General features: G+C 66.6%; 48 protein-coding genes and 1 riboswitch (1 of these 49 running past the window's edge). Of the genes, 13 read left to right on the top strand and 35 right to left on the bottom strand.

Features of this window, described 5'->3' with window-relative positions; translation table 11 throughout:
* Positions 1-394 precede the first annotated feature (394 nt).
* Both AC0SZ7_RS27750 and AC0SZ7_RS27755 read left to right on the top strand, forming a co-directional pair.
* Positions 395-649 (top strand): hypothetical protein, encoded by a 255-nt coding sequence (locus AC0SZ7_RS27750; protein WP_475507368.1) that lies wholly within the window; start codon positions 395-397, stop codon positions 647-649.
* A 98-nt stretch (positions 650-747) separates the two neighbouring features.
* A complete protein-coding gene (locus tag AC0SZ7_RS27755; protein WP_416424914.1) occupies positions 748-1068 on the top strand; it encodes a glycine zipper domain-containing protein in 321 nt (106 codons plus the stop codon).
* 612 nt (positions 1069-1680) lie between these two features.
* Here AC0SZ7_RS27755 and AC0SZ7_RS27760 read toward each other — a convergent pair.
* Both AC0SZ7_RS27760 and AC0SZ7_RS27765 read right to left on the bottom strand, forming a co-directional pair.
* Positions 1681-2247: a DUF4865 family protein gene (locus tag AC0SZ7_RS27760; protein ID WP_475507369.1), complete on the bottom strand. Its 567-nt coding sequence runs from the start codon at positions 2245-2247 to the stop codon at positions 1681-1683.
* Positions 2244-2636, bottom strand: a complete 393-nt coding sequence (locus tag AC0SZ7_RS27765; protein WP_475507370.1) for a tautomerase family protein — start codon at positions 2634-2636, stop codon at positions 2244-2246. Before AC0SZ7_RS27765 ends, AC0SZ7_RS27760 begins: the two co-directional genes overlap by 4 nt.
* Positions 2637-2744: 108 nt before the next feature.
* On the opposite strand from AC0SZ7_RS27765, the gene AC0SZ7_RS27770 reads away from it, so the two are divergent.
* On the top strand, positions 2745-3596 hold the full coding sequence (locus tag AC0SZ7_RS27770; protein WP_475507371.1) for a LysR substrate-binding domain-containing protein: 852 nt from the start codon (positions 2745-2747) through the stop codon (positions 3594-3596).
* A 2-nt stretch (positions 3597-3598) separates the two neighbouring features.
* Here the strand turns inward: AC0SZ7_RS27770 and AC0SZ7_RS27775 are convergent, their stop codons facing one another.
* The 4 genes from AC0SZ7_RS27775 to AC0SZ7_RS27790 form a co-directional block, all read right to left on the bottom strand.
* Positions 3599-4090, bottom strand: a complete 492-nt coding sequence (locus tag AC0SZ7_RS27775) for a sterol desaturase family protein (protein WP_475507372.1) — start codon at positions 4088-4090, stop codon at positions 3599-3601.
* Positions 4091-4200: 110 nt separating this feature from the next.
* Complete coding sequence (locus AC0SZ7_RS27780) at positions 4201-5667, bottom strand: efflux transporter outer membrane subunit (protein WP_475507373.1); 1467 nt, start codon at positions 5665-5667, stop codon at positions 4201-4203.
* A gap of 11 nt (positions 5668-5678) precedes the next feature.
* The gene (locus AC0SZ7_RS27785) at positions 5679-7247 is read right to left on the bottom strand and encodes an MDR family MFS transporter (protein ID WP_475507374.1); all 1569 of its coding nucleotides are present in this window, start codon (positions 7245-7247) and stop codon (positions 5679-5681) included.
* Complete coding sequence (locus AC0SZ7_RS27790; RefSeq protein ID WP_475507423.1) at positions 7240-8250, bottom strand: HlyD family secretion protein; 1011 nt, start codon at positions 8248-8250, stop codon at positions 7240-7242. The genes AC0SZ7_RS27785 and AC0SZ7_RS27790 overlap by 8 nt, the downstream gene beginning before the upstream one ends.
* A gap of 196 nt (positions 8251-8446) precedes the next feature.
* Here AC0SZ7_RS27790 and AC0SZ7_RS27795 point away from each other — a divergent pair, with 196 nt between their 5' ends.
* A complete protein-coding gene (locus tag AC0SZ7_RS27795; protein ID WP_475507375.1) occupies positions 8447-9154 on the top strand; it encodes a CerR family C-terminal domain-containing protein in 708 nt (235 codons plus the stop codon).
* Here AC0SZ7_RS27795 and AC0SZ7_RS27800 read toward each other — a convergent pair.
* The 9 genes from AC0SZ7_RS27800 to AC0SZ7_RS27840 form a co-directional block, all read right to left on the bottom strand.
* Entirely contained in the window at positions 9144-10157 is a 1014-nt protein-coding gene (locus AC0SZ7_RS27800) for a GGDEF domain-containing protein (protein ID WP_475507376.1), read from the bottom strand. The genes AC0SZ7_RS27795 and AC0SZ7_RS27800 overlap by 11 nt on opposite strands.
* Positions 10158-10780: 623 nt before the next feature.
* Positions 10781-12103, bottom strand: coding sequence for an ABC transporter ATP-binding protein (locus AC0SZ7_RS27805; RefSeq protein ID WP_475507377.1), 1323 nt, complete (start codon positions 12101-12103; stop codon positions 10781-10783).
* Between the two features lie 14 nt (positions 12104-12117).
* Positions 12118-13857 carry an ABC transporter permease gene (locus AC0SZ7_RS27810; RefSeq protein ID WP_475507378.1) on the bottom strand — a complete coding sequence of 580 codons (1740 nt, stop codon included), beginning with the start codon at positions 13855-13857 and terminating at the stop codon, positions 12118-12120.
* Between the two features lie 98 nt (positions 13858-13955).
* Positions 13956-15182 carry a voltage-gated chloride channel family protein gene (locus AC0SZ7_RS27815; protein WP_475507379.1) on the bottom strand — a complete coding sequence of 409 codons (1227 nt, stop codon included), beginning with the start codon at positions 15180-15182 and terminating at the stop codon, positions 13956-13958.
* Positions 15183-15262: 80 nt separating this feature from the next.
* A riboswitch (Fluoride riboswitch) is annotated at positions 15263-15331 on the bottom strand.
* A gap of 146 nt (positions 15332-15477) precedes the next feature.
* Positions 15478-17028 (bottom strand): carboxylesterase/lipase family protein, encoded by a 1551-nt coding sequence (locus tag AC0SZ7_RS27820; protein WP_475507380.1) that lies wholly within the window; start codon positions 17026-17028, stop codon positions 15478-15480.
* A 297-nt stretch (positions 17029-17325) separates the two neighbouring features.
* Positions 17326-18072 (bottom strand): 2,3-dihydro-2,3-dihydroxybenzoate dehydrogenase, encoded by a 747-nt coding sequence (dhbA, locus tag AC0SZ7_RS27825; protein WP_475507381.1) that lies wholly within the window; start codon positions 18070-18072, stop codon positions 17326-17328.
* 54 nt (positions 18073-18126) lie between these two features.
* Positions 18127-18999: an isochorismatase gene (locus AC0SZ7_RS27830; RefSeq protein WP_475507382.1), complete on the bottom strand. Its 873-nt coding sequence runs from the start codon at positions 18997-18999 to the stop codon at positions 18127-18129.
* A 10-nt stretch (positions 19000-19009) separates the two neighbouring features.
* A complete protein-coding gene (locus AC0SZ7_RS27835) occupies positions 19010-20620 on the bottom strand; it encodes a (2,3-dihydroxybenzoyl)adenylate synthase (protein WP_475507383.1) in 1611 nt (536 codons plus the stop codon).
* Positions 20617-21807 (bottom strand): isochorismate synthase, encoded by a 1191-nt coding sequence (locus tag AC0SZ7_RS27840; protein WP_475507384.1) that lies wholly within the window; start codon positions 21805-21807, stop codon positions 20617-20619. The genes AC0SZ7_RS27835 and AC0SZ7_RS27840 overlap by 4 nt, the downstream gene beginning before the upstream one ends.
* Before the next feature lie 352 nt (positions 21808-22159).
* Here AC0SZ7_RS27840 and fepB point away from each other — a divergent pair, with 352 nt between their 5' ends.
* Positions 22160-23161: a Fe2+-enterobactin ABC transporter substrate-binding protein gene (gene fepB / locus AC0SZ7_RS27845; protein WP_475507385.1), complete on the top strand. Its 1002-nt coding sequence runs from the start codon at positions 22160-22162 to the stop codon at positions 23159-23161.
* On the opposite strand, the gene entS is transcribed toward fepB, so the two are convergent.
* Positions 23137-24372, bottom strand: coding sequence for an enterobactin transporter EntS (gene entS / locus AC0SZ7_RS27850; RefSeq protein ID WP_475507386.1), 1236 nt, complete (start codon positions 24370-24372; stop codon positions 23137-23139). The genes fepB and entS overlap by 25 nt on opposite strands.
* Before the next feature lie 161 nt (positions 24373-24533).
* Here entS and fepD point away from each other — a divergent pair, with 161 nt between their 5' ends.
* From fepD to AC0SZ7_RS27865, 3 genes are read left to right on the top strand one after another with little or no spacing between them, the layout of a single operon-like run.
* The gene (gene fepD, locus AC0SZ7_RS27855) at positions 24534-25520 is read left to right on the top strand and encodes a Fe(3+)-siderophore ABC transporter permease (protein WP_475507387.1); all 987 of its coding nucleotides are present in this window, start codon (positions 24534-24536) and stop codon (positions 25518-25520) included.
* Positions 25520-26515, top strand: a complete 996-nt coding sequence (gene fepG / locus AC0SZ7_RS27860; protein WP_475507388.1) for an iron-enterobactin ABC transporter permease — start codon at positions 25520-25522, stop codon at positions 26513-26515. Before fepD ends, fepG begins: the two co-directional genes overlap by 1 nt.
* Positions 26512-27309, top strand: coding sequence for an ATP-binding cassette domain-containing protein (locus AC0SZ7_RS27865; RefSeq protein ID WP_475507389.1), 798 nt, complete (start codon positions 26512-26514; stop codon positions 27307-27309). The genes fepG and AC0SZ7_RS27865 overlap by 4 nt, the downstream gene beginning before the upstream one ends.
* Here the strand turns inward: AC0SZ7_RS27865 and AC0SZ7_RS27870 are convergent.
* The 9 genes from AC0SZ7_RS27870 to AC0SZ7_RS27910 all read right to left on the bottom strand — a co-directional run bounded on the left by AC0SZ7_RS27870 (position 27257) and on the right by AC0SZ7_RS27910 (position 40496).
* Complete coding sequence (locus tag AC0SZ7_RS27870; protein WP_475507390.1) at positions 27257-31372, bottom strand: amino acid adenylation domain-containing protein; 4116 nt, start codon at positions 31370-31372, stop codon at positions 27257-27259. The two genes, AC0SZ7_RS27865 and AC0SZ7_RS27870, sit on opposite strands and share 53 nt — an antisense overlap.
* 13 nt (positions 31373-31385) lie before the next feature.
* Positions 31386-31610 (bottom strand): MbtH family protein, encoded by a 225-nt coding sequence (locus AC0SZ7_RS27875; protein WP_475507391.1) that lies wholly within the window; start codon positions 31608-31610, stop codon positions 31386-31388.
* A gap of 34 nt (positions 31611-31644) precedes the next feature.
* Positions 31645-32883: an enterochelin esterase gene (gene fes, locus AC0SZ7_RS27880; protein ID WP_475507392.1), complete on the bottom strand. Its 1239-nt coding sequence runs from the start codon at positions 32881-32883 to the stop codon at positions 31645-31647.
* Positions 32884-32891: 8 nt separating this feature from the next.
* Positions 32892-35087, bottom strand: coding sequence for a TonB-dependent siderophore receptor (locus AC0SZ7_RS27885; protein WP_475507393.1), 2196 nt, complete (start codon positions 35085-35087; stop codon positions 32892-32894).
* Between the two features lie 568 nt (positions 35088-35655).
* Positions 35656-35973: a hypothetical protein gene (locus tag AC0SZ7_RS27890; RefSeq protein ID WP_475507424.1), complete on the bottom strand. Its 318-nt coding sequence runs from the start codon at positions 35971-35973 to the stop codon at positions 35656-35658.
* Positions 35974-35978: 5 nt separating this feature from the next.
* A complete protein-coding gene (locus tag AC0SZ7_RS27895; protein WP_475507394.1) occupies positions 35979-36140 on the bottom strand; it encodes a hypothetical protein in 162 nt (53 codons plus the stop codon).
* A 131-nt stretch (positions 36141-36271) separates the two neighbouring features.
* A complete protein-coding gene (gene katG / locus AC0SZ7_RS27900; protein WP_475507395.1) occupies positions 36272-38542 on the bottom strand; it encodes a catalase/peroxidase HPI in 2271 nt (756 codons plus the stop codon).
* Between the two features lie 223 nt (positions 38543-38765).
* Positions 38766-39521, bottom strand: coding sequence for a YkgJ family cysteine cluster protein (locus AC0SZ7_RS27905; protein ID WP_475507396.1), 756 nt, complete (start codon positions 39519-39521; stop codon positions 38766-38768).
* A 120-nt stretch (positions 39522-39641) separates the two neighbouring features.
* Complete coding sequence (locus tag AC0SZ7_RS27910; protein WP_475507397.1) at positions 39642-40496, bottom strand: sugar phosphate isomerase/epimerase family protein; 855 nt, start codon at positions 40494-40496, stop codon at positions 39642-39644.
* A gap of 162 nt (positions 40497-40658) precedes the next feature.
* On the opposite strand from AC0SZ7_RS27910, the gene AC0SZ7_RS27915 reads away from it, so the two are divergent.
* Entirely contained in the window at positions 40659-41510 is an 852-nt protein-coding gene (locus AC0SZ7_RS27915; RefSeq protein WP_475507398.1) for a CAP domain-containing protein, read from the top strand.
* A 9-nt stretch (positions 41511-41519) separates the two neighbouring features.
* Here AC0SZ7_RS27915 and AC0SZ7_RS27920 read toward each other — a convergent pair whose 3' ends face one another.
* Positions 41520-42635, bottom strand: coding sequence for a Gfo/Idh/MocA family protein (locus tag AC0SZ7_RS27920; protein WP_475507399.1), 1116 nt, complete (start codon positions 42633-42635; stop codon positions 41520-41522).
* Positions 42636-43266: 631 nt separating this feature from the next.
* On the opposite strand from AC0SZ7_RS27920, the gene AC0SZ7_RS27925 reads away from it, so the two are divergent.
* Complete coding sequence (locus AC0SZ7_RS27925; RefSeq protein ID WP_475507400.1) at positions 43267-43560, top strand: DUF3077 domain-containing protein; 294 nt, start codon at positions 43267-43269, stop codon at positions 43558-43560.
* A 404-nt stretch (positions 43561-43964) separates the two neighbouring features.
* Here the strand turns inward: AC0SZ7_RS27925 and AC0SZ7_RS27930 are convergent, their stop codons facing one another.
* From AC0SZ7_RS27930 to AC0SZ7_RS27940, 3 genes are all read right to left on the bottom strand, one after another.
* The gene (locus AC0SZ7_RS27930; protein ID WP_475507401.1) at positions 43965-44174 is read right to left on the bottom strand and encodes a hypothetical protein; all 210 of its coding nucleotides are present in this window, start codon (positions 44172-44174) and stop codon (positions 43965-43967) included.
* A 15-nt stretch (positions 44175-44189) separates the two neighbouring features.
* Entirely contained in the window at positions 44190-46391 is a 2202-nt protein-coding gene (locus AC0SZ7_RS27935) for an OsmC domain/YcaO domain-containing protein (protein WP_475507402.1), read from the bottom strand.
* Between the two features lie 109 nt (positions 46392-46500).
* Positions 46501-47859, bottom strand: coding sequence for an MFS transporter (locus AC0SZ7_RS27940; protein WP_475507403.1), 1359 nt, complete (start codon positions 47857-47859; stop codon positions 46501-46503).
* Positions 47860-47993: 134 nt separating this feature from the next.
* Here AC0SZ7_RS27940 and AC0SZ7_RS27945 point away from each other — a divergent pair, with 134 nt between their 5' ends.
* Positions 47994-48881: a LysR family transcriptional regulator gene (locus tag AC0SZ7_RS27945; protein WP_475507404.1), complete on the top strand. Its 888-nt coding sequence runs from the start codon at positions 47994-47996 to the stop codon at positions 48879-48881.
* A gap of 94 nt (positions 48882-48975) precedes the next feature.
* Positions 48976-50511 carry a cryptochrome/photolyase family protein gene (locus tag AC0SZ7_RS27950; protein WP_475507405.1) on the top strand — a complete coding sequence of 512 codons (1536 nt, stop codon included), beginning with the start codon at positions 48976-48978 and terminating at the stop codon, positions 50509-50511.
* A 3-nt stretch (positions 50512-50514) separates the two neighbouring features.
* Here the strand turns inward: AC0SZ7_RS27950 and AC0SZ7_RS27955 are convergent, their stop codons facing one another.
* Positions 50515-51504, bottom strand: coding sequence for a zinc-dependent alcohol dehydrogenase family protein (locus tag AC0SZ7_RS27955; protein WP_475507406.1), 990 nt, complete (start codon positions 51502-51504; stop codon positions 50515-50517).
* 103 nt (positions 51505-51607) lie between these two features.
* Here AC0SZ7_RS27955 and AC0SZ7_RS27960 point away from each other — a divergent pair, with 103 nt between their 5' ends.
* A complete protein-coding gene (locus AC0SZ7_RS27960) occupies positions 51608-52495 on the top strand; it encodes a LysR family transcriptional regulator (RefSeq protein ID WP_475507407.1) in 888 nt (295 codons plus the stop codon).
* A gap of 9 nt (positions 52496-52504) precedes the next feature.
* On the opposite strand, the gene AC0SZ7_RS27965 is transcribed toward AC0SZ7_RS27960, so the two are convergent.
* The 5 genes from AC0SZ7_RS27965 to AC0SZ7_RS27985 form a co-directional block, all read right to left on the bottom strand.
* Positions 52505-52846, bottom strand: coding sequence for a carboxymuconolactone decarboxylase family protein (locus AC0SZ7_RS27965; RefSeq protein ID WP_475507408.1), 342 nt, complete (start codon positions 52844-52846; stop codon positions 52505-52507).
* A gap of 124 nt (positions 52847-52970) precedes the next feature.
* Positions 52971-53276 carry an NIPSNAP family protein gene (locus AC0SZ7_RS27970; RefSeq protein ID WP_475507409.1) on the bottom strand — a complete coding sequence of 102 codons (306 nt, stop codon included), beginning with the start codon at positions 53274-53276 and terminating at the stop codon, positions 52971-52973.
* A gap of 428 nt (positions 53277-53704) precedes the next feature.
* Complete coding sequence (locus AC0SZ7_RS27975; protein WP_475507425.1) at positions 53705-54205, bottom strand: GNAT family N-acetyltransferase; 501 nt, start codon at positions 54203-54205, stop codon at positions 53705-53707.
* Positions 54206-54273: 68 nt separating this feature from the next.
* Positions 54274-55257, bottom strand: coding sequence for a tetratricopeptide repeat protein (locus AC0SZ7_RS27980; RefSeq protein WP_475507410.1), 984 nt, complete (start codon positions 55255-55257; stop codon positions 54274-54276).
* 26 nt (positions 55258-55283) lie between these two features.
* Positions 55284-56467 carry the 3' portion of an aminotransferase class V-fold PLP-dependent enzyme gene (locus tag AC0SZ7_RS27985; protein ID WP_475507411.1) on the bottom strand. It continues 1 nt past the right edge of the window, so the window shows 1184 of its 1185 coding nt (coding positions 2-1185); its start codon straddles the right edge of the window (only 2 of its three bases are visible, at positions 56466-56467); its stop codon occupies positions 55284-55286.

Genomic DNA, 56467 nt, shown 5'->3' on the forward strand with positions numbered 1-56467 from the left:
TTTTTTTTGGCGGGGGGGGGGGCGGGCGGTGGTTTGGTGGCCCCGGGCGCCCCCAGGCCGGGTCACCCGCCACCATCAATTCCATCGATAACCACCATCGCACGCGTTGTCTTCCGCCTTTCCCCCAGCGGCGTAACATTCCCTGCATACACCACGTATCGGGAGGGACCGCCCCATGCTTATCCATCTGCTCACCTGCCTGGCATTGACCGCCGTCACCCTGCACCTGCTCGTCCTCCCGGCCGTGGACATGGCGCGCGCCGCCATTAGTAGCCAATAGCTACCAGCTTCTACATGCACAAACGTTCACTTGAGTTTCACCCGCGTGCGTTCGAAGCTCGTCGCAACGAACATCGACCCTGTTGATGATTCCTTCTGCCCCGGAGACTGCCCCATGATCCGACCTGTCACCCTGAATGTCCGCTTCCCCCGCTTCGGCAAGAATTACTACGTGCAGGACGTGGTGTCGCTGAAGGCACCGCTGCAATTGATCACCAACAACGGTTTCGATTCGGTGCTGATGCCCCAGGCCAGCCAGCACTTCAGCAACGAGGTGGTGGGCCTGAACGACCAGTTCCGCTTCCTCAACAACATTCTGGCCGCCCATCTGCTCGACGCGCCGCAGCCCCGTGGCAACGCCCGGCCTTGAGGCCTCGCCAGTATTTGTAGCATTCCCGATACCTTGATTAGCTTGCTATCTAACTAGTGGGTTCGCAGAATTGCACCTCTTTTCAACGAGTTATTGAAATGCGCATTCTTTCCGCCCTGGTACTTTCCCTGAGCCTCTGCAGCACCGCCGCCATGGCCAACGACGTCGTTGGCGCCGTGGTCGGTGCCGCCGGTGGCGCGGTCGTCGGCAATCAGGTTGGCGGCACCCAGGGCGCGGTCATCGGTGGTGTAGCCGGTGGCGTGCTGGGCGTGGCCGTTTCCAACCTGCTGGAGCATGACCACGGTGGCCACCACCACGATCACGGCGGCCCGGCGCCAGCGCCGATGCACGGCGGCCCAGGCCCAGGCCATGGCCCTGAGCACTTCCACCATGAAGGCGAAGGCGGCCCACGCCCTTGACGAAAAAACCCGGCGAATGCCGGGTTTTTTATGAGTGTTCGCTAGTCACCGGAAGGCCACACCCATTCGTTGCCGGACAAACCGAGCGGTCCCAGGAGATGCCACTGGAACGGCACGCTGGAAACAGACCTGTAGGAGCGGCCCGTGGCCGCGAAGCGCCGCGCGGGCGGCGCGCGGTTTCATAGGCGCAGCAGACACATCGGCTGGCGCTTGATGGCCCCGCGAAAATGGATATGTTCGAAATCGCCGAAGCGGGATACAGAATCCGCGAACATATTCATTACTACGGGTGATGCACACTCACCTTTTCGGCCTTACGCCGACTCACTTTTTTCAGACGCCAAAAAAAGTAAGCAAAAAACGCTTGCCCCTGCTTGGGCCCTCCGCTGCGCTACGGGTCCCCTCCTTCCGGCGCCGCTCAACGGGCAGACGGCACCCGCTATAGAAGCCTGCGGGTTACCGTCTCTTCGGCCTGCGGCCTCGGCCCTTCGGGCAGCCCGTTGATCGACGCCTCCAGTCGGCCCGGGCGCTTTACGGGGCATACAATCAAGATCACAAGCCAGATCAACAGCAAATCAAAAGCCAGAGCAAAAGCCAGAGCAAAAGCAGCAGTCAGCCTGGCTGCGACAGGTGCAGCAACCGATATTGCTGCACACCCCCATCAGCCGGCATCAGCGCCGGCCGCCGATGAAACATCACCCGTACCACCTCCCACCGCGAAGCATCAACCCCCACCACTACCGCCTCCACCGACGAATCCACCAGCCACCCCTCAGCCGCTTCACGCTCAGCCTGCCACACCGCTGACAAATCCCTCCCACGCTCAATCACGACCTTCTGCCGGGTTACGAACGCGGCATGCGCCAACGTCGCCTTGCGACCTTGGAATACAGGCACCCAGGTATTCACAAGCGGCCGCCCAAACGCCCCACTCACCCCTGCAAACCCCGCGCTGGCGAGAAAATCTGCCATGGCCCCGGCATCCGCCCACAGGTAGAACGGCGCATAGGCATTGCCGCTGCCAGCCAGCTCGGCATCCTGCTCGCTGGCCACCAGGAACGCCTTGAACACCAAACCTGGCCAGTCATCGAACAAATGCCCCTTGTCCGCCACGCGCTGGGCAATGGCCGCCATGTCATGCCCCGCAGGAAAGGCAAATTCATACTGCATGGCAATCATGATTGCACCCCTTCCCCATTCATCCGCCCACCCCCAAACGACCATTCCTGCGCCGCCGTAGTAGTGATCACCACCATCACATCCTCAGGGTCCAAATCCACCGCATGCTGTAACCGCCGCACCAACGTCTGGTAAAACGCCCGGCGCGTACCATCGCTGCGCGGCTTGCCGGCGGTGATGGCGATGAGCACAAAGGCGTCGCTGCGCGGGCCGGCCAGGTAGTCGCGGTCAAACAGCAATTCGCCCGGGGCGTGCTGGTGGATCAGCTGGAAGCGGTCGCTGGGCGGCACGTCGAAGGTGTCGACCATGGCCTGGTGGATACCGGTGGACAGCGCCTGCAGGTACTCCGGGGAGCGGCCCTGCAGCAGGGAGATACGCACGAACGGCATGGTTGAAATCCTTGTTGGGCGGTTGACGTCCAGCAGGCTAGCAAGGGACGATACTTCCGAATATCAGATAAACCAGAACAACCAATCCACTTTTTCAGGAATATCAACATGCGCCTGCCGGCCTTCGACCTCGACGTGTTGCGGACTTTCGTCACCGGCGTCGAGCTGGACGGTTTCGCCAAGGCCGCCGAGCGCCTGGGGCGCTCTACCTCGGCGGTGAGCGCGCAGTTGAAGAAGCTTGAAGACCAGGTGGGCGCACCGCTGCTGGTGCGCTCGGGGCGCGGGCTGGTGCTGACACCGCTGGGGGAGTTGCTGCTCAGCCACGCGCGGCGGTTGCTGGCGCTCAATGACGAGATTTTTGGCCACCTGCACGGCACCCAGGCGCAGGGCACGCTGCGCCTGGGAGTGCAGGAGGATTTTGGCGAGCACTTGCTCAGCGAGCTGTTGCAGCGCTTCACCAGCGTGTACCCGCGTATCAACCTGGAGGTGCGGGTGGGGCGTAGCGCCGAGCTGCTACCGCTGATTGAAAGCGCGCGCCTGGACCTGGCGCTGACCTGGGACACCGGCGCCCTGACGCCGTGGGCCACGCGGCTGGGCGACACGCCGATGCAGTGGATAGGCCGCAGTGAGCAGGCGCCCATCCACGAGCCCTTGCCGCTGGTGCTGTTCGAGGCGCCATGTGTGTTGCGCAGCGCTGCCATTCAGGCGCTGGACGCCGCCGGCATCGCCTGGCGCATAGCGCTCACCAGCCCTAGCGTGGCGGGCTTGTGGGCAGCGGTGAGCGCCGGGCTGGGGGTAACGTTGCGCACCCGCGTGGGCCTGCCCGCGCAGCTTCGGGTGATGGCCGGCATGCCGGCGGTGCCGCGGCTCGGGTATGTGTTGCATCGCGCCCGCGAGCAAGGGGGTATGGCGGTGGATGACCTGGCGCGGATGACGGCGCAGGTGATGCACAACAGCTGAAGTCAGCGTTGTTGCGCAGGGCCAGCGCAGCCTTCGGCAGCGGCTACGGGGCGGTCGCGCAGCTGTGCTTCCAGCCTGTCGATGGGCGGCGCGTAGAGGAAGCCGAACGACACGCTGTGGTGCCGGCCCTTGACCTTGTGGTGCATCAGGTGGGCCTGGTACAGGCGCTGCAGATACGGATGCCGCGGGCTGGGGCGCACCGGCCAGTGGCGGTGGACGATGCCGTCGTGGAAGAACACGTAGACCAGCCCATACCCCGCCACCCCGGCGCCGATGCACTGCACCGTGGCGCTGCCCACTACCATCAGGCACACCGCGACCAGCGCCAGCACCAGCAGGAACACGTCGTTGTGCTCCAGCGCGCCCAGCTGCGCCTCGTGATGGGAGCGGTGCAGCCACCAGCCGGGGCCGTGCATGATGTACTTGTGCGCCAGGGTGCCAACGGCCTCCATGGCGAACAGGGTACTGAGGAAGATGAGGAAGTGGGTGATCATGGGGTGGAAGAATACCTGTGTGGCAGGTAAATGTCCCGTGGGTGTACCGGACGCAGCCTGCGGCAGCCTACCGACTGTGGGAGCTGGCTTGCCCGCGAGCTGTTGGGGCCCTAAAAACACACAGGGGAGCCCCCGCCCCCCAAACCCCGGCCCACCCGCCCCCCCAGCCCCAACGCCTTGTGCAACGCCGCAAAATCCTTCAGCAGCTGGGTATCGCCGCTGATCCGGTTCTGCTGCGCATCAAAGCGCGTACGTTCGGCGTCCAGCCAGTCGAGGGTGCTGGCGGTGCCGGCGTTGTAGCGCTCACGCGTAAGCCCCGCGGCACGGCCCGAAGAGGCCTCGATATCACGCAACAGCATCACGTTCTGGCGCTGGTGGCCGTAGCGCGCCAAGGCGGTGTCGGCGTCTTTCAGGGCTTGCAGCACCACGCTGCGGTAATGCGCCTGGGCCTCGTCGCGGCCGGCGGTGGCGCTGTCGACGCTGGCGGCCACGCGGCCGAAGTCCAAGGCGTTCCAGGTCAGGCGCGGCAGCAGCAGCCAGGTGCCGTTGTCCTTGCGCAACAAGTGCGAAGGCTCGGCGGCGCTGAAGCCCAGGTCACCCATCAGCGACAGCTTGGGGAACCAGTCGGCCTTTTTCTCGCCGATTTGCGCGTTGGCCGAGGCCAACTGGCGCTCGGCAGCGCGGATGTCCGGGCGCGCCTTGAGCATGGCCGCAGGGTCGGCCACCGGCACCTGCGCCGGCACCTTGGGCAGGTCCTTGGGCTGGCCCAACTGGGCGTCCAGCTGGCCCGGTTCCTGGCCGCACAGCACCGCCAGCTCATCCAGCGACTCGACGATCTGCGCCTGCAACGGCAAGCGCTGGGCCTGGATGGTCTGCAGCTGGGTGGTCACCTGTTCCAGTTGCAGCTGCGAGGCCACGCCCCGGGCGCGGCGCTGCTGGGTGAGGTCGAGCACCTGGCTTTCCAGGTCGGCGGTGGCGTCCACCACGGCCAGGCGCGCCTGGCGGTCGCGCAGGTCGACATAGGCCTGCACCACCTCGGCGGCCAATTGCACCTGGGCGTCGGCGAGGTCGGCCACCGAGGCCCCGGCGCTGGCGGACGCCGCCTCGATGGCGCGGCGGGTGCCGCCGAACAGGTCCACCTCCCAGCTGGCGTCGAAGTCGGCGAGGTAGAACTGCACCGGGCCACGCCCGCCACCGCCCGCGTCGGTGCCGGTCAGCGACGACAGGTCCGGCGAGCGCATGCGCAGGCTGGTGGCGTTGGCGCTGAGCTTGGGCATGGCGTCGGCCTGCTGGCTGTGCAGGCCTGCGCGCGACTCGCGCAGGCGGGCCTCGGCCGAGGCAATGTCGGGGCTGTCTTTCAGCGCGGCTTCCACCAGCGCGTCCAGCTGCGGGTCGCCCAGGCCGCGCCACCAGTCGGCGGCAGCGGGCGCGCTGGCGGCGCTGGCATCGGCGTGGGGCAGCTTGCCGGCGGCCAGGGTCTTGTCGCCAACCGTGGGCGCGCCGTGGTAATCGGGGCCCACGGTGCAGCCGGCCAGCAGGCCCAGCACCAGGGCTGAAATCAGGGTTTTGTCGATCATGCCGCTGTAGCTCATGGATGGCTCGCCGGTTTTTTCAGAAGAAACGCCAAGGGCACGCAGACCACCAAGGCGATGCCCAGCAGGTAGAAGCATTCGTTGAAGGTCATCACCGTGGCCTGGGTGGCAATGTTGCTGGCCAGCTGCGCCGAGGCCTTGAGCTGCGCCAGCGCCTGGTCGCCGGTCTGCGCCAGGAAGGAGGCCGTCTGGCCGGCCATGTAGTCCTGGCCCTGGGTGCTGTTGGCGGTCAGCGACTCGCGGATGACGTCGTCGTGGTAGGTATTGCGCCGGTCAATCATCACCCCCATCAGCGCCAAGCCGATAGAGCCCCCCAGGTTGCGCGACATGTTGTACAGCCCCGCCGCATCCCCGGCCTCGTGAGTTTCCACCGCCGCCATGGACGCCTGGTTCAGCGGCATCATCGCCAGAATCTGCGCAAAGCCGCGCAGCAGCTGCGAGCCGTAGAAATCATGCCCCACGCTGAGCGCCGTGAGGCCGACGTCCATGGCGCAGCTGATGGCGAACATCACCAAGCCGATGCTCACCAGCCAGCGGCTGTCATAGCGTTGCAGCAGCGCCGGCAGCACCGGCATCAACAGGAACGCCGGCAGCCCCGACAGCAGCATGATCGAACCCGCCTGCTGGGCGTTGTAGCCGGCGACGGTGCCGAGAAACTGCGGCAGCAGGTAAGAGATGCTGTAGATCGCCGCGCCCACCGTCGAGACGATGAGGATGACGCTGGCGTAGCGCGGGTTGCGCAGCAGGCTCAGCCGCACGATAGGCCGTTTCGCGCTCACCTGCCCCACCGCCACCAGGAAGAACCCGAACAACGACAGCAGGCTCAGCCACACGATCATGTGCGACTCGAACCAGTGCTCGCGCTGGCCCTCCTCCAGCACCACGGTCAGGGTGCTCAAGCCCAATGCCAGGCCCAGAATGCCGACCCAGTCGGCCTTGATGAACTGCTGCAGGTCGGCCTTTTCCGGGCGCAGGCCGCTCCACAGCAGCGCCACCAACGCCAGGCTGATGGGCAGGTTGAGGAAGAAGCACCAGCGCCAGCTGGCGTTTTCGGTGAGCCAACCGCCCACCACCGGGCCCATCAGCGGCCCCAGCAGCACGGTCAGGCCGAAGATGGCCATGCCCGCCGACATCTGGTGCTTGGGCAGCCGGGTACGGATGATGGTCTGCGCCGTGGGAATCATCGCGCCGCCGGCAAAACCCTGGCCGATGCGCCCCAGCACCATGCCCAGGAGGCTGGTGGACAGGCCGCAGTACATGGAAAACAGGGTGAAGATGATGGCGTTGCCCATCAGGAAGCGACGCAGGCCGAACACCCGGGTCAGCCAGGCGGCCAGCGGGATCATGACGATCTCGGACATCAGGTAGCCGGTTGAGATCCACGTGCCTTCGGTGCCCGAGGCGCCGATCTGGCCCTGGATCTGCGGCAGCGCCGAGTTGGTGATGGAGATGTCCAGCGTCGCCAGCAGCGCGCCCAGCGAGCCGGCGGCCACGGCCACCCAGTCACTGAGCGAGGCGTTGGCTTCGCGCGGCGCGGCAGCCGGTGCTGTCAGCACCTCAGCCATGGGTGCGCACGTCCACGTCGACGGTTACCGACAGGCCTGGCACCAGCACCTTGCGCACGTCATCGGGCACGTCCATCTGGATGCGCACCGGCACCCGCTGGACGATCTTGGTGAAGTTGCCGGTGGCGTTCTGCGACGGCAACAAGGCGAACTGCGAACCGGTGCCCGGCGACAGGCTGTCGATATGCCCGGCCAGGTCCTGGCCCGGCAGCGCGTCCACGTGCACGGTAACCTTCTGCCCGGGGCGCATGTCGCCGATCTGGGTTTCCTTGAAGTTGGCGGTCAGGTACAGCGCCTGCACCGGCACCACGGTGAGCAACCGCGTGCCCGGCTGGGTGAACTGCCCTACCCGCACGCTGCGGTCGGCCACGCGGCCGGCCAGGGTGCTGACCACGGTGGTGTCGTCCAGGTCCAGCTGCGACTGGCGGGCGCTGGCCTGGGCCACCACCAGCTGCGCGCGGGCCTGCTGCAGCTGCGCCTTGAGGATGCCGGTGCGCGTCTGCGCCGACTCCAGCGCTGCCTGGCGGGCGGCCTGGCTGGTGCTGGCCTGGGCCAGTTTGTTGGTCAGCTCGGCCAGGCGTTCTTCGGTCTCGGCGCCGGACTTGGCCAGCGGCGCGTAGCGGTTCACCTCGGCGCGGGCGTGCTGGGTGTCGGCGCCCGCCCCGGCCAATTCGGCACGGGCCTGGGCGATGCTGGCGTCCTGCTGCACCAGGTCGGCCTGGGCCTTGGCAACGTCAGCCTCGCGCGAGGCCACGGTGGCCAGCGCCTCGTCCAGCGCGGCCTGGTATTTGCGCGCGTCCAGGCGCACCAGCGGCTGGCCCACGTCGACGGTCTGGTTGTCGGCCACCAGCACCTCGGTCACGTAGCCGCCCACTTTCGGCGCCACGGTCATGCTGTCGGCGGCCAGGTAGGCGTCATCGGTGCTTTCGATGAAGCGCCCGTGCAGCCACCAATAGCCGCCCCACACCAGGGCGGCCAGCACCACCAGCAGCCCCAGGCCCATCAGCACCTTGCGCGGGCCGGCGCGCTGGGGCTCCTTGGGGTCTTCGGCCACGGGGGAAAGACGCTCTTGCGGACCGAGAGGACGATCGACGGACATGCCGGGGGCTCCAAAATATTCCAGTTGGTACAAAATGTGACGGTGGCGAATTTATGTCAAGTGATATATTTTGCACCTGACTCACTACAGGCACTTCGACATGGCACGACATCGACCCGCGAAGGAAGGCGGCTACCAGCGCGGCGAAGAGACCCGCTCGCGCATCATCGAGGCCGCCCTCGGGCTGTTCGCCGAACGCGGTTTCGACGGCGCCTCGACCCGCGACATCGCCACCGCCGCCGGGGTCAACGCCCCCGCGCTGCAGTACTACTTCGACAATAAGGAAGGCGTGTATGTGGCGTGCGTGGACCACATTCTCACGCACATCTGGGAGCAGTTGAGCGGCGTGGTCACCCATGCCGAGGTGCTACTGGAAGACGCCGATGCCAGCGACGCGGCCTTGATCGATGCCTACCTGCAGGTGCTGGGCGGCTTCGTCAGTTTCATCCACGACACCCCGCAAAGCAGCGACTGGCGCCGCTTCATGGCCCGCGAACAGGCAGGACTCGGGCCGCCGGCGGCGTTCGAGATGATGAACCAGGGCTTCAACCAGCGCCTGAGCGCGGTGACCCGCGGCATCCTTGGCCGCCTGACCGGCCGCAGCGCCGACGACGAGGTGACCATCATTCGGGCGATGGCCTTCAACAGCCAGGGTATGGCCTTCCGCGTGCTGCGCCGGCCGGTGCTGCGGGCGCTGAACTGGGACACCATCGACCGGGCGCGCATGGAAACCGTGCGCGACACGCTGCTGTCACAGAACCGCCTGACCCTGGAAGCGCTGGTGCGCGAGCGCGACGCTAGCCCATGACCACCTGATTGCGGCCCTGGGCCTTGGCCTGGTACAGGGCCTGGTCGGCGACGTTGAAGCTGTCCTTGGGCAGGCTGCCCGGGGTGGCGAAGGCGGCGCCGATGCTGACCGTGACCTGGCCGAAGTTTGAGCGCTTGTGCTCGATGCCCAGCGCCTGGATACCATGGCGCAACGCTTCCAGCGCGCCCTTCAGCGCGCCCGGCGCCGCACCGCTGGCGAGCAGGCCGAACTCCTCGCCGCCCAGGCGCCCGGCGATCAGGTGGTGCGTGTCGGCCACCGCCTGGATCACCGCCGCCACCTGCCGCAGGCATTCGTCGCCGGCCAGGTGGCCGTAGGTGTCGTTGTACTGCTTGAAGTAATCGATATCCACCATCACCGCAGCCAGCGGCTGCCCCGCCGGGGTCTCCTGCCATTTGCGCTGGATGCTTTCAAGCATGAAGCGGCGGTTGAACAGCTGGGTCAGCGGGTCGATGGCGGTGGCCGTGCGCAGGGTCAGGTCGTTCTCGATCATCGCGCGCAAGTGCCGGAACACCTCACGGCGCGGCTCGTCCAACTCGCCCGGCTGCGGGTCCATGGCGCACAGCGCGCCCACCAGCTCACCACCGGGCGCGCGCAGGGGAATGGCAGCGTAGAAGCGCACGAAGGGCGCCGCGCTCACCAGCTGGCACTCGGCGTAGCGGGCATCCGCGCGCGCGTCCTCGACCACGAACACATCCTGCTGGCGCACCACGTGGTCGGCCAGCGAGCGCCCGCGCGGAATACTGTCCAGCACCACGCCGGCCTCGGCGCGGTAATGCTGGTGCTCGGCGTCCAGCAAAATCACCGCGCTGTAGGCGGTGCCCAGCACCGTCTTGAGAATCGCCACGGCGTGGCGGAAGCATTCGCGCATCACCTGGTCGTCGTGCAGCAGCCATTCGATGATCGCGTGCTCGGGTTCGGGCGGCGCGGCTGGGGCGGTTTGCACACGGCTGGCGGGGCGATCCAGGGGGGAGATGAGACTCACGACATGCCTCTGAACGGATGGGGATGTGATCGTATCGACATGCGTTCGACAAGCTTGAGTCCGGTGGTCGGGTATGGCCTCCCAATTACCTGTAGCAGCGGCCGAAGGCCGCGTCCAGGGCGCCGCGGTGTGCCCGGGCGAACGCGCTCGGGCCCGGACGCAGCCTGCGGCAGCTGCTACGTCGTCAGGGTACCCACTGTGGGAGCTGCTACGTCGTCAGGGTACCCACTGTGGGAGCTGGCTTGCCAGCGAGCTGTTGGGGCCATAAAAGCTCGCTGGCAAGCCCGCTCCCACAAGACAGTTGCTGCTACGTCATCGGGTTTCAGACAAACGTTCAGGGTCAACATGGCCCCCTGTAGGAGCGGTCCTTGGCCGCGAAGGCCTCACCGCGCAGGGCCCGAAATACTGCGGCGCCTGCTTCGCGGGCACAGCCCGCTCCTACAGGTGCCCAACAGACAGTTGCTGCTACGCGGCTCCCTTGTGGGAGCCGGTTCTACCCTCGAACAACTACCACGTAACATCTGACGCCACGCGTAACCGCTAGTTTTCGGCGAAGGAGATATTTCCTACATGGGTCTGGGAATCGTCTGCCTGTAGCAGCGGCCGCAGGCCGCGTCCCGGCGTCAGCTCTCCCCTTCCACATCCTCAAGGCTGAACGTTTCGGTATGGTCGTCGTAGGAGAAGATCTCCGCGTACCGCCCCCAGGTGATCACGCTTTCCAGGGTCTGTTCCACGAACGCTTCGGTCAGCGAATCTTCCAGCTCCTGCTCGAAGCGCACGCGCGGCGCGCGGTGGCCGCGGCGTTCCTGCAGGATCAGGCGGATGCGCGCCGCCAGCGGCACGTTGCGCACCAGGTGTTCGGCGAACAGGGTCTTGCGCTCCTGGGTGCCGAAGTCGGCGAACAGCTTGCCCGGTTCGGTCAGGGTGATGTCGGCGCCCTTGAGCTCCGCGAAGCCCAGGTGTTCGAGCATTTCCGCCACCGGGAACAGATCGTCCACTTCCAGCAGCAGACGCTCGGCCACCATCGGCATGCCGGCGTGGCCGTGGTACGGCTCGGCGGCCAGGGCTTCCATCAGGCCGGCCATGAGGTTGGTGGATACGTCGGGCAACGGGCTGCCGACTTTAAGCTCGGCCCTGCCCTTGCTGGCGTCGGCGCTGCGGCGGTCGGTCATCAGCGCGTAGATGTCGTCGATCATGTTGCGGAAGGTGGGGTCCAGGCGATTGCGCGGGTGCGCGAACGGCACGCGAATCTGCGCCACCACACGGCCCGGGTTGGATGACAGCACCAGAATGCGGTCGCACATCAGCACCGCCTCCTCGATGTTGTGGGTGACGATCAGAATGGATTTGATCGGCAGCTGCTTGTCGCTCCACAGATCCAGCAGGTCGGTGCGCAGGGTTTCCGCCGTCAGCACGTCCAGCGCCGAGAACGGCTCGTCCATCAGCAGCAGCGTCGGGTTCACCACCAACCCCCGGGCAAAGCCCACGCGCTGGCGCATGCCGCCGGACAGCTCGCGCGGGTAGGCGTTTTCGAAACCGTCCAGGCCAATCAGGTCGATGGCCGCCAGGGCCCGTTGGCGGGCTTCCTTGCGCGGCACTTTCAGCGCATGCAGGCCGGCCTCGACGTTCTCCAGCACCGTCAGCCAAGGGAACAGCGCGAAGGTCTGGAACACCATGGCCACGCCCTCGGCCGGGCCGGCCAGTGGCTGGCCGCGGTACAGCACCTCGCCCGAGCTGGGCTCGATGAGCCCGGCGATGATGCGCAGCAAGGTCGACTTGCCCGAGCCGGAACGCCCCAGCAGGCCGACGATCTCGCCTTCGCGCAGGGTCAGGTCGACGTCACTGAGCACTTGCAGCGTCTCCTTGCCCTTGCCGAAACCACGGCTGACGTTGCTCAGCGAGAAAATCTGCGCGGTATTGCCCGGGTGCTGGTTCAAGGTATTCATCTGCGGTTCCCCATTCAATTCATGCGCAGCTTGTTTTCAGCCATGGCGTACATCGGGCGCCACACCACCCGGTTGAACAGCACCACGAACAGCGACATCACCACCACCCCCAGGGTTATCTTGGGGAAGTCGCCGTCTGCCGTGGTCTGCGCGATATAGGCGCCCAACCCGTGTGCCACGACCTTGTCCTGGCCCCAGGCGACGAACTCGGAGACGATGCTGGCGTTCCAGGCACCGCCGGATGCAGTGATGGCGCCAGTGACGTAGTACGGGAAAATGCCCGGCAGCATCACCGTGCGCCACCACTGCCAGCCACGGATGCGGAAGTTCGCCGCCGCCTCGCGAAAATCATTGGGGAAGGCACTGGCCCCGGCGATCACGTTGAACAGGATGTACCACTGCGTACCCAGCACAATCAGCGGGCTCAGCCACACGTCCGGGTTCAGCTGGTACCGCAGGATGACGATGACGAACACCGGGAACAGCAGGTTGGCCGGGAACGCTGCCAGGAATTGCGCCAGCGGCTGCACCTTCTCTGCCCACTTGGGCCGCAGGCCGATCATCACCCCCAGCGGCACCCAGACCAGCGACGCCACGGCAATCAACAGCACCACGCGCAGCAGGGTGATGAGGCCCAGGCCCAGCACATGCAGGCACTCGTCCACGCCCACTTCGCTGCCCACGTACTCGACGATGTGCCACAGCGCATACAGGGTCAGCGCGCCAATGGCCAGGTTCCACACCCAGTCCACCAGCCGCGACGCCGCCGGGTTGGCGCCGGCGCGGCGGTGGCGGCGCGGCAGGCTGAAGCGGCGGTTGCCCAGGCGGCCGATGGTGCGGGTGATAGGCCGCAGCATGCGTTGTACCAGGCGGGTGCGCTGGATCAGGTTGAGCACCCAGGACTCCGGCGCGCCTGCCTGCGAGGCGGTGTTTTCCATGCGGAACTTGTCGGCCCAGGCCACCAGCGGGCGGAACAGGAACTGGTCGTACAGCAGAATCACCACCACCATGGCCAAAATCACATAACCCACCGCCTTCAAGTCCTGCTGCAGGATGGCGGTGGCCAGGTACGCGCCCACGCCCGGCAGGGTGATGGTCTTGTCGCCCACGGTGATCGCCTCGGACGCCACCACGAAGAACCAGCCACCGGACATGCTCATCATCATGTTCCACACCAGGCCCGGGATGGCGAATGGCACGTCCAACTTCCAGAAGCGCTGCCAGGCCGACAGCTGCAGGTTGCTGGCCACCTCCGCCAGGTCGTGGGGCACCATGCGCAGCGACTGGTAGAAGCTGAAGGTCATGTTCCACGCCTGGCTGGTGAATATGGCGAAGATGGCCGCGCATTCAGCGCCCAGCACCCGCCCGGGAAACAGCAGCAGGAAGAAGGTCACGGTGAACGAGATATATCCCAGCACCGGCACCGATTGCAGGATGTCCAGCACCGGCACCAGCAGCTTTTCCGCGCGCCGGCTCTTGGCCGCCAGGGTGCCGTAGACCAGCGTGAACACCAGCGAAGCGGCCATGGCCGCGAGCATGCGTAACGTGGTGCGCACGGCGTATTCGGGCAGGTCGGCGGGGTCCAGGGAAATGGCCTGGGATTGCAGGGTGGAGATCGGCGCCCACGTCTGGTGGGCACCAATGGAGAAGAACAGCAGGAAGCCCACCACCAGCGGCAGGGCCATCAGGTCCCAGCGGTTGGGCAGCAGCCGAAGGGTCGACGCCGGAATGTAGTGACGCAGTACGTTGTTCATGGGGCGAGTTCCGGCGGTAAAAGTCGGCGCTTCGCAGTATAGGTAAGCAATTGTTTCAGCGGCGTAAAACCCGCGTCACGTTTGCCCCACGTTCAGGTTCACGCGCCCTTGCGGTGCTCCACCCGCTGGGCCTTGTAGATACCCGTGTGCCCCGACACCAGGTAACTGGCGACGCACGCCACCGCCGCCAGCGGGCCGATGTCGGCGCCGAACAGCTCCATGGCCATGATGATGGTTGCCAGCGGCGTGTTGGCGGCGCCAGCGAACACGGCGACGAAGCCGATGCCCGCCAGCATCGCGAACGGCAGGTGCACCAGCGGCGCCAAGGCATTGCCCAGGGTGGCGCCGATGTAGAACAGCGGCGTCACTTCGCCGCCCTTGAAGCCTGCGCCCAGCGAGGCCACGGTGAACACCAGCTTGCCGGCCCAGTCCCACGGCGCCACCGGCACCTGGAACGCCTGGACGATACCGGGAATGCCCAGGCCGATGTAGTCATAGGCGCCCAGCGCCCACACTGCCAGGGCGATGACGATACCGCCGGCGAACGGCCGCAGCGGCGGGTAGGCGATCAGGCGTTTCACCAGCGCCCCCAGGCGGTGGGTGGCGGTGGCAAACAGCAGGCCAGCCAGGCCGAACACCACGCCGGCAATCAGCACCGCCACCAGGCTCCAGGCGCCCACCGGGACGATCTCGCCGATGGCGTAGTGCACGTGGTGCACGCCCCACAGCAGGCCGACCTGGTCGGCGACGATGGCTGCCACCATGCACGGGAACAACGCGTCGTAGCGCATGCGCCCGATGGCCAGCACCTCCAGCCCGAACACCGCGCCCGCCAGCGGCGTGCCGAACACCGAGGCAAACCCTGCGGCGATGCCGGCCATCAGGATGATGCGCCGGTCTTCACGGCGCAGGCGCAGCAGGTGCGTGAGCTGGTCGGCCAGCGCGCCGCCCATCTGCACCGCCGTGCCCTCGCGGCCTACCGAGGCGCCGAACAGGTGCGACACCAGGGTGCCGCCCAGCACCAGCGGCACCATGCGCAACGGCACGACGTTTTTCGGGTCATGGATTTCGTCGATCAGCAGGTTGTTGCCCGCCTCCACCGACTTGCCCAACCGGTAGTAGACCCAGCCCACGGCAAAGCCTGCCACGGGCAGCAGCGCGATCAGCCAGCGGTGGCTTTCACGGGTAGCGGTGACGTAGTCCAGGGCAAACAGGAAAAACGCCGAGGCACTACCCGCCAGCACGGCCACCAGGCCCGCCAGCAGCAGCCACTTGGCCAGGTACGGCAACAGCTCGATCTGTTCGAAACGCTTGAATCTTGACATGAAGGGTCAGCCACAAAGAAAAGAAGGTGCCTGACCAGAAGGGGATTTGTTGCGCGTACGCCTACAGCCCCTGTGATCAGGTGTCTGTAGGCATCATCAGCTGCGGCCAGCGCGGCGGTTCAAGGAGGAATGCCATCTCCGAGGCGGCATCATAGCCAAATAGCCAGGGATCACACAACAGCGTAGCAGCGGCCGCGGCCCCTGGACGTACCCGGTTGTTGTGGGAGCTGGCTTGCCAGCGAGCTGTTGCGGCCCTAAAAACTCGCTGGCAAGCCAGCTCCCACAAAGACAGTTGCTACAGGGCTGCTACGGCGACCGTTTCCCATACGGCACGGCGTTCGGCGCCGAGGTAGTCGCGGGCCACGCTTACCGGGGTGTCGAAGCGCAGGTAGGCCAGCGCCTGCGGCTCATGCCGTGGCCAGGTGGGCAGCGCCCGGGTCTGCGGGTTGCCGGTATGGGCGAAGGCGATGAAGCTGTCGCGCATCTGCTCGGACAGCACCTGTTCGGCCGCGGTGAAACTGCCGCGGCCCTTGCCCGGCTGGCCCAGCCCGAACGTGTAGGGAATATCGCTGCCGTGGCACGGCCCGTAGGGCCCGGCGTTGGCATAGTCGAAACGGTAGGCCCACACCGGCGCACCAGCGGCGGCCAGGCGGTCGGCCAGGCGTAACGCCGGCACGCCGACGAAGATGTCGCTGAACAATTCGCGCTGCCAGTCGCCCTCGGCCGCCGTGGTCTGCTGGTAGGTGCGCTGCACCTGCGCCCAGGTGGCGTCGCCGACCTTGGCCCGCACCCGCGCCGGCAGGCCTTCCAGCAGGTTCACCGCCTGGCCGGCGACGAACAGCCCGCTTTCGTCACGGCAGTGGCCAATCAGCGTCGGCACCGGGTTGAGGTGGTCCAGCGGGTGCCCCGGCAGCAAGCTGCCATCCACCGCCGGGTGGTAGGCCTCGCCGCCCAGCAGCGGCGTATTGGACTGCGCCGCCACCTTGATGAACAGGTTGTTCAACTCGGCCACCGGCATCTGCTGCAACTGCGCAGCATCCACGCCCCCCACCTGCAGTACCTGCTGCAGCACCTGTGCCGCCTCCTCGGCCTGGAACAGCGGCCGCGCGCCACCGCTCTGGATGATCGCGCGGGCGAACAGGCCCTTGGCCGCCGGCGCTCCCAGCAGGCAGCCGATGGACATGGCACCGGCCGATTCGCCCATCACCGTCACGTTGTGCGGGTCGCCGCCGAAGGCGCTGATGTTCTCGCGTACCCAGCGCAGTGCGGCAATCTGGTCCTGCAGGCCGAGGTTGGCGGCGCCCGGCTCCGGGTGCACGCCCAGGTAGCCAAAGCCGCCCATGCGGTAATTCACCGTGACGAACACCAGGTCGCCGCGCCGGGCGTAGTCGCTGCCGTCGAAACGTGGGTCGCCACCGCTGCCCAGCACAAAGGCGCCGCCGTGCAGCCACACCAACACCGGGCGCACGTGCTGCGCCGGGCTGGCGGGCGCCCAGACGTTCAAGTAAAGGCAGTCCTCCTCACCCTTGGGTTTGTCCTGCAGCACTGGCGGGTACGGTTGCTGGACTGCCCACGGGCCGTAGGCTTCGGCCTTGAGCGGCGCGTACCAGGCCTGCAGCGGCTGGGGCGCCTTGAAACGCAACTTGCCCACGGGCGGGCGGGCGAACGGCACGCCCTTCCAGGCGCGGGTGCCGTCGGCCTGCTGCTGGCCTTGCAGCACGCCCTGGGCCACGGTCACCTGCGTGGGCGAGGCGGTATCGGCCAGGGCGAACGGCGGCAACAGGGCAACGGTGGAAACGCTGAGGCAGTGCTGGAGAAAACGGCGGCGGGATGATTCGTGGGGCATCAATACCTTCCTTGGAGCGTCATGCTCCTTGCTTGTTGTTATAGGCCGCAGGCGGCTTCAACAGAATAGGTAGTGAGCTAATGACTCGACAGGAACTGAATTGACAACAGGGCGATCAGCGAACGCTTTAGGGCACGGCCGGAGGGGGGGGCGCGATGGTGGGTGCGTGGCTCCCCTAAGGCGGCCTGGCTGTGGGAGTGGGCTCTGCCCACGAAAAACGCACCGGGTAGCGTCAGGTATGACGCGGTGATCTTTTCGCGGGTAGAACCCGCTCCCACAGCCATGGGGCCGTTGGGGTCAGGCGGTCAGCGTTGCGCCGCCGTCCACCACCAGGTCCTGCATGGTCACGTGGCTGGCCAGGTCCGAGGCCAGGAACAGCACCACGTTGGCGATCTCGTCCGGCGTGGCGATCTTGCGCAGCGGGATGCCCAGCTTGTACTGCTCGGGCAGGCCGGCCACCAGGCGCGTGAAGCCCTGGGCGCCGCCGACCATGTCGCGCAGCATCGGCGTGTCAGTGCTGCCCGGCGACACCAGGTTGCAGCGCACACCATGGGCCGCCAGTTCCAGGCCAATGCAGTTGTTCAGCGCCACCATGGCCGCTTTCGAGGCGCAGTAGGCCGCCATGTTCAGGCGTGGCACGTGGGCGGCGTTGGAGGCGATGCTCACCACCGCGCCCTGGCCCTGGGCCTTGAACACCGGCACCAACTGGCGGAACAGGTAGAACGGCCCGGAGACGTTGACGTCGAAGCAGGCCTGCCAGTCATCCACCGACAGCTCGTCGCTATTGCCCAGGCGCAGCACGCCGGCACCGTTCACCAGCACGTCGATGCGCGGGTGCTGGCCGAGCATTTCCTGGCACACCTGCTCCACGGCGATGGGGTCGGTGACGTCCAGCACCACGGTCTGGAAGCTGTATTCGGGCTCATTGAAGGCGCGGTCGAAACCGATCACCTGCGCGCCAGCTGCCTGGAAACGCAGGGCCACCTGCAGGCCGATGCCCTGCCCCGCGCCGGTCACCCACACGCACTTATTGGTAAAATCCATTGCAACTACTCACGGCAAGCCGCCCCACACTCGGGGCGGCGGGTAATAGGGAAATCAGGCGGCCTGGCGCTTGGCCGACAGCACTGCCAGCCAGCCGGCCAGGGTGGGTTTGCTGGCCAGTTCAGCGAAGCTGACGTCCAGGCCCTCGCGCTGCCAGTTGCCGATCAGCGTCATCACTTGCACCGAGTCCAGGCCGTAGTCCATCAGGTTGTCGTCAGCACTTGGCTCGCCGTCGTCGGCGTCCAGGAACGGCGTCAGCTGGGCCAACAGCCAGGCCTGGTCCAGCACCTGGCCCTGCTGGCCGACGATGCTCTGCACGTCGGTGACGAAGCCCGAACGGGTGGCAACGTAACGCAGCGCCATGCGGTGCTCTTCCTCGGAGAAGTCGGCCAAGGCATCGCCAACGAAGAACGGCTTGATGTCACGCATGAACGCCTCGGTGGCGCTGACCATGCAGCCGATGTGGGCGTACACGCCACAGATGATCAGCTGGTCGCGCCCGCCTTCCTTGATCATCTGCTCCAGCGGCGAGCGAATGAACGCGCTGTAGCGCCATTTCACCAGCACCGTGTCTTGCGGCAGCGGGCGCAGCGGGGCCACCACCTGCTGCACCTGGCGGCTGGCGGTGGTCAGGCCCGGGCCCCACATGTCGTTGAGCAACGCGCGGTCCTGAGGGCTCTGCTCGGACGGCTGCGCGGTGTACACCACCGGGATGCCCTGGGCATGGCACCACGCGCGCAGGGCCACGACGTTGGCCACCAGCTGGGCAACCAGCGGGCTGTCCTCGCCGTAAAAGTCGAGGAAGTATTCCTGCATGTCGTGAATCAGCAGCACCGCGCGCGACGGGTCCAATGCCCAGTTGACCTTGTTGGCCGGAAAGCTTGCGACCGTGGGCATGGGGTAGCTGGCGAGTTTTGGAATAGCCATGGGTAAAGCCTTATGCGGATGCGTTGTCGAGGGCTGCGCGCAGGGTTTCGCGCAGCTGCTTCTTGTTGATCTTGCCGACGGCGGTCAAGGGCAGCTCGGCCATGAACTGGAAGCGGTCGGGCAGCTTGTAGTCGGCCACGCCCTGGGCGCGCAGGTATTTGCGCAGGTCCGAGGGTTTCAGGGCAGGGTCGTTGGCCACCACGCAGGCGCAGCTCTTCTCGCCCATCAGCTCGTCGGGAATGGCCACCAGCGCCACGTGGGTCACGGCCTGGTGGTGCAGCAGCAGGTTCTCGATTTCCTCGGCGGCGATTTTCTCGCCGCCGCGGTTGATCACGTCCTTCACCCGCCCCACCACTTTCAGGTAGCCGTCGGCGTCCTGCTGCACCACGTCGCCGGAGTAGTAGAAGCCGTCGGCGTCGAACACCTGGGCGTTGTGCTCGGGCGCCAGGTAGTAGCCGCGGAAGGTATACGGGCCACGGGTGGCGAGCATGCCCGGCTCACCCGCCGGCACTGGCTGGCCTTCCTCGTCGAGCACGCGGACCTCGTCGTCGGCGCTCATGGGGCAGCCCTGGGTAGTGAACACCCGCTCGCCGTGGTCATCCAGGCGCGTGTAGTTCACCAGGCCTTCGGCCATGCCGAACACCTGCTGCAGCTGGCAGCCCAACTCTTCCGGCACGCGGCGCGCCAGGGCCTCGGAGAAGTTGGCGCCGCCCACTTGCAGCACTTTCAGGCTGTGCAGGCGCGCGCGATGCTCGGGCGCGGCGCGCAGCCACAGGGCAACGGCGGGCGGCACCAGCGGCACCCAGTCAACGCCATGGCGCTCGATCAGCGCGAAGCAGTTCAGCGGCTCGGGGTCGCTGGCCATCACCACGCAGCCGCCGGCGATGAACACACCCAGCGCGCCAGGCGAGCTCATGGTGTAGTTGTGGCCAGCCGGCAAGGCGCTGAGGAAGCGCGTGGCCGGGGTCAGGCCGCACAGTTCCACGCTGCGGCGCAGGCTGTAGTAGTAGTCGTTGTGGGTACGCGGGATCAGCTTCGGCGTGCCGGTGCTGCCACCCGACAGCTGGAAGAACGCCACCTGCCCGCCTTCGCTGGGGCTGGCGACGAAGTTGCGCGCAGGGGTTTGCAGGTGCGCCTGCAGGTCGGCGCCGTCGAGCACCACGGTAGCCAGGCTCGGCGCCACGTCGCGCAGTTCATCAAGGAACGCATCGTTGCCGAACAGGCCGTGGCGGGTGGACGCGATCAGCACCTTGGGCTGGATCTGCCGGGCGTAGGCCAGCAGCTCCTGGCGCTGGTGGCTGAACAGCGCGTTGACCGGCGCCACGCCCAGTTTCAACAGGGCGAAGAAGGTGACGTAGAACTCGGCTACGTTGGGCAGCTGCACCAGTGCCGCGTCGTGAGTGCGCAGGCCGCTGGCATGCAGGTAGGCCGCGAGGTTGTCGGACTGGCGGTCCAGCTCGGCGTAGCTGAGGGTGCGCTCACCGCAGATGATCGCCGGGGCGTCCGGGCGCGCCTGCACCTGCTGGGCGAGAATGTCGGTCATTGGCCGGTCCAGCCAGTGACCCTGGGCGCGGTAGTGGGCGGCCAGGTCAGCCGGCCAGGGCGTGAAAGCGATGCTCATGCGCAGCCCGCCTGTGCGTCGAGGCCGCAGGCGGCCAGCATGGTGCCGAGTTTGGCCTGGGTTTCCTTCCATTCCGATTCGGGGCACGAGGCCTCGACGATGCCGGCGCCGGCGAACAGGCGAATGCGGTCATGCTGCACGGTGCCGCAGCGGATGGTCACCACCCACTCGCCGTTGCCGTGGCTGTCGCACCAGCCCACCATGCCACTGAACAGGCCGCGGGTCTCGGGCTCCACCAGTTCGATCAGCTTGCGCGCCAGTTGCGTGGGCGCGCCGCACACGGCTGGCGTCGGGTGGATCTGGCAGGCCAGCTGCAGCGCCGAGGTGTTGGGGTCGCGCAGCTGCCCTTGCAGGGCGGTGGACAGGTGCCACATGGCAGCGGTGCTCAGCAGCGACGGGCCGGCGGGCACGTCCAGCTGGCTGCACACCGGCTCCAGCACGCGGCGGATGTCGTCGATCACCAGGCTGTGCTCGTACTGGTCCTTCTCCGACACCAGCAGCGCCTCGCCCACTTCGCGGTCCTGCACCGGGTCGACGCGGCGCTTGGCGGAGCCGGCCAGGGGGTTGGTGAACACCTGGTCGTCGGTCTTGCGCACCAGCAGCTCGGGGCTCACGCCAATCAGTTCGGCGCCGTCAGCCATGGGCACGCGGAAGTGGTAGCCCGAAGGGTTCTGGGCGGCCAGGTTGGCCAGCACCTGTTCGACGTCCACCGGCTGGGTCAGCTGCACATCGAGCTGACGCGACAGCACGGCCTTGCGAATGGTGCTGGAGCGGAAGTTGGCTATGGCCTGGTTGACGGCGGCCTTGAAGCCGGCTTCGTCGGGAATGCTGCGCTGGTTCAGCACCGCTGGGCGCGTGGCCTCGCCGTGGGCGGCGGCGGGTTGCTGTTCATCGCGCCAGGCGCACTGCCGGGGAATGTACAGGCAGGACGGCTGGGTGGTGTCGAAGGGAATAGCGCCCATCACAATGGGGTTGTCGATGCCGGCCTCGCGGGCCCGCGCCAACGCGGCGCCCACTTCGGCCAGGAACGCGCTGGAGGTCACGCCGCCGCTGCCGGCCGCGCTGCTGATACGACTGAAGATACCTTGGCCGCGCAGGCTGCGCGTGCCGGAACGGAAGAGGAACTGCGCCTCTTTGCTACCGTCTTGCGTACGGTATCGCTCGTTTTCCAGGTGGTGTGTCGTCATGACGTTCGCCTCGTGACTCGTAATGAGAATTGCTATCAATCATGTTAAGGTTATGGATAGCAGGAAACGTTGTCAAACACGAGTGAGGGTCGCCCACAAGGCAAATAGCCATGTTTTCGCCGCCGTTACGCAAGCCATCAAAGCGCCACGCCCCCGTAGCAGCGGCCGCAGGCCGCGTCTCCGGCACCGCGGGGCTTCAGGTGGAACGCGTTGGGGGCGGGACGCCGCCTGCGGCAGCTGCTACGGGGGAAAGGTATCTCTTTGGATACATACTTCCGACACGGTTGTTCTTGCGGCGCCTTACCTCATTGATAAAAATGAGATTTATTCTCCATCAGGGACGCATACCGTCATGCCCATCCGATTCCACCGCCCTTCCCTGCGCGCCGGCCTGTGCCTGCTGGCCGCCTGCCTGCCGCTGCTGGCCGGTACCGCCCGCGCCGACACCGGCTGGCCGCGCACGGTCAGCGGCGAGCATGGCAGCGTGGTGCTCAACCACGCGCCCACACGCATCGTCTCCACCAGCGTGACCCTCACCGGCGCGTTGCTGGCCATTGACGCGCCGGTAATCGCCAGCGGCGCCACCACACCGAACAACCGCGTGGCCGACGACCAGGGTTACCTGCGCCAGTGGGGCGCCGTGGCCAAGGCGCGCAACGTGCAGCGCCTGTACATCGGCGAAGCCAACGCCGAAGCGGTGGCGGCCCAGGCCCCGGACCTGATTTTGATCAGCGCCACCGGCGGCGACTCGGCCATCGCCCTGTACGACCAACTCTCGGCCATCGCCCCGACGCTGGTGGTGAACTACGACGACAAAAGCTGGCAGCAGCTGGAAACCCTGTTGGGCGAGGCCACCGGCCATGAGGCCCAGTCAGGCCGCCTGATCGAAGCCTTCGCCGAGCGCCAGGCGCAGCTGCGCAACTTGCTCACGCTGCCGCCGCAACCGGTGTCGGCGTTCGTCTACAACCCGGCCGCGCGCCAGGCCAACATCTGGACCGCCGCCTCGCCCCAGGGCCAGCTGCTTGAGCAACTGGGCTTCGCCCTGGCCGAGCCCTCCCTGGCCCTGGCCAACAGCCAGAACATGGGCAAGCGCAAGGACATCATCCAGGCCGGCGGCGAGCACATGGCCGATGCCCTCACCGGCCAGAGCTTCCTGATGTTCGCGGCCGAGCCAGCAGACACCAAAGCGGTGCTGGACAACACGCTGCTGGCGCACCTGCCGGCGGTCGGCAGCCAGCGCGTGTATGCCCTGGGCGCCGACACCTTCCGCCTCGACTACTACAGCGCCAACCACCTGCTCGACCGCCTGCAGGCGCAGTTCGGCAAGGCTCAGGCGGCCACGGCGTCGAACTGAACCCTGCGCAGCTGGCGCATGCTCAGCGCCAGCACCAGACCTACCGCCATCGCCGCCAGGCCAAAGGCCAGCGCGGCGTTAGCCGGTAGCAGCCAGGAACCCAGGCTACCCAGCAACGCCGCGCCCAGGGCGTCCCCACTGACGTTCTGGGCGGTCCACAGGCCGTTGACGCGGCCCAGCAGGTGGTCGGGGGTTTGCGCCTGGATCAGCGCGTACTGCAGCAGCGCATTCACCGCACTCAAATAACCGAAACCGGCCAAGCACAACAGCGCCAGCCAGAACGACGGCACCACGCTGAACGCGGCAATGGCGGCGAACGCCAGCAGCGCCGTGGCCAACATGCGCTTGCCCGGGCGCGGCGTGGCCGCCAGGCGGCCGCTGGTGATGGCGCCGATAGCCGCGCCCAGCGGCGTCGCCGCATACATCAGCCCAAGGTGCGTGGGGTCCAGCTGCCAACCCAGGCCCAACGCCGGGTACAGCACGCGCACGGCGCTGGCCAGGGTCAGCAGGGCGCCAATCAGCGCCACAGTGCCCACTACCCGGTTCTCGAACAAAAAGCCGATGCCGGTGGCCAGCGACTTCAGTGGGTGTTCGCGCGGCACCGGCGGTGGTGGCAACGCCGGCAGGCGCAGCAACAGCAGCACGGTGATCAACGTGCCGAACGCCGCCAGGCCATAGTTCCAGGCCACGCCACCAGCGCTGATCAACAGCCCGCCCAGCAAGGGCGAAAGAATCGAGCCGATGCGCACGGTGAGCATGCTGATGGCGCCGGCCTGCACCATGTGCTCGCGGCCCACCAGCGCCGGCGTGGCGGCCAGCAGCGCGGTAACGCCAATGGCGCCGAAGAAGCCGTCCCACAGCGACAGCGCGTAGATGGCCAGCAGCGACGGCTGCGCCAGGCTGGCGTTCAGGCACAGGCCGACAAAGGCAATGCCACAGGTGGAGCGTGCCAACAGGATCAGCCGGCGCCGCTCGTAGCGGTCGGCCAACACGCCGCCGAACATCAGCCCGATGAACATGCCGGTGCCAGCCAGCGTCACGGCCAGGCCAACCTGAAGGGGGGAATGGGTAAGGGCCTGAATCTGCACCGGCATGGCAATTGCCAGCAGCCCCAGGGAGATCAATGACAGCAGGCGGGCGAGGAACACCGCGCGAAACGCCGCGTGGGTGCGCAGCAGGCTGAGGTTGAGAAAAATCGACGGTCTGGCCATGTAACTCCCTTGTATCGACAGGCCTGTATCGATAGGCGAACTACCTATCAAGCGGGCCACATGATAGCATTCGCCAATCAGTCGTATAAACGAATGCTTCGTATTTGTATCGATACATTAAGGCGATTTTCGATGTTCGCACCGCTCTGGCAGGGCCGCCCATGAGAGCTTCCCTGCGCCTGCCCCTCACTGCCCTGGCGCTGCTGGGCGCCGTGCTGGCCAGCCTCCAGGTGGGCGCCCACCTGGCGCCCCTGTCCCAGGTCATGGACGCCCTGGCCGGTGCCTGCACCAGTGCCGACTGCGTGATCATCACCGACGCCCGCCTGCCGCGCACCCTGGCCGGGCTGCTGGCGGGCGCGGCGCTGGGGGTGGCCGGCGCGCTGATGCAGACCCTGACACGCAACCCCCTGGCCGACCCCGGCATCCTGGGTATCAATGCCGGCGCCAGCTTTGCGCTGGTGGTGGGCATGGCGTGGCTGGGTGTCAACGGCCCGGACCAATACGTGGTGTGCGCGGTCATCGGCGCGCTGCTGGCCAACCTGCTGGTGACCCTCAGCGGCTTCACCGGCGGTGGCCGCGTGAGCCCCATGCGCCTGACCCTGATGGGCGTGGCGCTGACCGCAGTGCTGGAAGGCATCGGCTCGGGCATTACCCTGCTCAACCCGCTGGTGTTCGACCAGATCCGCTACTGGCAGGCCGGCTCCCTGGACGTGCGCAACCTTGAGCTGGTCAAGGCCGCCGCCTTGCCCATCGGCGCCGGCGTGCTGCTGGCGCTGGGCCTGGGCCGCGCGCTGGACAGCCTGGGCATGGGCCTGGACATGGCCGCCGCCCTCGGCACCCGGGTGCTGCGCACGCAACTGCTGGGGCTGCTGGCGATTACCCTGCTGTGCGGCGCCGCCACCGCGATGGTCGGCCCCATCGCCTTTGTCGGGCTGATGATGCCGCACCTGGCACGCTGGCTGGCCGGGCCCGAGCACGGCCGGCAGCTGCCGTTCATTGTGCTGCTGACGCCCACGGTACTGCTGCTGGCCGATACCCTGGGCCGGCTGATCACCACGGGCGAACTGCGGGTGTCGGTGATGACCGCCTTCATCGGCGCGCCGGTGCTGATCTGGCTGGCGCGCCGCCAACGCCTGGGGGCCAACTGATGAGCACCTTGCACAGCAAACGCCCGCTGTTCACCGCCACCGGCCTGGCGCTGCTGTGCCTGGCCCTGGCTGCCTGGGCGCTGGCCAGCGGCAGCCTGGCGCTGAACCTGGGCCAGGTGCTGGACGCGCTGCGCGGCCAGGGCGCCACCGGCACACAACTGATCGTGCTGCAATGGCGCCTGCCGCGGGTGGTGGCAGCGCTGGTGCTGGGCGCGGCGCTGGCGGTCAGTGGCGCGATCTTCCAGTCGCTGATGCGCAACCCGCTGGGCAGCCCCGACATCATGGGTTTCAACACCGGCGCCTACAGCGGCGTGCTGGTGGCCCTGGTGCTGTTCCACGGCAGCACGTTGGGCACCGCCTCGGCGGCGTTGATTGGCGGCCTGCTGACCGCCGTGGTGGTCTACCGCCTGGCCTGGCGCAACGGCATCAGCACCCTGCGCTTGATCATCATCGCCCTGGGTGTGCGCGCCATGCTGGTGTCGTTCAACACCTGGGTCGTGGTCAACGGCTCGCTGGAAGCCACGCTGTCGGCGGGCCTGTGGAACGCCGGCACGCTCAACGGCATCACCTGGGCCAAGGCCGTGCCGGCGCTGCTGTGCATCGCCGTGGCGCTGGCCGGCAGCCTGGCGCTGAGCCTGCGCATGCGCCTGCTGGAAATGGGCGATGACACCGCCAACGCCCTGGGCGTGCCGGTGGAGCGCTCGCGCCTGCTGCTGCTGTTGATGGGCGTGATACTTACCGCCGCCGCTACTGCCGTGGCCGGGCCGATTTCGTTCCTGGCGCTGGCGGCGCCGCAGATTGCCCGGCGCCTGAGCCCCTCGCAACACCTGACCCTGCCGCTGGCGGCGCTGACCGGCGCGGCCTTGTTGCTGGCCGCCGACCTGGCCGCCCAACGCCTGTTCCTGCCTTACCAACTGCACGTCGGGCTGATTACCGTCAGCCTCGGCGGGCTCTACCTGATAGGCCTTCTGATTCGGGAAACCCGCAAGCGATGACCGCCCTGCCCGCCCCTTCGCGCCTCTGGGCCGAGCAACTGACCCTGGGCTACGACGACAAGGTCGTGGCCCGCGACCTGTCAGTGCACATCCCCGACGGCGAACTGACCGTGATCATCGGCCCCAACGCCTGCGGCAAGTCGACCTTGCTGCGCACCCTCAGCCGCCTGCTGCAGCCCACGGCCGGCCAGGTGTGGCTGGACGGCCAGGCCATCAGCCGCTACCCGACCAAAGAGGTGGCGCGGCGCCTGAGCCTGCTGCCGCAAAGCTCCACTGCGCCCAGCGACATTCTGGTGCGCGACCTGGTGGCGCGCGGGCGCTACCCGCACCAAACCCTGTTCAGCCGCTGGAGCGCCGCCGACGAAGCGGCAGTGCAAGGCGCCATGGCCGCCACCGGCGTTGCCGAGCTTGCGGAAAAACCGGTGGACACCCTGTCCGGCGGCCAGCGCCAGCGCGTGTGGATCGCCATGGTGCTGGCCCAGCAGACGCCGCTGGTGCTGATGGACGAACCCACCACCTGGCTCGACATCACCCACCAGATCGACCTGCTGGAACTGCTGCGCGAACTCAACCGCGACCAGGGGCACACGCTGGTGGTGGTGCTGCATGACCTGAACCACGCCTGCCGCTACGCCACGCACCTGATCGCCATGCGCGGCGGCAAGGTGCTTGCCAGTGGCAAGCCGGCCGACATCGTCACGCCCGAGTTGATCGAGGCGGTGTATGGATTGAAGTGCGTGATTATCGAGGACCCCGTGGCGGGCACGCCGATGATCGTGCCGCTGGGGCGGTGACGCAGCCTGGTGATTTCTGGACGCGGCCTGCGGCCGCTGCTACGGGGCGCCCCCCCGCCCCCGCATATTTTGGAGCGGCCGCCCGGCCGCTCCGCGGGGACCGCGCCTTCAACGCCCGATTGATCAACGGCCCCACCTGCGCCATCGATGCCGGCGAGATGATGTCCACGTGCGCGCACGGCAGGCGGTGCACCTTCAGGCTGCCCACGAACGGCCCCCAGGTCTGCTGCACGTCCATGCCTTCGGGCAGGGTTTTCTCGGCCACGAACAACGTCGCCTCGCCGTTATAGGCCGAGCTGCGCGCCGTGGCCAGCAGGCGTACGGAGTCGGCGTAGTTGGCTTCGATGTCGTCGAACATGCCGCCCCCACCCGCTGCCATGGCCGCATCCTGCAGGCCCTGCTGGGCCGCCAGGAACAGCTCGCGCTCGCGGTTGACCTCGTCCAGCACCTCCTGCTTGAGCACGTTGCGGCCCTGGCGTTCGTCCCAGTTCTGGGTCTCCGGCGGGTAGGTGTCGAGCAGGCCCAGGAAGGCCACCTGCTCGCCCTCGGCCTGCAACCGCGCCGCCACGCCCTGGGCCAGGGTACCGCCCAACGAATAGCCGGCGAAATGGTACGGGCCGTGGGGCTGCAAGGCGCGCACGGTGAGCAGGTGCGCGTCGCAGGCAGCGTCGAGGTTGGCGCAGCTGTGCAGCGGGCCATTGCCACGCGGCGACTGTATGCCCACCAGCGACCAATGCGGGTCGATGTAGCGCTGCAGCACGCTGAACTGCCAGGCAAAACCCGACGCCGGGTGGAAGCAGAACAGCGTCGGGCCATTGCCTTGGCGCAGCGGCAGCACGCTTTCGAAACCGGCACGGCGGGCCTCGTCTTCGCTCTGCTCGCTGGCCAGCAGTTGGGCCAGGCGCTCTACCGTGGAGGCGATCATCACCTGCCCCACCGCCACCGGCCGTTGCAATTCGCGGCGCAAGGTGGCGGCCAGGCTCATGGCCAACAAGGAATGGCCGCCCAAGGCGAAGAAGTCGTCCTCGGCGTTGACACCGTCGCACGCAAGCACCCGGGCAAAGGCCTCGGCGATCTGCGTTTCCAGGCCTTCGGCCGGCGCACGGCCGCTGGCCTTGGCGCTGGCCTGTGGCAACGGCAGGGCCTTGCGGTCCAGCTTGCCGGTGGCACCCAACGGGAACTCATCCAGCTGCACCAACGCCACCGGCACCATGTGTGCGGGCAGGCGGTCCACCAGGGCCATGCGCAGGGCAACCAGGTCCAGCTCGCGGTCGCCTTGGGCGATCACGTAGCCCACCAGTTGGCGCGCATCCCCACCGCCCACCTGGGCCTCGCCCAGCACTCGGGCGTGGGTCACGGCCTGCTCGACGCCGGGCAGCGCCAACAGCGCATGGTCGATTTCGCTCAGCTCGATGCGCTGGCCGCGAATTTTCAATTGGTCGTCGCTGCGGCCCAGGTATTCCACCGCGCCGTTGTCCAGCCAGCGCGCGACGTCGCCGGTGCGGTACATGCGCCCACCGTTGCCGTAGGGGTCGGCGACGAAGCGGCTGGCGGTCAAGTCGGCGCGGCCCAGGTAGGCGTGAGCCAGTTGCACGCCGGTGAGGTACAGGTCGCCGGCAACGCCGGGCGGCACCATGCGCAGGCGCCGGTCGAGGATGCGCAGGCCGGTGTTCCACACCGGGAAACCAATCGGCACGCTGGCGCCCTGCACGCCGGCCAGGGTGTCACCGTGGGCCGGGTACCAGCTGACGTCGACGGCCGCTTCGGTAGGGCCATAGAGGTTGTGCAGCGGCACGCCGGTGCGTCGCTGCCACAATTGCGACAGATCGGTCGGTAGCGCTTCGCCGCTGCAGAACACCTGGCGCAGGCTGCGGCAGTGAGCGATGGCGGCGTCGTCGTTCAGTGCGCTGACAAAGGCCGCCAGCATCGAGGGCACGAAGTGCGTGGTGGTCACGCCCTGCTCGCTGAACAGCCGCTGCAGCGCTTCCGGGTCACGGTGCGCGTCAGGCGGCGCCATGTGCAGGCGCGCGCCAGTGATCAGCGGCCAGAAGAACTCCCACACCGACACGTCGAAGCTGCACGGGGTCTTCTGCAGCACCACGTCGGTGCTGCCCAGCGGGTACTGGTGTTGCATCCACAACAGGCGGTTGACGATGGCTTCGTGGCCGACGATGACGCCCTTGGGGCGGCCGGTGGAGCCGGAGGTGTAGATGATATAGGCGGCGTGCTCAGGCGTCGGCTGGGCGAATTGCAACGGGCCGTGCGGGTCCAGTTGCAACGGTGCCTCCAGCAGCAACGCCGGGCAGCTGGCGACGCCGGCGAGGCGCACGGCCTGGGCGGTGTCGGTGATGATCAGGCGCGGTGCGGCGTCCTCCAGCATCAGCTGCAGGCGGTCGTCGGGGTAGCCGGTGTCCAGCGGCAGGTAGGCGGCGCCCACCTCCAGAATGGCCATCAAGGCCAGGGAGAGGAACACCGAGCGCGGCAACGCCACGGCGACGATATCGCCGGGCACCACGCCCTGGGCCACCAGGCGCTGGGCCAAGGCCTGCACCTGTTCGCGCACCTGCTGGTAATCGAATTGGTAGTGGGCGTCCGACAGCGCCGGCGCGTGGGGCGTCAGCAGCGCCTGGGCGGCCATCAGGCTGACCAGGGTGTCGTCGGTCAGCGGCTGCTCGGTGGCGTTGGCGTGCGCCAGCAGCGCCAGGTCCTGAATGTCCAGCAGGTTGGCGGCTTCGCAGCTCAGCTGCGGGTTGGCGCCGAATTGCGTCATCAACAGGTTCAGGCGGCGCAGGTGACGGGCCAGGGTGGCGTCGTCGTAGCGCTCGGCATTGGCCAGCAGTTCCAGCGACAGCTCGCCGCGCGGGGTGAGGAACAGCGCTACTTCCAGGTCGCGCACCGGCCCCGAGGCCAGGGTGTGGGTGACGCCGACGATGCCGTCCAGGTCCAGGGCAAAGTCGAACAGCTTGAGGTTCTGCACCACGCCGTACAGCGGCTCGGCGTCGCCGATGCGGCCCAGGTCGCGCTGGATCTGTTCGGCGTCATAGCGCTGGTGCTTGCGCAGGCGCTTGAGCTCGGCGGCGATGCTCTGCGCCAGCTCGGCCAGGGTGGCCTGGGGCTCGACCTTTACCTGCATGGGCAGCACGTTGATCACCGCGCCACTGGCGCTGGCGGCGGCCGAGCCCATGCGGCGCATGAAGATGAAACCGGCAGTGAACGCGTCCTGGCCACTGAGGCGCGACAGCCACAGGTTGACCAGCGCCAGCGCCATGTCGGCGCGGCTGAGGGCCGGCGGCTGGTCGGCCATCAGGCGGTCGAAGGCCTGGGTGTCGAAGCTCAGGGTATGGCGCAGCACGCGGCTGCTGGCGCTCTGGCCGCCCAGCGGCTGGCTCGACAAGGTGGCCGGCGGCGGCAGTTGGCGGCCCTTGTCCAGCCAGAACTGCGCGTCGCGCTCGCACGTCGCGCCCTGGTGGTAGGCCTGGTACTCGGCCACCACCTGGCTGAACGGGGTGAACGGCGTGGGGCCGGCGGACTCGCCACGGCGCAGGGCGTTGTAGTGTTCGGCAATGCGCCGGGTAATGGCGGCGAAGCTGTAGCCGTCAACGGCCAGGTGGTGGTAGCGCTGGTACCAGAACCAGCGCCCGTCGCCCACCTGCATCAGGTGGTTCACGCATTCTAGGCCACCGCTGGCCACGCGCAGGTCGCCCTGCAGGTCGTTGCGCATCCACGCCAGCGCAGCAGTGGCCGGGTCGGCCACGCCGCGCAGGTCGGCACAGGTAGGGCGCGCGGGGGCGCGGCTGAAGTCGAACCACTGCACCGGCTGGCCATCGCGCTCGGCGACGCGCAGGTGCAGGGTGTCGACCTCGGCAAGGCCCGCCTCGATGGCTTGCAACAGCAGGTCGCTGTCCAACTCGCCGGCCAGTTCCACGTAGTGGGCCACGGCGTAGGCGTTGTGGTGCGGCGACAATTGGTCGGCCATCCAGATGCCCGACTGCGCGGCCACCAGTGGCATCTCCTGCAGGGCGTGGGTCATGGTGGTCACAGGTTCAGGGTTCAACAGGTTCATCCGTGACTCCGGTTCAGGAAGCATCGGCGCCCAGGGCGCGGCGCAGGGAGGCGGGGCGCAGGTCGCGCCAGTTCAGCTCCAGCCACTGCCCGCAGGCTTCGCGGCTGGCGGGGCCGTGGACGATGGCCCAGCCTGGCGGCACGGCGCAGAAGTCAGGCCACAGGCTGTGCTGGCCCTGGTCGTTGATCAGCACGTGACAACCCTGCTGCGGGTCGTCGAAGGGGTTGAGTTGCTCCACGGAATGTTCCTTGTCGTGAGAGTGTCGCGGCGGTTCAACGCGCCGCGGAAAAATCGGCCCACAGTGCCGCCAGGCCATCGAGCAGGCCCTGGCGCCAGCACAGGGCATCGTGGCCGCCATTGACCACGCGGTATTGCGGGGCAAGGCCGGCGTCGCGCAGTGCGTGCACCATGCGTTCGTTGGCGCGGTAGATCACCGGTTCGCGCAGCCCGGCTTCAATGAACAGTTTCAGCGCCTGGCCGTGGCCAAGCCCGGCGTCGACGCGCTGGGGCAACTGCCGCGAAACGTCATCGCGGGGCCACCAGAACGAGCCGGACTGGGCCAGCACGCAGCCGAAGCGCTGCGGCCATTGCAGGCCGGCGTACAGCGCCGCCAGGCCGCCAAAGCTCTGCCCCGCCACCACGGTGGTGGCCGGGTTGGGCGAGTGTGCTTGCCACGCCATCACCTGGGGCAGCAGTTCGGCCTGCAGGGCTTCCCAGAATTCGGCGTTGCAGGCCAGTTCGGCGCTGCGGTGGGCGGTGTCGATGCTGTCGACGAACAGGTAAACCGCTCCAGGCAAGGTGCCGCCTGCGGTCAGCGCCTGCAACGGCTCGGCCAGCGGCAGGCTGGCGGTCCAGAAAGCGCCGTCCAGCAGCACCGCCAGGGGCCGGCTGGGGTCCTGGTCGCGGCCGGTGCTCAGCAGCCACACGCGGCGGCTGTTGCCCAGCCGCGCACTGTGCCACTGGTACTGCTGCAGGTTGGCGGCAGGCGCCTGGCCGTCGTCCACCGCCAGCCAGGCCGGGTGCGCGGGCGCCTGCGGCATGTGCAGGCCGGACACGCCCAGGCCACGGCCGCCGGTCCAGGGCCGCATGGGGTTCAGGGGGTCGTGCTGTGCGCGCGGGAACATGGCCCGCCACCAAGGGCGCAGCGCGTTCAAATCGGGGTTGCCGTGGGCGTCGATGCCGTCGAAATCGCGGTCCTCGTCGCAGGGCATGAAGCTGTAGCTGCCGCGCCAGTTCGCGTCGATGCGCGTCTGCCACAGCCAGATGTCGGTGCCGTCGATGCGCGCCAGGCTTTGCGGCGCGCATTGGCGGTGGTGGTCGGTAAGACCGGTGATGTTGATCCAGACGCGTCGGGTAGCCGACGTGGCGGCCGTGCCGCGGGGGTCACGCCAGACGAATGTCACGGCGTGCTCCCCGGCCTGCGCCGGGCCGACCAGGGGCGTACCCTGCTCGGCCAGCGCCTGCCACCACGACTCGCTGCCCAGGTCCTTGCGTGCCAGGAGCTTGTCCATGGAGCCTCTTAGAACTCGTACCGGGCGCCGACGCTGAAGGCGCGGGACTGGCCGAGGAAGTTGAAGGTAGCCGCCGAGCCTACACGCGAGTAGTAGTCGCGGTTAAGCAGGTTGGTACCGTCCAGGGTGGCGGTGAGCTTCTTGGTGATCGGGTAGGACAGCTTGGCGTCCACGGTGGCGTAGCCAGGGGCTGCGACACGGTAGGTGCTGGTGTCCATGTAGAAGTCGCTCATGGCGGTCACGCCGCTGCCGATGGCCAGGCCTTCCAGCGGGCCGCTGGCGATGGTGTATTTGTTCCACAGCGAGGCCTGGTGCTTGGGCATGGTCTGGAAGGTGGTGACGTCGTCGCCGCTGAGCACCTTGGTGTCCATGTAGGTGTAGCCGGCCAGCACGTCCCAGTTGGGCAGCAGCTTGCCGCTGATCTCGAACTCGGCGCCGCGGATCTGGGTCTTGCCGCCCGCGACGTCGTAGGTGGTGATGGCCGCGCCGTCGGCATCGTACGGGGTAGTAGCGCGGTTTTTGTCGGTCAGCTGGAACACCGAGACGCGGGTGTTCAGGTCGCCACCGAAGTAGCTGCCCTTGATACCGGCTTCATACTGCTCGCCGGTGCGCGGCTTGAGCACGTTGCCGGCCTGGTTGGTCTCGGTCTGCGGCTTGAACACCTGGGAGTAGCTGAAATACAGCGAGTTGTTGGCGTCCAGGTCGTAGACCGCGCCGCCGTAAGGGGTGAGGTGGGCCGAGATGGTCTGGTCGTAGTCGGTCTGCGCGCCGCTGGCGATCACGGTGTTGTAGCCGCTGCCCTTGTAGTAGCTCAGGCGCGCGCCGCCGATCAGCGCCAGGTCGGCGATGGGGCGGAAGGTCAGCTTGGAGTACAGGCCGTATTCTTCGGACTGGGTACCCACCTTGGTCGCGCTGCTGGTGCCGTAGATGTTGCTGGGCTCGGCAAACTGCGTGGGGCTGTAGGTGTTGACGTTGATGGTACCCAGCACGCCGGCGGCGTTCTTGTAGTAGTTGTGGTAGTTCTTGTAGTCGGTGCCCACCACGAATTCGCTGACGTTGCCCATGGCCTCGAACGGCTGGCTGTAGCTGGCGTCCATGGACACGGTGTTTTCGGTGAACTCGCGGCCGGTGTAGCCTTCGGTGGCGGTGCCGGTGCTGGACACGCCGGCGCGGGTGAAGGCGTACAGGTAGTCGGCGTCGCGGTCGGAGGTGCGCAGGGCGATGCGGCCGTTGCCACCGTTGTCGAAGTGGTGGGTCAGCTCGGCGGTGAAGTCGGTGGTCTTGCCGTCGAAGTAATTCCAGTCGGCGCCCAGGAACTTGGAGTGGCTGAAGTTCAGCAGGTTGCCGCTGGTGTCGGTCGGGTAGCCGTTGTTCGGCGTGATGTTCTTCACTTCGTGGTTCAGGCCGAACGACAGCTGGGTGGCGTCGTCCAGGTCGATGTCCAGGGCACCGTAGTAGGTTTCGCTGTCGCTGGCGTTGTAGTCCACCATGCCGTTGCTGGCATCACGCGAGGCGATAAAGCGGCCACGCACGCGGCCTTCGGAGTCCAGCGGGCCGGAGACGTCGACCTGCTCGTGGTTGGTGTCGAAGGTGCCGTAGCTGGCCTCGACGCTGCCCTGGAAGTCGGCGGTCGGGCGCTTGCGCACCATGTTGACGATGCCGCCCAGCTCGCTGGTGCTGCTGAACAGGCCGGCGGGGCCGCGCATCACTTCCACGCGGTCGTAGGCGGCCAGCGACGGCACGGTGCCGAAGATGCTGGTCATGGGCGCCGGCAGGCCGTCGATCTGGTATTCGTCGTATTCGTAGCCGCGCGAGTAGATGGACGAACGCCCGCTGTCGTTGGTCAGCACGCGCAGGCCGGCGGTGTACTTGGCCAGGTCATCAAGGTGCACGAACTTGCGGTCCTTGATGTACTCGTTGGTGTAGGTGGAAATGGATTGCGGAATGTCCTTGAGCGGTGCCGGGGTCTTGGTGCCCACGGTGGCGCCCTGCACGGTGTAGCCGCCGGTCTGTTCGGACGGTGGCATGTCGTAGAGCTTGTTGCCCTCGATGGTCAGGGTCTCCAGCTCCAGCGGCGCGCTGGCCTGGGCCGGGGCCTGGGCAACGGTCTCGGCCAGCGCGCTGAGCGGGAATGGCGCCAGCAGGCCAATCAATACCAACCCATGGGTGCGTCGCAGGGCACCGCTACGTTTACTTCCGTTCATACCACTTCCTTTGCATGATCTGTTTGACAGATGTCTTTTTCCTGCGCGCCGGGCGCAGCCTTTGTGATGCCGCGTCATGCAGCCCTCAGGTACCCCGCCCTGCCCGCTTCACCAGTGGCCCCCGCCACTTTTCTTGGGCAAACGTCTGCCGGCCAGGCTTTTGCAGGCGTGAGCGAGACGATTGGGTGAAGCGTCGAGGGCGGTTACCCGCGCCTGGTGAGGCGCTGTGAAACGAGGTGCGGCATGGTGCGGCGCGTTGATGGTAATAACTCTCAATAACAATCGCAAACGCAATTGGTAGTATTTCTTGATTGTTACATTGGCGTAGATGGGTTACGCGGCCAGGCCCCGTGGTGCGCGGGGGGTGATGGGTGCGTATCAGGACCAATACCGCCGGCCTGTCGTCACCTGGCACATCGCGTAAGGCCCGGACGCCGCCTACGGCAGCTGCTACAGGGGCGTGCGCAACCCGCCGGCGGTTGCTGTAGCAGCGGCCGCAGGCCGCGTCACCTGGCACAACGCGCAAGGCCCGGACGCCGCCTGCGGCAGCTGCTACGAAAACGGTGCGCTACAGCCACACCGCCGAAACCATCCCCAACGCCCCCAGGCAGAAGCCGATCAAGGCCCCACGCCCCGGCCTCTCGGCGAATAAAGCCCAGATCACCATCGGCTCAAGCAGCAGCAATGAGGTGACCGAGACCACGGTGATCAGCCAGATATCACCGGCGGCGCGAAAGCCCAGCCAGTAGGCCGCGATCAGGCAGAAACCGGCCACGCACATCACCGTGGCCGGCAGCAGGAAATCGAGCCAGGAAGTATGGCCGGTGTGGGCCAGCCGTGCAGTGACGACCTCGCTGTAGATGGCGCAGAACTCGCCAGCCACCATCAGGCCTATAGCAGAAACTCCGAGTAGTTCTTTGGACATGTGACAAACCCCTTGGTATTGAGCGCCAGATTTTTCAGCTCCCAGGCCGTGATCGCGCCGTTGATCGAGACGGCGTGCCGGTAGCGAGGGGTGGCGGCGGGTTCGCTCAAGGTGAAGCAGGGGTACATGGCCAAGCTCCTTTCTGGTGGAAAAAGCAGTGTAGCAGCGGCCGCCAGGCCGCGTCCGGGCCGCCGCGGTCAGTGTGGAAGACCGCGGTGAACCCGGACGCCGCCTGCGGCAGCTGCTACGCGGGTGGGGCTCAGGCGAGGTCGAAACGGTCCAGGTTCATGACCTTGTCCCAGGCCGCCACGAAGTCGCTGACGAACTGCTGCTGCGCATCGGCGCTGCCATAGACTTCCGCGTAGGCGCGTAGCTGCGCGTGCGAACCGAACACCAGGTCGACCCGGGTGCCGGTCCATTTCACTGCGCCGTTGCTGCGGTCGCGGGCTTCGAAGGTGTCGTTGTCAGCCGACAGCGGCCGCCATTCCACGCCCATGTCCAGCAGGTTGACGAAGAAGTCGTTGGTCAACGTGCCAGGCCGTTGGGTGAGGACCCCGTGCCTGCTTTCGCCCACGTTGGCGCCCAGCACCCGCAGGCCGCCCAGCAGCACGGTCATTTCGGGGCCGGTGAGGGTCAGCAGTTGCGCCTTGTCCACCAGCAGGTGTTCGGCCGACACGCGGTATTTACCCTTGAGGTAGTTGCGGAAGCCATCGGCGATCGGTTCCAGGAAGCCGAACGACTCGACGTCGGTCTGCGCCTGGGAGGCGTCCACCCGGCCCGGCTTGAACGGCACGCTGACGCTGTGCCCGGCATTTTTCGCCGCTTGTTCGACGCCGGCGTTGCCCGCCAGCACGATCAAGTCCGCGAGGGAGACTTGCTTGCCCCCCGCCGCCGCGCTGTTGAAGTCACGCTGGATGCTTTCCAGGGTGCCCAGCACCTTGGCCAGTTGCTGCGGCTGGTTGGCGGCCCAGTCTTTCTGCGGCGCCAGGCGCAGGCGGCCGCCATTGGCGCCGCCGCGTTTGTCCGAACCGCGGAAGGTGGACGCTGCCGCCCAGGCGGTGGACACCAGCTGTGCCACGCTCAGGCCCGAGGCCAGCACCTTGGCTTTCAGTGCGGCCACGTCGTTGTCGTCAACCAGCGCGTGGTTAACAGCCGGCAACGGGTCTTGCCACAGCAGCTCTTCAGTGGGAGTTTCGGGGCCCAGGTAGCGCGCCAGCGGGCCCATGTCACGGTGGGTGAGCTTGAACCAGGCACGGGCGAAGGCGTCGCTGAGCTGGTCGGGGTTGGCCAGGAAGCGGCGCGCGATGGGCTCGTAGATTGGGTCGAAGCGCAGCGCCAGGTCCGAGGTCAGCATGGTCGGCGCGCGGCGTTTGCTTGGGTCGTGGGCGTCGGGGATCTTGCCGGCGCCAGCGCCGTTTTTCGGCGTCCACTGGTGGGCACCCGCCGGGCTCTTGGTCAGTTCCCAGTCGAAGCCGAAGAGGTTTTCCAGGTACTCGTTGCTCCACTTCGTGGGCGTGGAGGTCCAGGTCACTTCCAGGCCGCTGGTGATGGTGTCGCCGCCCTTGCCGGTGCGGAAACTGTTGCGCCAACCCAGCCCCTGCTCTTCCAGGCCCGCCGCTTCCGGCTCGGGCCCGACGTTGTCGGCAGGGCCGGCGCCGTGGGTCTTGCCGAAGGCGTGGCCACCGGCGATCAGCGCCACGGTTTCTTCGTCGTTCATGGCCATGCGGCCGAAGGTCTCGCGGATGTCGAGCGCCGACTTGACCGGGTCCGGGTGCCCGTCCGGGCCCTCGGGGTTCACGTAGATCAGGCCCATCTGCACGGCGGCCAGGGGGTTCTCCAGCAGGCGGCCGCCGTCGGTGCGGCTGCTTTCGCTGCCGTGCAGGTCGGGCTCGGCCACCAACGTGCCGTCACCGGGGGGCTGGGCTTTGAGCTGCTCGTTGCCATAGCGCACGTCGCCGCCCAGCCAGGTTTTCTCGTTGCCCCAGTACACGTCCTCGTCCGGTTCCCACACATCGGCGCGGCCGCCAGAGAAGCCAAAGGTCTTGAAGCCCATGGACTCCAACGCGACGTTGCCGGTGAGCACGATCAGGTCGGCCCAGGAGATCTTGCGCCCGTACTTTTGTTTCACCGGCCAGATTAGCCGCCGGGCCTTGTCCAGGCTGACGTTGTCGGGCCAGCTGTTCAGCGGCGCGAAGCGTTGCTGCCCTGCCCCCGCGCCCCCGCGGCCATCACCGGTGCGGTAGGTACCGGCGCTGTGCCAGGCCATGCGGATGAACAAGGGGCCGTAGTGGCCGAAGTCGGCGGGCCACCAGTCCTGGGAGTTAGTCATCACCGCCAGCAGGTCCTGCTTCACCGCAGCGAAGTCCAGGCTCTTGAATTCCCTGGCGTAGTCGAAGCCATCGCCCATGGGGTCGGACTTGGCGGTGTGCTGGTGCAGGATCTTCAGGTTCAGTTGGTTGGGCCACCAGTCACGGTTGGTGGTGCCGCCGCCGGCGGCATGGTTGAACGGGCATTTCGATTCGTTTCCCATGATTGCTCTACCTTATTGTCGATGTAAATCAATGACATGAGGTGCTGGCCAGGTGAATGACGAACAGCGCTGACGATCAACGGGTAGGCGGGGCCACCTGGCTCATTATTATCTCCCTATCAGGTTCCGGCCGGTCGACGGGCGACGGCGGTAGAAACAGCCTAGACGGGTGTTGCCGATAGGGCTAATAGCCTGGGTCTTGCGGGCCGATAGAGCCATGCTTTCACACCGGGTGGAACAGGTAATCCAAGGCTTCGCGGTCATCGAGGGCCACGCCCATCGCGGCCAGGCGGGCGCGCAGGTCCTGCTGCTGTGCACGCACCCGCCAAGTGCCCGCTGCAACTGCCGTGGCCGGGTGGCCGGCCTCTTGAACAGCGCGTAACAGCGCGTCGCGGGCCGGGAAGTAAATGGCCAGGCCATTGCCTTTCCAGGCAGCGCTGGTGAACCCCAGCGCCTCGCACACGGCGACCTTGCGCGCCGCGTCGGCACGGTCGGCCTGGCGCGAATGCGCGATGGCCTGGTTCAGTTCGGCATCGCCATCAGTCGCCAACAGCTCCTGCGGGGCCCACGACTGCGGCGGGCAGTCCTTGTCGCTGATGCGCAGGGGTATGAACGGGTTGATTTCCATGGGGTAGATGCGGCACACCTGCGGCCGTTCGGCGTAAATGCCGCACAGGTCGTCTTCACGCAGGTTGGGGCAGCGCGGAATGGCCTGGCCGGCGAAAATCGCCGTCACCTGCAGGGTCTGGCTGCCGCATTCAACGGGGGTCGCGCGCTGGACGTTGTAGGCATAAGCCTCGGCGGACTGCGGCCAGGTGGTCTGCTCGAACGCTTCCAGCAGTACCGCCACGTCATGGCCGCGCTGCAACCATTGGCGCGCTTCGTCCAGGGTCAAGGGGATGAAGCGGCCCTTGCAGCAGGCGCCACACCCCACGCAATGGAACGGTGGGTGAACGGGGGTTGGGGCAAGCGAGGTCATACAGGCGCGCACGATCAGAATAATTGTGTCGCGAAGGATACATGACCGACATCATTGCATTAATGAAACTCCCTGAATGCGCTGATGAAATGTGTTCATCAGTACCCGCCCCTGCTGTGCCTACAAGCGCGCGAGCGCCTCGCGCAGGTAATCCAGGCTGCGCGCGATGGCGGCGTCCTCGGGGCCGTGGGCGGGGTGAAGGAAATCCAGTTCCAGGGCCAGCAGGCCGTCGAAGCCATTGTCGCGCAGCACGACCAGGGCCCCGGGGATGTCGATCAGCCCCTGCCCCAGTGGCACGCTGGGCCAGAAGCCGAAATCGCGCGGGCTGCCGCGCCAGGCGGTGATGTCCTTGAGGTGGGTGGCCTTGGCGTAAGGCGCCAGTTGCTCGATTACCTGCATGGGGTCATCGAACATGCGCAGGTTGTTGGCGGTGTCCAGGCACACGCCCAAGGCCGGGCTGGCCACCGCGGCCAGCAATTCCAGCACCTCGGGGGCGTGCAGGTCGACATGGTTTTCCATGGCCAGGGTCACGCCGCGCGCGCCGGCGTAGTCGGCGGCGGCTTCCAGTAGCGGAATCAGCTCGGCCTTGTGCTCTGCCCAGCAGGCCGGCCGGGTGCGCCGCCCGCCCGCGCAAATACGCATCACGCGTGCCCCCAGGGTTTGGGCGATATCGACATGTGCCTTGAGGTCGGCCAGCGCCTGCGGCCGGCTGCCGGAGCCCAGCCCATGGGGGTGGCCCCAGGCCCAGACCAGCTCCTGGCCTGCGCCGCCCAGCTGTTGCGCCAGGCTGGCCAGCGCCTGGGGCGAGGTGTCGGCAAGCATGAATGACTCGATGGACACGCCCTGCACACCATGGCCCTGGGCGCGCCGGATGAAATCTGCAAGGTTCATGCGAACCCCGGGGTCGGTTTCGAGGTCTGGATAGACTTCGCCGAAGAAACGGTGATAGCAGTAGGAATCGATGGCGACTTTCATCAGTGCGCTCCTTGTTGTTAGTGCCCTGACGATGCATCAACTGGAATGCAATTCCAATTTACTTCTTCATTCATTGTTTAAAAATGTGCGGTAAACGACCACTCAGCCTCGACTTGCGGTTACGCTAGAATCGTCTATTGCTGCTTGACCATGGAGACCACCATGCCCGCTTTGTCACCTGCCCTGCGCCTGGCCACCCTGTCGGTGGGCCTGACGCTGGCTGCCCACGCCGCTGCCAGTGACGAGTCGCTGCTCATGGACTCGATCAACCAGTTTCGTGGCCAGGTGCAACGCTGCGAAGGCCAGGCCTCCCACGAGCTGCCGCCGTTGAACCAGGACCCACGGCTGATTCTGCCGGCCAGCGGCGGCGGCGACCTGCGCGACGCCATGGCGCGCGCCGGCTACCCCATGGTCAGCGTGCAGGCCATCAGCCTGTCTGGCCCGCGCGACGCGCAGGCAGCCATGGCGGCCGTGCAGGAGAGTTTCTGCAAAGTGGTGCTCGACCCGCAGTTCATCGACGTTGGCGTAAGCCACGAGGGCCGCGATTGGCGCATCGTGGTGGCCCGGCCGTTGCTGGCCGGGGGCCTGGGCGACTCACCCGCCGAGGGCCAGAAGCTGCTGGCACAGATCAACAGCGCCCGTGCCCAGCCCCACACCTGCGGCGCCCAGGCATTCAACCCGGCGCCGCCACTGGTGTGGAACGCAACCCTGGCCGGCGCCGCCCAGGTGCACTCCCAGGACATGGCCAACCGCAATTACTTCGACCATCTGGACCGTGACGGCCACACCCCCGGCGACCGCGCCGAACTGGCCGGCTACAGCGCCCAGGCCCTGGGCGAGAACATCGCCGCCGGGCAGGACAACGTGCGCAAGGTGGTGGCCGGCTGGCTGGCCAGCCCGGGCCACTGCGCCAACCTCATGAACCCGCAGTTCCATGACCTCGGCGCCGCCTATGCCACGGACCCGAAAAGTGACGCGGGTATTTACTGGACCGGGATGTTCGGCAGCCAGTAACGCCGCGCGCTATACCGACTCCACCTGCACCCAGCGCTGCTCGCTGGCCGCCACGCGAATGGCGGCGGCCAGGCGTTCCACCGCCAGCGCCTCGGCGAAGTCGGTGCCCACCTGCCCTTCCCCGGCCAACGCCATGATCAGCGCGTGCACTTCCAGGGTCTTGAGTTCGTTGTAGCCCAGCTGGTGGCCCGGCGCCGGGCTGAACGCTGCGTAACCCGGCAGCGCCGGGCCTGCCAGCAGCCGCTGGAAACCGGCCTGGCCAACGCGGCACAGTTGCAGTTCATTCAGGCGTTCCTGGTCGAACTTCAGGGTGCCCAGGGTGCCGCTGATCTCGAAGCTGAGGTGGTTCTTGTAGCCGTGCTTGAGCCAGCTGCTGCTGAACGTACCGCGCGCGCCGTTGGCGAAGCGCAGCAAGGCCTGGGTGTGGTCGTCCACCACGATGGGCTTGAGCTCGCGGCTACCGGCCACGGCCGGGCGCTGGGTGTGCACGGTCTGGCTGTCGGCGCACACCGCCTGCACGTCGCCCACCAGGTAACGGGCCATGGCCAGCAGGTGGCTGCCCAGGTCGGCCAGGGCGCCGCCGGCGTGCTGCGGTTCGCAGCGCCACGACCAGGGGGATTGGCCGTCGGCCATGAAGTCTTCGCAGAACTCGCCGTCGAAGCTGATGATCTGCCCCAACTCGCCATCGCGCACCATCTGCCGCGCCCACTCGATCATGGGGTTGTGCTGGTAGTTGTAGCCCACCCGGGTCACCACCCCAGCGGCCTTGGCGGCCTGGTGCATCTGCTCGGCCTGTTCGAGGCTGACCGCCAGCGGCTTTTCGCAATACACCGCCTTGCCTGCTGCCAGCGCGGCCATGGCCATGGGGAAATGCAGGTGGTTGGGGGTAGTGATGGCAACGACGTTCACCGCCGGGTCATCGATCAGTTTTTGCCAGTCGCTGTGCGCCGTGGCAAAGCCCCAGGCGCGCGCGCACTGGCTGGCCCGCTGCGGGTCGGCGTCGGCCAGCGCGGCCAGGCGCAGGGAAACGGGCAGCTCGAACGCTGCGCTGACATTGCGAAACGCCAGGGCGTGGGCGCGCCCCATGAAGCCTGTGCCAATGAGACCGATGCCGAGTTCGCGCATGGAGGGGTGCCTTTTGTTGTTTTTGGGATGAGCTAGTTATGGAATATAAATTCTGTTTAATCAAGGACAGAATTTTTATTTTTAACCCGTTCCCTTGGCGTACACCCCAGGCTGGCAACGCCTATCTGTCAGGCCATGGCACGGTGCAACAGATGTAGCAGCTGCCGTAGGCTGCGTCGCGCCGCGCGGGCGGCGCTCGATCTCAAGCGCGCCAGAAGCCTCAAGGCATGCACACCACAGCCATCACGCGATCATCCGACATGCCCATCAGATCCACCACAATCCGCGTAGCCTGGCGGCAGCGGCTACGCGGATTGCGGGGTGGCCTGCGGGCGCTTGTCTGGGGTTAGGCGGCGCGCTGGAGATCGAGCGCCGCCCGCGCGGCGCGACGCAGCCTACGGCAGCTGCTACATCTGTTGAAACGTGCCATGGCCTGATGGGTCGGCGTTGCCAGCCTTTGGCGCATGGCCCTCATCTTCTGTAGTCCCCTGTGTAGGACAAATCTGATTTGCTCTGCCTGGGTTGCCCCTTCCCGAGGCGGGCCTTACCCTGCGCCGGTTGCTGTGTTCCAGCACCCGGGTTTGGTAGCCCGCAGGGGATGAATCCATCTTTTTAACATCAGGACTTGAACATGACTATCGACAGGCATTCCTCGCAGCCCACCACCACCGCTACCCCTTTCGGCGCGTGCGACGCCCAGGACCAACCCTTCTACCTCGTACGCGCTGGCATCTCGCTGGAAGACACCTTGGTGCAAATCTCCCAGTTGCTCAAATCCGCGCACGAAGCCGCTTACGAACTCACCGACAGCGACCTGCCACAACGAGGGCTCGTGTGGTCGGCGTTGCATCAGATTGAAACGGCGAAAGGTCTTGCAGATGCGCTGATCAATGGCTTGGCCGATCACGAACGCAGCGCTCGGTAACGCGGTATGGACGTAGCAGCTGCCGCAGGCTGCGTCGAGCCTTGTGTACACGGGAAATCTCCAGCGCACGCCGAGGCCAGCGCAGCCTTGCGGCAGCGGCTACGCGAAGTCCTGCGCACATCGCACCTGTAGCAGCGGCCGCAGGCCGCGTCCTGGAGCAACGCAGGACCGTCGCGGGACGCAGCCTGCGGCAGTTGCTACGCGAATGCGTGTACCGCTTGGATCGCGTTGCCTGCATCGCGGCCAAGGCCGGCTCCTACCACGAACGCGGTAGGAGCCGACTTTAGTTGCGATGCAGACGACGCCATTTCAAGACAGGTGCTGCTGCATTTGTTGCACCGTGCCATGGCCTGATGGGGCGGCGTTGCCAGCGACGCCGCCTGCGGCAGCTGCTACGGGCCGCATCACCCTTCGACGATGACGATAAAGTCCATGCCCGGAATGCTCACGCCATCCTGCGGCAGCTGCACGGGGATGCCCATGAACTCGCCATCCACGTATTCCTTGGCCTTGGTGACCGCGTCGGCAGCCGCCTTGGACCACAGGTGCAGCTCTACCACTTTCTCGCCATCACGACGGTGCTGGGCGATTTCTTCGACGATGCGTTGCTTCACGGTATGTCCTTGTATTTACAGAATGCCGGCGGCTTTGGCGCGCGCCGCGTGCAGTTTCTTGTAGCTGTCCACCAGGCGCAGGTGACGGTCCAGGCCTTCGAGCTGCATGTTGGTGGGGGCCAGGCCATGGAAGCGCACGCTGCCGTTGACCGTGCCGATGACCGCGTCCATGCGCTCGTTGCCGAACATGCGACGGAAGTTCACCTCGTAGTCCTCCAGCGCCAGGTCGCTGTCCATCTCCACTTCCAGCACCACGTTCACGGCCTGGTAGAACAGCCCACGCTCGACGGTGTTGTCGTTGAACTGCAGGAAGGTTTCCACCAGTTCCTTGGCTTCCTCGGTGTTGCGCAGGGCCAGGTGAATCAGCAGTTTCAGTTCCAGGATGGTCAGCTGGCCCCAGGCGGTGTTTTCATCGAATTCGATGCCGATCAGGGTTTTGATGTCGGTGTAGTCATCCAGCTCGCTTTCTTCCAGCAGGCCCACCAGGGCCTTCAGGCGGTCGTCATCCTGCTGGTGCAGGTTGAGGATGTCTTCGCGGAAGAACAGGGCCTTGTTGGTGTTGTCCCAGATCAGGTCTTCCACCGGGTAAATCTCGGAATAACCGGGCACCAGAATGCGGCAGGCAGTGGCGCCGAGGTCGTCGTAGACGGCCATGTACACTTCCTTGCCCAGGTCTTCGAGGATACCGAACAGGGTGGCGGCCTCCTCCTCGTTGGAGTTTTCGCCCTGGCCGGAGAAGTCCCATTCGACGAACTCGAAATCCGACTTGGCGCTGAAGAAGCGCCACGACACCACGCCGCTCGAATCGATGAAATGCTCGACGAAATTGTTCGGCTCCATCACCGCGTGGCTTTCAAAGGTCGGCTGCGGCAGGTCGTTCAGGCCTTCGAAGCTGCGCCCTTGCAGCAGCTCGGTGAGGCTGCGCTCCACCGCCACTTCGAAGCTTGGGTGGGCGCCGAACGAGGCGAACACGCCACCGGTGCGCGGGTTCATCAGGGTCACGCACATCACCGGGAATTCGCCGCCCAGGGACGCGTCCTTGACCAGCACCGGGAAGCCCTGGGCTTCGAGGCCCTCGATGCCGGCGACGATGCCCGGGTACTTGGCCAGCACTTCCTGCGGCACGTCCGGCAGCGCCAGTTCACCTTCGAGGATTTCGCGTTTCACCGCGCGTTCGAAGATCTCCGACAGGCACTGCACCTGGGCTTCGGCCAGGGTGTTGCCGGCGCTCATGCCGTTGCTGAGGAACAGGTTCTCGATCAGGTTGGACGGGAAGTACACCGTCTCGCCATCGGACTGGCGCACGTACGGCAGCGAGCAGATGCCGCGCTCGATGTTGCCTGAGTTGGTGTCATACAGGTGCGAGCCGCGCAGTTCACCGTCGGCGTTGTAGATGGCCAGGCAGTGCTCGTCGAGGATCTCCTTGGGCAGCGCGTCCTTGCGGCCGGGCTGGAACCACTGCTCGTTGGGATAATGCACGAATGGCGCGTTGGCGATGTCCTCGCCCCAGAACTGGTCGTTGTAGAAGAAGTTGCAGTTCAGGCGCTCGATAAACTCACCCAGGGCCGACGCCAGCGCGCCTTCCTTGGTGGCGCCCTTGCCGTTGGTGAAGCACAGCGGCGACTGCGCGTCGCGGATGTGCAGCGACCAGACGTTGGGCACGATGTTGCGCCACGAGGCGATCTCGATCTTCATGCCCAGGCCGGCGAGGATGCCGGACATGTTGGCGATGGTCTGCTCCAGCGGCAGGTCCTTGCCGGCGATGTAGGTGCTGGTCTGCGCCGCGGCGTCCAGCATCAGCAGGGCCTGGGCGTCGGCGTCGAGGTTCTCGACTTCCTCGATGATGAACTCGGGGCCGGTCTGCACCACCTTCTTCACGGTGCAGCGGTCGATGGAACGCAGGATGCCCTGGCGGTCCTTGGCCGAGATGTCGGCGGGCAGCTCGACCTGGATCTTGAAGATCTGGTTGTAGCGGTTTTCCGGGTCGACGATGTTGTTCTGCGACAGGCGAATGTTGTCAGTGGGAATGTTGCGGGTTTCGCAGTACAACTTCACGAAATAGGCCGCGCACAACGCCGACGACGCCAGGAAGTAGTCGAACGGGCCGGGGGCCGAGCCGTCGCCCTTGTAGCGGATGGGTTGGTCGGCCACCACCGTGAAGTCGTCGAACTTGGCTTCGAGACGGAGGTTGTCGAGAAAGTTGACCTTGATTTCCATGCGGAATTACCATAATTACGAGCGATACAATATGGCCCGCATTATCCGGTGTTCCACGCCAAAAGTCTTGGCCAATCCCCGTCCCCCGCCCCGCTTCATCGCTTTTTCGTCATGCCTGCGGCGCGCGGATCTCCACCCGCTCGAAGCGCCCGGCCAGCACCACGTAGGCGAAAATGCCCAACACCCCATGCGCCGCCACAAACCACAGGGCCTTGTCGAACGAGCCGGTGGACGCCACCACGAAGCCGATCACCACCGGGGTGACGATGCCGGCAATGTTGCCGATGCCGTTGAACACCCCGCCGCTCAGGCCGACCATGCCCTTGGGCGCGGTGTCCGACAGCACCGCCCAGCCCACCGCCGCCAGGCCCTTGCCGAAGAAGGCCAGGGCCATCAGCGCGATCACCAGCCAGTTGGCGTCGACGAAGTTGGCCGACACCAGGCTGGCGGCCAGGGTCATGCCGATCACGAACGGCGTCTTGCGCGCGGTGGACGGGTGCATGCCGCGACGGATCAGGGCGTCCGACACCACCCCGCCCAGCACGCCGCCGGAGAAGCCGCAGATGGCCGGCAACGCCGCCACCCAGCCGGCTTCCATGATGGTCAGGCCGCGGCCCTTGATCAGGTAGATGGGGAACCAGGTGATGAAGAAATACGTCAACGCGGTGATGCAGTACTGGCCCAGGTAAATCGCCCACAGCGTGCGGTTGGTGAACAACTGCGCCACTTCGGCGAAGGTGAATTTGGGCTTGCTGGCCTTGCGCGTGGCTTCCAGGTCCACCAGCGCGCCGCCTTCGCGCATGTAGTCAAGTTCCGCGGCGCTCAGGTGTGGGTCACTGTGGGGCTCACGGTACAACATGAACCAGAACACCGTGGCCACCAGGCCCAGCGCGCCCATCCACAGGAACACGTGCTCCCAGCCCAGGGCGTGGGTCAGCCAGGCCATCAGCGGTGCGAACACCACCACGGCCATGTACTGCGCCGAGTTGAACAGCGCCGAGGCGGTGCCGCGCTCACTGGTGGGGAACCAGCAGGAAACGATGCGGTTGTTGGCGGGGAACGCCGGTGACTCCACAAGGCCGAGCATGAAACGCATGCCGAACAGGGTGATGGCGGCGCTGGAGCCCACCACGCCGAACCAGCCCACGGTGCCCTGCATCATGGTGAACAGCGACCACAGCAACAGGCTGCAGCCGTACACCCGGCGCGCACCGAACTTGTCCAGCAGCCAGCCGCCAGGAATCTGCCCCAGCGCGTAGGCCCAGGCGAATGCGGAGAAGATCATGCCCAGCATCACCGGGTCCAGGCCCAGGTCCTTGACCACGCCGGTGCCGGCGATGGACATGGTGGCGCGGTCGGCGTAGTTGAGCACGGTGACGATGAAAATCAGCGAGAGGATGACGAAGCGGCGGCGGCCCACCCTGGCCTCGGCAATGGGGGTTGCCAACGAAGCGGTCTTGACGTTCATGGGTCTCTCCGGCTTCCTCGCTGGGAAGCTTTATTGTTGGAATAGAGCGGTAGGAACGGGGTGTTGTCAGGGTAGGAAATTCATCGATGCGCGTCTAACATAGAGACTGAATCGACCCATACAAGAATTGAATCGTGGAGCTACACCAACTGCGTTGTTTCGTCATGGTGGCCGAGGAGCTGCACTTTGGCCGTGCCGCCCAGCGCCTGTTCATGACCCAGCCGCCGCTGAGCCGGCAGATCCAGCTGCTGGAGCGCTCGCTGGGGGTGACCCTGTTCGACCGTGGCAACCGCCAGGTCAGGCTGACCACCGCCGGCCAGCACTTTTTGCGCGACGCCCGCCATGTGCTGGCCTACACCGAGCAGGCCGCCGACAGCGCCCGGCGCCTGGAGCACGGCGAATTGGGCCAACTGCTGCTGGGCTTCACCGCCGTGAGTGGCTACCGGCTGATTCCACGGCTGCTGGAGCACGCCACCCAGGTGCTGCCGAATGTCGGCGTGGACCTGCGCGAGATGGTCTCCGGGGCGCAGATGGAGGCGCTGGAAGCCGGCATGATCGACATCGGCTTCGTGCGCCGCGCCGCCGCCCGCCCGGGCATCGACTACCAACTGATCAGCCAGGAGCCGTTGCTGGTGGCGCTGCCCGAGCGGCACCCGTTGGCGGCGCAGGCCGAGATCGCCCTCGGCGACCTCGACCGCCATCCATTCGTGATGTACTCCAAGGACGAAGGCGGCTATTTCCACGACCGCATCGCCGGGCTGTTCAGCCTGGCCGGCGTGTGCCCCGACTACCGCTATTTCCTCGGCCAGACCCACTCGATCCTGGGCCTGGTGAAGGCCGGCCTGGGCTTGGCCATCGTGCCCGCGGCGGCGCGCGAGCTGTACCTGGGGCACCTGCAGTTCAGGCCGCTGCAAGGTACCCAGCCGCATGCCGAGGTGTACATGGTGGTGCGCCGCGACAACGCCAACCCGGCGGTAGGGCCGTTCCTGCGCATGGCCGCGACCTACTTCGCCAATCCCTGACGCGGCCTGGTGGCCGCTGCTACGGGATGCTCGCTATACAATACTTATACAAAAATCTATATTGGTATAAGCTTTCCAACCAGCGACCACCACCATGACCACCCGCCGCCTCTGCCTGGTACTGGGCGACCAGCTGTCCTTCGACCTGCCCTCGCTACAGGGCATCGACGCCCGGCACGATTGCATCCTGCTGGTGGAAGTCATGGAGGAAGCCACCCACGTCCCCCACCATCCGCAGAAAATAGCGCTGATCTTCAGCGCCATGCGCCACTTCGCCGAAGCCTTGCGCCAGCGCGGCTTCACGGTGCAGTACGTACACCTTGAAGACCCCGCCAACAGCAGCTCGGTGCCCGGCGAGCTGCTGCGCTGGCAGGCGCTGCTGCAGGCCAGCGAAGTGCACGTCACCGAGTGCGGCGACTGGCGCCTGGAACAGTCTATGCGCGACTGCGGCCTGCCCATCCAGTGGCACAGCGACAGCCGCTTCCTGTGCAGCCGCGACGAGTTCCGTCGCTGGGCCAAGGGCAAGCAGCAGCTGCGCATGGAGTTCTTCTACCGCGAGATGCGCCGCAAGAGCCAACTGCTGCTCAACGGCGACGGCAGCCCGGTGGGCGGCGCGTGGAATTTCGACGAGGACAACCGCAAGCCGCTGCCGAAAAAGGTCGTGGCGCCCTACCCGCTGCACATGCCCCGCGACGCCATCACCGAAGAGGTCATCACCCTGGTGGGACGGCGCTTCGCCAGTCATTACGGCGCCCTGGACACCTTCGACTACCCGGTGACCCACGCCGAGGCGCAGGCGCTGTGGGCGCACTTCCTCGACTTCGGCCTGGCCGCGTTCGGTGACTATCAGGACGCCATGGCCAGCAATGAGCCGTACCTGTTCCACGCGCGCATCAGCGCGGCGCTGAACATCGGCCTGCTCGACCTGCGCCAGCTGTGCAGCGACGTCGAGGCCGCCTACTGGGCCGGCAGCGTACCGCTGAATGCGGCCGAGGGGTTCATTCGCCAACTGATCGGCTGGCGCGAGTACGTGCGCGGCGTGTACTGGCTGAAAATGCCCGAGTACGCCCAGGGCAACCTGTTCGGCAACAGCCGCCCGCTGCCCGAGTTCTACTGGACCGCCGACACCCGCATGAACTGCATGCGCCAGGCCATCGGCCAGAGCCTCACCCACGCCTACGCGCACCACATCCAGCGGCTGATGGTGACCGGCAACTTCGCCCTGCTGGCGGGCATCACCCCCAGCGAGATCTGCGAGTGGTACCTGGCCATCTACATGGACGCGTTCGACTGGGTGGAACTGCCCAACACCCTGGGCATGGTGATGCACGCCGACGGCGGCTACCTGGGCTCCAAGCCCTACTGCGCCAGCGGCCAGTACATCAAGCGCATGTCCAACTACTGCGGCGACTGCGCGTACAAGGTCAGCGAAAGCACCACCGAGGACGCCTGCCCGTTCAACGCGCTGTACTGGCATTTCGTGATCCGCCACCGCGCCCACCTGGGCCGTAACCCACGCATGGCCATGGTGTACAAGAACCTGGCGCGCATGACGGATGAAAAGCAGCTGGCGCTGTGGGACCGCGGGCAGACGCTGCTGGCCCGGCTGGATGCGGGCCAGCAGCTGTAGGGCTTAGACGCTGACGACGACCTTGCCCACCTGCTGGTTGGCTTCCAGGTAACGGTGCGCCTGCTGGATCTCGTCCAGGGTGAAGGTCTTGGCGATGATCGGCGCCAGCTCACCCGACGCCAGCCCGGCGAGGATAAAGGCCTTGGCGCGGGCCAGCACCGCCAGGTCGCTGACGATTTCCGCGTACAGGTAACCCTTCAGCGTCAGGCTCTTGCCCAGCACGGTGAACAGCGGGAACGGCGTCGGTTCGGGGCTCAGGGCGCCGTATTCGAGCAGGATGCCGCCGCGGGCCATGCTCTGGGTCAGCGCCTCGAAACCGGGGCCGCCGATGGGGTCGAACACCACGCGGGCGCCCTCGCCGCCGGTCAGGGCCATGACCTGCGCGACGATGTCTTCTTCATCGCTGACAATCACCTGGGTCGCGCCGGCGTCCAACAGCGCCTGGGCCTTGGCGCGGGTGCGGGTGATGGCCACCGCCGTGGCGCCGACCATGCGCGCGATTTGCAGGGCGGCCAGGCCGACGCTGCTGGAGGCCGCGGTCACCAGCACGGTGTCGCCGCGCTGCAGTTTTGCCTGCTCGATCAGCGCGCCCCAGGCGGTGACGTACTGCATCCACGACGCGGCGGCCTGCTCGAAGCTGAGGTTGGCCGGGTGCTTCACCACCAGGTACGCCGGCACGTTGGCCACCTCGCCGTAGGTGCCCCAGCGGGCGATGTCCAGCGGCGGGATCAGGCTGACCGCGTCGCCCACGGCCACGTCGGTTACGGCGCTGCCCACCGCGGCGACAATGCCGGCCGCCTCGTAGCCCAGGCGCGAGGGAAACTCGGCTTCCTGCAAATAGGCGTGATTGCGGAACATCACTTCCGCGCGGTTCAGGCCGATGGCCTTGACGTTGATCTGCACTTCGTCCGCCGCCGGCGCCGGTACGTCCAATGCTTCCAGGGCGAGGACGCTGGCGTCGCCGTATTGATGAATCCTGACAATGCGTGCCATGGGCTTAACTCCAGATGATGGGTGAGATGGCCGCCAATCTAGAGGTTGGTGGCAGCGGGATAAAGGCCTAGGATAGGCCGACACTAGAAACAAAAGGTTTGGAATGGACCGCTTGACCCAAATGGCCACTTTCGTCAAGGCCGTGGAACTGGGCTCCTTCAGCGCCGCAGCAGAGGAGCTCAAGCTGTCGCCGCAGTTGGTGGGCAAACAGGTAAAACTGCTGGAGGAACACCTGGGCGTGTCGCTGCTCAGCCGCACCACGCGCCGCCAGAGCGTCACCGACTTCGGCCGGGCCTTCTACCAGCGGGCCAAGCTGATCCTGGCCGACATGGAGGCCGCGGAAAACCTGGCGGCGGTGACCCGTGGTGTGCCCAGCGGGCGCCTGCGCATCAACGCACCGGTGACCTTCGGCATGCGCAGCCTGGCGCCGCGCCTGCTCGAATACATGGTGCGCTACCCGCAGGTGGCCGTGGACCTGGCCCTGGACAACGACATGGTCGACCTGGTGGACGGCGGCTACGACGCCGTGTTCCGCATTGGCGAGTTGCCCGACAGCGGCCTCAAGGCCATCCCCTTGGCGCCCTACCGGCTGGTGCTGTGCGCCGCCCCCTCGTACCTGGGCCGGCGCCCGGCACTGACCAGCCCCTGGGACCTGCAACAGCACGAATGCCTGGGCTTCGCCTTCGCCGACGGCCGCTCGCACTGGAGTTTCGAAGGCCCGGAAGGCCCGGTCGATGTGCCGATTACAAGCAGATTGACCATCAATCAGGGCGACCCGCTGCTGGCCGCCGCCATCGCCGGCCTGGGCGTGGTGCTGCAACCCCAGGAGCTGGTGCGCGACGCCCTGCGTGACGGCACCCTGCTGGCCTTGCTGCCGCAGTACCAGGCCCCCGCCTCGCCGATGCACCTGCTGTATGCGCCCGACCGCCAGCTGACGCCCAAGCTGCGCAGCTTCCTGGACTTTGCCACGGCGGCGTTCAGGGAGTATTGAGCGACACCGTCACTGCTTCAGCGCGTCATACGCCTCCAGCGCGTGCAGCGAATAGATATACGCAGCACCGGCATTCAGGGAAATCGCCGTGGCCAAGGCTGCGGCAACCTCTTCGCGGGTAGCCCCGGCAGCGATGGCGGCCGCTGAGTGGCTGCCGATACAGCCGTCGCAGCGCGTGGTGATGGCCACCGCCAGGGCGATCAACTCGCGGGTCTTGGCGTCCAGCACGTTGTTTTCTGCTGCGGCGTCGTCAAGGGCCATGTAGGCCTTGACCATTTTGGGGTTGGATTGCGACAGGGCACCAAAGGATTTTTTCACAGTGCCGAGCAGGTCTGGCCAATGGCTGAACATGATGACGTCTCCTGAGGTCGGCGCGGGGTTGCGCCGGGAACACCTCAGTTTCCACCTGCTGCGGGGTACGGTCTTGTCCCGGTGGTCCGATTTTTTGTCCCGGCGTATCAGGCGCCCCGCGGCGTCATTCGAGCACCGGCCGCAAGAAGCTGCGCTCATAGCTCAGGATGAACTTGAGCTCGGTCGCCTCGTCCACCAGCCGCACGCATTCCGCGTCCTCGGCCGCAGCCTGGCGGTAGCGCTCGTAATCGGCAAGGCTGGGGAAACTGAACAGGCAATAGGCGATGTTGTTCGCGCCTTCGGCCGGCAGGAAATAACCGTGGTGCTGGCCACCCAGGCGCGTGACCAGGCCGATCCATTGCCGCGAGTAGCGCTCGAACGCGGCGAGCTGGTACGGGTCGATGACGTATTTGACGTGGCAGGTGATCATGGCAACAGTCCCTTGAGTAAACCGCCATTGTACCCGCCTCCGTGGCAGCGGCCACCAGGCCGCGTCACCGGCGCCGCAGGCTCGCAGGCACACCGCGGCGGCCTGGGACGCCGCCTTCGGCAGCTGCTACGGGGCCGCGCGCACCCCGTCGAACGCGTTGTCTGCATCGCGGCCAAGGCCGGTTCCTACCACGCACGGTGTAGGAGCCGACTTTAGTCGCGATGCAGACGACGCCATTTCAAGACAGTCGCTGCTACGTGTGCGGTGGGCGCGGCTGCTGTAGCAGCTGCCGCCAGGCTGCGTCCGGCCTCTGCGCGGTCCGCCTGCCCATGCGTGGCGGCTGCGGACGCGGCCTTCGGCCGCTGCTACGGGGCCCTGTGTAGCTCGTCGATCGCGTCGCCTGCATCGCGGTTTCAAGACAGTTGCTGCTACAAGGGCAGCCGGCGCTCCATGTGGGTGGTTTGCCACACCGGGTCCGGGTCCACGCTCACCAGCTCGAACCCTTGGCGCTGCCAGAAGTCCACGGCACCAACCAGGAAAGGGTGGGTGTGCAGGTACATCACCTGCACGCCGGCCAGCTGGGCCGCGTGCTCCAACGCGGCGTACAACGCCTTGGCCAGGCCCGCCCGCCGGTACTGCGGCAGCACGAACAAGCGCACCACTTCCACCACCTTCAACCCTGGGTAATCCAACGCTGGAAAACGGCGGTCATACGGCAGGTAGCCGATGACGCCGACGATACGCCCCTGGTCGCGGGCCAGCAGGAACCGGCCTTCCCCGTTCACATAGATCGCCTCGAACGCGGCAAGGTCGCCGGGCATGGCGCTGTCGCGCAGTTTGGGGAACATCTGCTCGCGCGCGGCCAGCACGAAGTCCAATGCGTGGGGTATATCAGCGCTGCGGACGCTGTCGATTGTATACGGGCACATCATGGCGCATTGCTCCTGCCTCAATGAATACATACCTCGCACCCCGCTATCTTGCGGAGCAGAAGCTACTAAGCAGGGTTGGGGGTGTTCTGCAGGGCCTGTAGCCGGCCCTGCAGGTAATGGATCTGCCCCGCATCGTCGGGATCAACGTGCCGCACAATCTGCAGCGCCTTGGTGTAGGCCGCGCTGGCCTTGGTACGGTCGCCCTGCGCCTCGTAGACCCGTGCCAGGTTGCTGTAGCGCAGTATTACCTTGGGGTGGTTTTCGCCGAAGGTCGCAAGGTCGCTGGCCAGCGCCTTGTTCAGGAATACCTCGGCCTGGTCATATTGGCCCAGCCCGCGATAGGCGTCACCGATGTTGTTCCAGCGGATGGCAACCGTGGGGTGCGAGGGGCCGTGCAGGGCCATGTCGATATCCAGCGCCTGCTGGAACAATGGCAGGGCCGAGCGGTAATCACCCTGCTGGCCGTAGGCGTTGCCCAGGTTGTTCAGGGCGACGGCGACGGTAGGGTCGTGCTCACCCAGCAAGCGTTGGCGCAAGGCCAGGCTCTTGCGCAGGTTGGCGAACGCCTCGGCATGGCGCCCCAGCTTGGCCAGGGTGGTACCCAGGTTGTTATAGCTGTCGGCGGTCTGCAGATCGTTGGCCCCCAGGGCCGCCAAGCGCATCTTCAAGGACTTCTGATAGCAGTCCAGCGCGTAGTCGAAGTTGCGCTGACGCTCATTGAAATAACCGAGGTTGTTCCAGTAGGTTGCCTGTTGGACGACGGATGCCCGGCCGGTTTTGGCGGCCGCCTCCAGCGCCTGGGTGACGAGGCGTATGGCGCTGCGGTCATCGCCCAGCACTGACACCGCGCGGGCCTTGGTATTCAGCGCCTCGCTGTCGGCCGGGTCTGCCGCCAACACGCGGTCGGCTTCCTCGATCGCTGCCTGATAGCGCTCTGCTGCAAACAGCGCCTGGGCTTGGTCGCTGGTGGCCAAGGGCGCCGCCTGGCAGCACAGCATCATCAACAACAGTGGCAACGCCAGCAAGGTTTCAAAGCGGATAATGCGCATGGTGGTCCTTTCCATGGGGAGGTTAATCAATCAGCCAACTGCTTCAGCGCCGCCACCAGCGCCTGGATATCCGCCACGCTGGTATTGAGCCCCGGCGTGACCCGAATACACGGCCCGCACGCCGAGCCGCTGCGGGGCACCGTGAAGATGCCGAACTCACTCAGCAGCCGCGCCGCCATGGCCCCTTGATCGGCCACCTGGGTAAAGCGCAGCGACGTGATGCCGCAGTACAACCGCGGATCATCCGGCGTCAGCACTTCGATGTTCGGCAACTGCCGCGCCTGGCTCACCCACAGGTCGCGCAGGTAGCGCAGGCGTGCGCCCTTCACCGCCCAGCCACCGATGGTGGCATGTTCGGCGAACACTTCGGGCAGCGCCATCAACGCCGGCACGTTGGGGGTGCCGTAGGGCGACAGGCAGCGGATGTCGTCGGCAGGGTAACTCTGGCTGCCCATGTCTGCATCGAAGTCCTGCAGGCGTTCGCGGCGCACGTGAATCACGCCCAGGCTCAGCGGCGCACCGATCCATTTCTGCAGGTTGAAGCCGGCGAACTCTACGCCGATATCGGCGAGGTCGACCTCCAGTTGCCCAAGGGAGTGCGCGCCATCGAACACCACGTCGATGCCTTGTGCCTTGGCCGCCTGGGCGATGGCTTTAACCGGCAGCACCAGCCCGGTGCGGTGGGTGACGTGGGTCAGCGCCATCAGCTTGAGGCGCGGGTGGGCGGCGAAGGCGTCGGTATAGGTGCTCACCAGCGCGTCGTGGCTGGCGGGGTGCGCATGGCGCACCTCGATCACTTCCACACCCCGCGTCTTGGCCAGCCAGCGGAAGGCATCCTGCACCGCGTGGTAGTCCAGGTCGCTGATCAGCACCTGGTCGCCAGGTTGCAGGCGGTTGTAGTTGCGGATCAGCGAGAACAGCGCTTCGGAAGCGCTGCGGGCGAACGCCAACTCGTCGGCGGGCAGGCCCATGAGTTCGGCCAGTTGCTGGCGGATGTCCAGGCTTTCACGGGGATCAAAGTCCTGGCGCACGTGCACGGCGTTGCTGCGGTTGACCTGGTCGATGGCCTGCTTGTAGGCATCGACGACGCCCTGGCTCATGCGGCCGAAGTAGCCGTTGTCGAGGTTGATCACCTGCGGATCGCGGGGGTAGCGGCGGGCGATGGCGGCCCAGAAGGCCTCGTCGCTGGCCAGTTCAAACGGTGTGGGCA

The sequence above is a fragment of the Pseudomonas sp. JC1203 genome, assembly GCF_056175065.1.

Coding starts and splice junctions, on each gene's coding strand:
- AC0SZ7_RS27750 (WP_475507368.1), top strand. CDS start 395: ATGATCCGACCTGTCACCCTGAATGTCCGCTTCCCCCGCTTCGGCAAG.
- AC0SZ7_RS27755 (WP_416424914.1), top strand. CDS start 748: ATGCGCATTCTTTCCGCCCTGGTACTTTCCCTGAGCCTCTGCAGCACC.
- AC0SZ7_RS27760 (WP_475507369.1), bottom strand. CDS start 2,247: ATGATTGCCATGCAGTATGAATTTGCCTTTCCTGCGGGGCATGACATG.
- AC0SZ7_RS27765 (WP_475507370.1), bottom strand. CDS start 2,636: ATGCCGTTCGTGCGTATCTCCCTGCTGCAGGGCCGCTCCCCGGAGTAC.
- AC0SZ7_RS27770 (WP_475507371.1), top strand. CDS start 2,745: ATGCGCCTGCCGGCCTTCGACCTCGACGTGTTGCGGACTTTCGTCACC.
- AC0SZ7_RS27775 (WP_475507372.1), bottom strand. CDS start 4,090: ATGATCACCCACTTCCTCATCTTCCTCAGTACCCTGTTCGCCATGGAG.
- AC0SZ7_RS27780 (WP_475507373.1), bottom strand. CDS start 5,667: ATGATCGACAAAACCCTGATTTCAGCCCTGGTGCTGGGCCTGCTGGCC.
- AC0SZ7_RS27785 (WP_475507374.1), bottom strand. CDS start 7,247: ATGGCTGAGGTGCTGACAGCACCGGCTGCCGCGCCGCGCGAAGCCAAC.
- AC0SZ7_RS27790 (WP_475507423.1), bottom strand. CDS start 8,250: ATGGGCCTGGGGCTGCTGGTGGTGCTGGCCGCCCTGGTGTGGGGCGGC.
- AC0SZ7_RS27795 (WP_475507375.1), top strand. CDS start 8,447: ATGGCACGACATCGACCCGCGAAGGAAGGCGGCTACCAGCGCGGCGAA.
- AC0SZ7_RS27805 (WP_475507377.1), bottom strand. CDS start 12,103: ATGAATACCTTGAACCAGCACCCGGGCAATACCGCGCAGATTTTCTCG.
- AC0SZ7_RS27810 (WP_475507378.1), bottom strand. CDS start 13,857: ATGAACAACGTACTGCGTCACTACATTCCGGCGTCGACCCTTCGGCTG.
- AC0SZ7_RS27815 (WP_475507379.1), bottom strand. CDS start 15,182: ATGTCAAGATTCAAGCGTTTCGAACAGATCGAGCTGTTGCCGTACCTG.
- AC0SZ7_RS27820 (WP_475507380.1), bottom strand. CDS start 17,028: ATGCCCCACGAATCATCCCGCCGCCGTTTTCTCCAGCACTGCCTCAGC.
- dhbA (WP_475507381.1), bottom strand. CDS start 18,072: ATGGATTTTACCAATAAGTGCGTGTGGGTGACCGGCGCGGGGCAGGGC.
- AC0SZ7_RS27830 (WP_475507382.1), bottom strand. CDS start 18,999: ATGGCTATTCCAAAACTCGCCAGCTACCCCATGCCCACGGTCGCAAGC.
- AC0SZ7_RS27835 (WP_475507383.1), bottom strand. CDS start 20,620: ATGAGCATCGCTTTCACGCCCTGGCCGGCTGACCTGGCCGCCCACTAC.
- AC0SZ7_RS27840 (WP_475507384.1), bottom strand. CDS start 21,807: ATGACGACACACCACCTGGAAAACGAGCGATACCGTACGCAAGACGGT.
- fepB (WP_475507385.1), top strand. CDS start 22,160: ATGCCCATCCGATTCCACCGCCCTTCCCTGCGCGCCGGCCTGTGCCTG.
- entS (WP_475507386.1), bottom strand. CDS start 24,372: ATGGCCAGACCGTCGATTTTTCTCAACCTCAGCCTGCTGCGCACCCAC.
- fepD (WP_475507387.1), top strand. CDS start 24,534: ATGAGAGCTTCCCTGCGCCTGCCCCTCACTGCCCTGGCGCTGCTGGGC.
- fepG (WP_475507388.1), top strand. CDS start 25,520: ATGAGCACCTTGCACAGCAAACGCCCGCTGTTCACCGCCACCGGCCTG.
- AC0SZ7_RS27865 (WP_475507389.1), top strand. CDS start 26,512: ATGACCGCCCTGCCCGCCCCTTCGCGCCTCTGGGCCGAGCAACTGACC.
- AC0SZ7_RS27870 (WP_475507390.1), bottom strand. CDS start 31,372: ATGAACCTGTTGAACCCTGAACCTGTGACCACCATGACCCACGCCCTG.
- fes (WP_475507392.1), bottom strand. CDS start 32,883: ATGGACAAGCTCCTGGCACGCAAGGACCTGGGCAGCGAGTCGTGGTGG.
- AC0SZ7_RS27885 (WP_475507393.1), bottom strand. CDS start 35,087: ATGAACGGAAGTAAACGTAGCGGTGCCCTGCGACGCACCCATGGGTTG.
- AC0SZ7_RS27890 (WP_475507424.1), bottom strand. CDS start 35,973: ATGGTGGCTGGCGAGTTCTGCGCCATCTACAGCGAGGTCGTCACTGCA.
- AC0SZ7_RS27895 (WP_475507394.1), bottom strand. CDS start 36,140: ATGTACCCCTGCTTCACCTTGAGCGAACCCGCCGCCACCCCTCGCTAC.
- katG (WP_475507395.1), bottom strand. CDS start 38,542: ATGGGAAACGAATCGAAATGCCCGTTCAACCATGCCGCCGGCGGCGGC.
- AC0SZ7_RS27905 (WP_475507396.1), bottom strand. CDS start 39,521: ATGACCTCGCTTGCCCCAACCCCCGTTCACCCACCGTTCCATTGCGTG.
- AC0SZ7_RS27910 (WP_475507397.1), bottom strand. CDS start 40,496: ATGAAAGTCGCCATCGATTCCTACTGCTATCACCGTTTCTTCGGCGAA.
- AC0SZ7_RS27915 (WP_475507398.1), top strand. CDS start 40,659: ATGCCCGCTTTGTCACCTGCCCTGCGCCTGGCCACCCTGTCGGTGGGC.
- AC0SZ7_RS27920 (WP_475507399.1), bottom strand. CDS start 42,635: ATGCGCGAACTCGGCATCGGTCTCATTGGCACAGGCTTCATGGGGCGC.
- AC0SZ7_RS27925 (WP_475507400.1), top strand. CDS start 43,267: ATGACTATCGACAGGCATTCCTCGCAGCCCACCACCACCGCTACCCCT.
- AC0SZ7_RS27935 (WP_475507402.1), bottom strand. CDS start 46,391: ATGGAAATCAAGGTCAACTTTCTCGACAACCTCCGTCTCGAAGCCAAG.
- AC0SZ7_RS27940 (WP_475507403.1), bottom strand. CDS start 47,859: ATGAACGTCAAGACCGCTTCGTTGGCAACCCCCATTGCCGAGGCCAGG.
- AC0SZ7_RS27950 (WP_475507405.1), top strand. CDS start 48,976: ATGACCACCCGCCGCCTCTGCCTGGTACTGGGCGACCAGCTGTCCTTC.
- AC0SZ7_RS27955 (WP_475507406.1), bottom strand. CDS start 51,504: ATGGCACGCATTGTCAGGATTCATCAATACGGCGACGCCAGCGTCCTC.
- AC0SZ7_RS27960 (WP_475507407.1), top strand. CDS start 51,608: ATGGACCGCTTGACCCAAATGGCCACTTTCGTCAAGGCCGTGGAACTG.
- AC0SZ7_RS27965 (WP_475507408.1), bottom strand. CDS start 52,846: ATGTTCAGCCATTGGCCAGACCTGCTCGGCACTGTGAAAAAATCCTTT.
- AC0SZ7_RS27970 (WP_475507409.1), bottom strand. CDS start 53,276: ATGATCACCTGCCACGTCAAATACGTCATCGACCCGTACCAGCTCGCC.
- AC0SZ7_RS27975 (WP_475507425.1), bottom strand. CDS start 54,205: ATGTGCCCGTATACAATCGACAGCGTCCGCAGCGCTGATATACCCCAC.
- AC0SZ7_RS27980 (WP_475507410.1), bottom strand. CDS start 55,257: ATGCGCATTATCCGCTTTGAAACCTTGCTGGCGTTGCCACTGTTGTTG.